Source organism: Dietzia sp. WMMA184 (assembly GCF_002441635.1).
Classification (GTDB): Bacteria; Actinomycetota; Actinomycetes; order Mycobacteriales; family Mycobacteriaceae; genus Dietzia; species Dietzia kunjamensis.
The window spans coordinates 517,389-574,874 of the sequence record NZ_NXEI01000001.1; the positions used below are offsets into that span (position 1 = coordinate 517,389).

At 71.3% G+C, this 57,486-nt stretch carries 54 protein-coding genes (2 of these 54 running past the window's edge); 41 read left to right on the top strand and 13 right to left on the bottom strand.

Annotated elements, in window-relative coordinates; translation table 11 throughout:
* The 26 genes from carB to secG form a co-directional block, all read left to right on the top strand.
* On the top strand, window positions 1-1,986 hold the 3' portion of the coding sequence (gene carB / locus CK206_RS02390; protein WP_096905426.1) for a carbamoyl-phosphate synthase large subunit. It extends 1,377 nt beyond the left edge of the window; 1,986 of the gene's 3,363 nt are visible here — the last part of the coding sequence; the start codon falls outside the window, past its left edge; it ends in the stop codon at window positions 1,984-1,986.
* Window positions 1,983-2,828 carry an orotidine-5'-phosphate decarboxylase gene (gene pyrF / locus CK206_RS02395; protein ID WP_096905427.1) on the top strand — a complete coding sequence of 282 codons (846 nt, stop codon included), beginning with the start codon at window positions 1,983-1,985 and terminating at the stop codon, window positions 2,826-2,828. The genes carB and pyrF overlap by 4 nt, the downstream gene beginning before the upstream one ends.
* 412 nt (window positions 2,829-3,240) lie before the next feature.
* Complete coding sequence (gene mihF, locus CK206_RS02400) at window positions 3,241-3,564, top strand: integration host factor, actinobacterial type (RefSeq protein ID WP_007631925.1); 324 nt, start codon at window positions 3,241-3,243, stop codon at window positions 3,562-3,564.
* A 7-nt stretch (window positions 3,565-3,571) separates the two neighbouring features.
* Window positions 3,572-4,174, top strand: a complete 603-nt coding sequence (gmk, locus tag CK206_RS02405) for a guanylate kinase (RefSeq protein WP_096905428.1) — start codon at window positions 3,572-3,574, stop codon at window positions 4,172-4,174.
* Between the two features lie 72 nt (window positions 4,175-4,246).
* Entirely contained in the window at window positions 4,247-4,531 is a 285-nt protein-coding gene (gene rpoZ, locus CK206_RS02410) for a DNA-directed RNA polymerase subunit omega (RefSeq protein WP_061228655.1), read from the top strand.
* Window positions 4,528-5,808: a bifunctional phosphopantothenoylcysteine decarboxylase/phosphopantothenate--cysteine ligase CoaBC gene (gene coaBC / locus CK206_RS02415; protein WP_254050457.1), complete on the top strand. Its 1,281-nt coding sequence runs from the start codon at window positions 4,528-4,530 to the stop codon at window positions 5,806-5,808. Before rpoZ ends, coaBC begins: the two co-directional genes overlap by 4 nt.
* A gap of 42 nt (window positions 5,809-5,850) precedes the next feature.
* Window positions 5,851-7,080 (top strand): methionine adenosyltransferase, encoded by a 1,230-nt coding sequence (gene metK / locus CK206_RS02420; RefSeq protein ID WP_096905429.1) that lies wholly within the window; start codon window positions 5,851-5,853, stop codon window positions 7,078-7,080.
* A 44-nt stretch (window positions 7,081-7,124) separates the two neighbouring features.
* Window positions 7,125-9,170, top strand: coding sequence for a primosomal protein N' (locus tag CK206_RS02425; RefSeq protein WP_096905430.1), 2,046 nt, complete (start codon window positions 7,125-7,127; stop codon window positions 9,168-9,170).
* Between the two features lie 102 nt (window positions 9,171-9,272).
* A complete protein-coding gene (gene def / locus CK206_RS02430) occupies window positions 9,273-9,827 on the top strand; it encodes a peptide deformylase (protein ID WP_096905431.1) in 555 nt (184 codons plus the stop codon).
* 3 nt (window positions 9,828-9,830) lie between these two features.
* Window positions 9,831-10,763, top strand: coding sequence for a methionyl-tRNA formyltransferase (gene fmt, locus CK206_RS02435; protein ID WP_096905432.1), 933 nt, complete (start codon window positions 9,831-9,833; stop codon window positions 10,761-10,763).
* Window positions 10,760-12,277, top strand: a complete 1,518-nt coding sequence (locus CK206_RS02440) for an RsmB/NOP family class I SAM-dependent RNA methyltransferase (protein WP_096905433.1) — start codon at window positions 10,760-10,762, stop codon at window positions 12,275-12,277. The genes fmt and CK206_RS02440 overlap by 4 nt, the downstream gene beginning before the upstream one ends.
* Entirely contained in the window at window positions 12,270-13,214 is a 945-nt protein-coding gene (locus CK206_RS02445) for an alpha/beta hydrolase (RefSeq protein WP_096905434.1), read from the top strand. The genes CK206_RS02440 and CK206_RS02445 overlap by 8 nt, the downstream gene beginning before the upstream one ends.
* Before the next feature lie 66 nt (window positions 13,215-13,280).
* Window positions 13,281-13,949: a ribulose-phosphate 3-epimerase gene (rpe, locus tag CK206_RS02450; RefSeq protein ID WP_067716379.1), complete on the top strand. Its 669-nt coding sequence runs from the start codon at window positions 13,281-13,283 to the stop codon at window positions 13,947-13,949.
* Window positions 13,950-14,068: 119 nt separating this feature from the next.
* Entirely contained in the window at window positions 14,069-15,115 is a 1,047-nt protein-coding gene (gene ribD / locus CK206_RS02455; protein ID WP_096907235.1) for a bifunctional diaminohydroxyphosphoribosylaminopyrimidine deaminase/5-amino-6-(5-phosphoribosylamino)uracil reductase RibD, read from the top strand.
* Window positions 15,115-15,756 carry a riboflavin synthase gene (locus CK206_RS02460; RefSeq protein ID WP_096905435.1) on the top strand — a complete coding sequence of 214 codons (642 nt, stop codon included), beginning with the start codon at window positions 15,115-15,117 and terminating at the stop codon, window positions 15,754-15,756. The genes ribD and CK206_RS02460 overlap by 1 nt, the downstream gene beginning before the upstream one ends.
* 54 nt (window positions 15,757-15,810) lie before the next feature.
* Window positions 15,811-17,091 (top strand): bifunctional 3,4-dihydroxy-2-butanone-4-phosphate synthase/GTP cyclohydrolase II, encoded by a 1,281-nt coding sequence (locus CK206_RS02465; protein ID WP_096905436.1) that lies wholly within the window; start codon window positions 15,811-15,813, stop codon window positions 17,089-17,091.
* Entirely contained in the window at window positions 17,088-17,564 is a 477-nt protein-coding gene (gene ribH / locus CK206_RS02470) for a 6,7-dimethyl-8-ribityllumazine synthase (RefSeq protein WP_096905437.1), read from the top strand. Before CK206_RS02465 ends, ribH begins: the two co-directional genes overlap by 4 nt.
* Window positions 17,561-18,034, top strand: a complete 474-nt coding sequence (locus tag CK206_RS02475) for a PH domain-containing protein (protein ID WP_067716366.1) — start codon at window positions 17,561-17,563, stop codon at window positions 18,032-18,034. Before ribH ends, CK206_RS02475 begins: the two co-directional genes overlap by 4 nt.
* 6 nt (window positions 18,035-18,040) lie before the next feature.
* Window positions 18,041-20,122 carry an excinuclease ABC subunit UvrC gene (gene uvrC / locus CK206_RS02480; protein WP_096905438.1) on the top strand — a complete coding sequence of 694 codons (2,082 nt, stop codon included), beginning with the start codon at window positions 18,041-18,043 and terminating at the stop codon, window positions 20,120-20,122.
* Between the two features lie 4 nt (window positions 20,123-20,126).
* Complete coding sequence (gene rapZ, locus CK206_RS02485; protein WP_067716361.1) at window positions 20,127-21,017, top strand: RNase adapter RapZ; 891 nt, start codon at window positions 20,127-20,129, stop codon at window positions 21,015-21,017.
* An 8-nt stretch (window positions 21,018-21,025) separates the two neighbouring features.
* Window positions 21,026-21,994, top strand: a complete 969-nt coding sequence (yvcK, locus tag CK206_RS02490; RefSeq protein ID WP_067716358.1) for a uridine diphosphate-N-acetylglucosamine-binding protein YvcK — start codon at window positions 21,026-21,028, stop codon at window positions 21,992-21,994.
* Window positions 21,995-22,031: 37 nt separating this feature from the next.
* The gene (gene whiA, locus CK206_RS02495; protein ID WP_067716356.1) at window positions 22,032-23,015 is read left to right on the top strand and encodes a DNA-binding protein WhiA; all 984 of its coding nucleotides are present in this window, start codon (window positions 22,032-22,034) and stop codon (window positions 23,013-23,015) included.
* 120 nt (window positions 23,016-23,135) lie between these two features.
* A complete protein-coding gene (gap, locus tag CK206_RS02500) occupies window positions 23,136-24,152 on the top strand; it encodes a type I glyceraldehyde-3-phosphate dehydrogenase (protein WP_096905439.1) in 1,017 nt (338 codons plus the stop codon).
* A gap of 141 nt (window positions 24,153-24,293) precedes the next feature.
* On the top strand, window positions 24,294-25,511 hold the full coding sequence (pgk, locus tag CK206_RS02505) for a phosphoglycerate kinase (RefSeq protein WP_096905440.1): 1,218 nt from the start codon (window positions 24,294-24,296) through the stop codon (window positions 25,509-25,511).
* A 26-nt stretch (window positions 25,512-25,537) separates the two neighbouring features.
* A complete protein-coding gene (gene tpiA, locus CK206_RS02510; RefSeq protein ID WP_067716347.1) occupies window positions 25,538-26,323 on the top strand; it encodes a triose-phosphate isomerase in 786 nt (261 codons plus the stop codon).
* A 127-nt stretch (window positions 26,324-26,450) separates the two neighbouring features.
* On the top strand, window positions 26,451-26,684 hold the full coding sequence (gene secG, locus CK206_RS02515) for a preprotein translocase subunit SecG (protein WP_067716343.1): 234 nt from the start codon (window positions 26,451-26,453) through the stop codon (window positions 26,682-26,684).
* A 91-nt stretch (window positions 26,685-26,775) separates the two neighbouring features.
* On the opposite strand, the gene pgl is transcribed toward secG, so the two are convergent.
* Genes pgl through tkt form a run of 5 tightly spaced genes read right to left on the bottom strand, consistent with a single transcriptional unit; the run spans window position 26,776 to window position 33,265 of the window.
* Window positions 26,776-27,498 (bottom strand): 6-phosphogluconolactonase, encoded by a 723-nt coding sequence (gene pgl / locus CK206_RS02520; protein ID WP_096905441.1) that lies wholly within the window; start codon window positions 27,496-27,498, stop codon window positions 26,776-26,778.
* A gap of 58 nt (window positions 27,499-27,556) precedes the next feature.
* Window positions 27,557-28,489 (bottom strand): glucose-6-phosphate dehydrogenase assembly protein OpcA, encoded by a 933-nt coding sequence (locus CK206_RS02525; RefSeq protein WP_096905442.1) that lies wholly within the window; start codon window positions 28,487-28,489, stop codon window positions 27,557-27,559.
* On the bottom strand, window positions 28,474-30,051 hold the full coding sequence (gene zwf, locus CK206_RS02530; RefSeq protein WP_371607061.1) for a glucose-6-phosphate dehydrogenase: 1,578 nt from the start codon (window positions 30,049-30,051) through the stop codon (window positions 28,474-28,476). Before zwf ends, CK206_RS02525 begins: the two co-directional genes overlap by 16 nt.
* The gene (gene tal / locus CK206_RS02535) at window positions 30,051-31,157 is read right to left on the bottom strand and encodes a transaldolase (protein ID WP_096905444.1); all 1,107 of its coding nucleotides are present in this window, start codon (window positions 31,155-31,157) and stop codon (window positions 30,051-30,053) included. The genes zwf and tal overlap by 1 nt, the downstream gene beginning before the upstream one ends.
* Window positions 31,154-33,265 (bottom strand): transketolase, encoded by a 2,112-nt coding sequence (tkt, locus tag CK206_RS02540; protein ID WP_096905445.1) that lies wholly within the window; start codon window positions 33,263-33,265, stop codon window positions 31,154-31,156. The genes tal and tkt overlap by 4 nt, the downstream gene beginning before the upstream one ends.
* Before the next feature lie 176 nt (window positions 33,266-33,441).
* Between tkt and CK206_RS02545 the strand changes: the two genes are divergently transcribed.
* Window positions 33,442-34,458 (top strand): heme o synthase, encoded by a 1,017-nt coding sequence (locus CK206_RS02545; RefSeq protein ID WP_256385623.1) that lies wholly within the window; start codon window positions 33,442-33,444, stop codon window positions 34,456-34,458.
* Window positions 34,459-34,500: 42 nt separating this feature from the next.
* Here CK206_RS02545 and CK206_RS02550 read toward each other — a convergent pair whose 3' ends face one another.
* Window positions 34,501-35,469 carry a quinone oxidoreductase gene (locus CK206_RS02550; RefSeq protein WP_096905447.1) on the bottom strand — a complete coding sequence of 323 codons (969 nt, stop codon included), beginning with the start codon at window positions 35,467-35,469 and terminating at the stop codon, window positions 34,501-34,503.
* A gap of 112 nt (window positions 35,470-35,581) precedes the next feature.
* On the opposite strand from CK206_RS02550, the gene CK206_RS20700 reads away from it, so the two are divergent.
* The gene (locus tag CK206_RS20700; protein WP_371606818.1) at window positions 35,582-37,165 is read left to right on the top strand and encodes a hypothetical protein; all 1,584 of its coding nucleotides are present in this window, start codon (window positions 35,582-35,584) and stop codon (window positions 37,163-37,165) included.
* A gap of 162 nt (window positions 37,166-37,327) precedes the next feature.
* Here the strand turns inward: CK206_RS20700 and CK206_RS02560 are convergent, their stop codons facing one another.
* From CK206_RS02560 to mptB, 4 genes are read right to left on the bottom strand one after another with little or no spacing between them, the layout of a single operon-like run.
* Window positions 37,328-38,311, bottom strand: coding sequence for a heme A synthase (locus CK206_RS02560; RefSeq protein ID WP_096905448.1), 984 nt, complete (start codon window positions 38,309-38,311; stop codon window positions 37,328-37,330).
* A gap of 38 nt (window positions 38,312-38,349) precedes the next feature.
* Window positions 38,350-39,141, bottom strand: coding sequence for an ABC transporter permease (locus CK206_RS02565; RefSeq protein WP_096905449.1), 792 nt, complete (start codon window positions 39,139-39,141; stop codon window positions 38,350-38,352).
* Window positions 39,138-40,073 carry an ABC transporter ATP-binding protein gene (locus CK206_RS02570; protein ID WP_096905450.1) on the bottom strand — a complete coding sequence of 312 codons (936 nt, stop codon included), beginning with the start codon at window positions 40,071-40,073 and terminating at the stop codon, window positions 39,138-39,140. Before CK206_RS02570 ends, CK206_RS02565 begins: the two co-directional genes overlap by 4 nt.
* A gap of 25 nt (window positions 40,074-40,098) precedes the next feature.
* Window positions 40,099-41,685 (bottom strand): polyprenol phosphomannose-dependent alpha 1,6 mannosyltransferase MptB, encoded by a 1,587-nt coding sequence (gene mptB, locus CK206_RS02575; protein ID WP_096905451.1) that lies wholly within the window; start codon window positions 41,683-41,685, stop codon window positions 40,099-40,101.
* Between the two features lie 174 nt (window positions 41,686-41,859).
* Here mptB and CK206_RS02580 point away from each other — a divergent pair, with 174 nt between their 5' ends.
* The 8 genes from CK206_RS02580 (at window position 41,860) to CK206_RS02615 (ending at window position 49,196) form a co-directional block, all read left to right on the top strand.
* The gene (locus CK206_RS02580) at window positions 41,860-42,597 is read left to right on the top strand and encodes a metalloregulator ArsR/SmtB family transcription factor (RefSeq protein WP_069390496.1); all 738 of its coding nucleotides are present in this window, start codon (window positions 41,860-41,862) and stop codon (window positions 42,595-42,597) included.
* Window positions 42,594-44,045 carry a Fe-S cluster assembly protein SufB gene (gene sufB, locus CK206_RS02585; protein WP_069390495.1) on the top strand — a complete coding sequence of 484 codons (1,452 nt, stop codon included), beginning with the start codon at window positions 42,594-42,596 and terminating at the stop codon, window positions 44,043-44,045. The genes CK206_RS02580 and sufB overlap by 4 nt, the downstream gene beginning before the upstream one ends.
* Before the next feature lie 5 nt (window positions 44,046-44,050).
* Window positions 44,051-45,259 (top strand): Fe-S cluster assembly protein SufD, encoded by a 1,209-nt coding sequence (gene sufD, locus CK206_RS02590; protein ID WP_096905452.1) that lies wholly within the window; start codon window positions 44,051-44,053, stop codon window positions 45,257-45,259.
* A gap of 55 nt (window positions 45,260-45,314) precedes the next feature.
* The gene (gene sufC, locus CK206_RS02595) at window positions 45,315-46,085 is read left to right on the top strand and encodes a Fe-S cluster assembly ATPase SufC (RefSeq protein ID WP_067716304.1); all 771 of its coding nucleotides are present in this window, start codon (window positions 45,315-45,317) and stop codon (window positions 46,083-46,085) included.
* An 18-nt stretch (window positions 46,086-46,103) separates the two neighbouring features.
* A complete protein-coding gene (locus CK206_RS02600; protein ID WP_096905453.1) occupies window positions 46,104-47,363 on the top strand; it encodes a cysteine desulfurase in 1,260 nt (419 codons plus the stop codon).
* Window positions 47,360-47,812 (top strand): Fe-S cluster assembly sulfur transfer protein SufU, encoded by a 453-nt coding sequence (gene sufU, locus CK206_RS02605; RefSeq protein ID WP_096905454.1) that lies wholly within the window; start codon window positions 47,360-47,362, stop codon window positions 47,810-47,812. Before CK206_RS02600 ends, sufU begins: the two co-directional genes overlap by 4 nt.
* Window positions 47,813-47,865: 53 nt before the next feature.
* On the top strand, window positions 47,866-48,288 hold the full coding sequence (locus CK206_RS02610) for a metal-sulfur cluster assembly factor (RefSeq protein WP_371607062.1): 423 nt from the start codon (window positions 47,866-47,868) through the stop codon (window positions 48,286-48,288).
* A 134-nt stretch (window positions 48,289-48,422) separates the two neighbouring features.
* Entirely contained in the window at window positions 48,423-49,196 is a 774-nt protein-coding gene (locus CK206_RS02615; protein ID WP_254050458.1) for a hypothetical protein, read from the top strand.
* Here the strand turns inward: CK206_RS02615 and CK206_RS02620 are convergent.
* Window positions 49,158-50,417 carry a lycopene cyclase family protein gene (locus CK206_RS02620; RefSeq protein ID WP_096907237.1) on the bottom strand — a complete coding sequence of 420 codons (1,260 nt, stop codon included), beginning with the start codon at window positions 50,415-50,417 and terminating at the stop codon, window positions 49,158-49,160. The two genes, CK206_RS02615 and CK206_RS02620, sit on opposite strands and share 39 nt — an antisense overlap.
* A gap of 36 nt (window positions 50,418-50,453) precedes the next feature.
* On the opposite strand from CK206_RS02620, the gene CK206_RS02625 reads away from it, so the two are divergent.
* The 5 genes from CK206_RS02625 to CK206_RS02645 all read left to right on the top strand — a co-directional run bounded on the left by CK206_RS02625 (window position 50,454) and on the right by CK206_RS02645 (window position 55,107).
* On the top strand, window positions 50,454-51,248 hold the full coding sequence (locus tag CK206_RS02625) for a thioesterase family protein (protein WP_096905456.1): 795 nt from the start codon (window positions 50,454-50,456) through the stop codon (window positions 51,246-51,248).
* Between the two features lie 432 nt (window positions 51,249-51,680).
* Window positions 51,681-53,312, top strand: a complete 1,632-nt coding sequence (locus CK206_RS02630; protein WP_096905457.1) for an ABC-F family ATP-binding cassette domain-containing protein — start codon at window positions 51,681-51,683, stop codon at window positions 53,310-53,312.
* 152 nt (window positions 53,313-53,464) lie between these two features.
* Entirely contained in the window at window positions 53,465-53,905 is a 441-nt protein-coding gene (locus tag CK206_RS02635) for a universal stress protein (RefSeq protein ID WP_096905458.1), read from the top strand.
* A 113-nt stretch (window positions 53,906-54,018) separates the two neighbouring features.
* On the top strand, window positions 54,019-54,366 hold the full coding sequence (locus CK206_RS02640; protein WP_096905459.1) for a hypothetical protein: 348 nt from the start codon (window positions 54,019-54,021) through the stop codon (window positions 54,364-54,366).
* Window positions 54,367-54,477: 111 nt separating this feature from the next.
* Window positions 54,478-55,107, top strand: coding sequence for an HNH endonuclease (locus CK206_RS02645; protein WP_069390488.1), 630 nt, complete (start codon window positions 54,478-54,480; stop codon window positions 55,105-55,107).
* Between the two features lie 15 nt (window positions 55,108-55,122).
* On the opposite strand, the gene CK206_RS02650 is transcribed toward CK206_RS02645, so the two are convergent.
* Both CK206_RS02650 and CK206_RS02655 read right to left on the bottom strand, forming a co-directional pair.
* Entirely contained in the window at window positions 55,123-56,688 is a 1,566-nt protein-coding gene (locus tag CK206_RS02650; RefSeq protein ID WP_096905460.1) for a pyridoxal-dependent decarboxylase, read from the bottom strand.
* Window positions 56,685-57,486, bottom strand: partial view of an MFS transporter gene (locus tag CK206_RS02655; RefSeq protein WP_254050459.1) — the 3' portion only. 605 nt of this gene lie beyond the right edge of the window; only the last 802 of its 1,407 coding nucleotides appear in the window; its start codon lies beyond the right edge, outside the window; the stop codon is at window positions 56,685-56,687. Before CK206_RS02655 ends, CK206_RS02650 begins: the two co-directional genes overlap by 4 nt.

Here is a 57,486-nt window from a genome sequence, read left to right on the forward strand (position 1 = left end):
GTCCACGAGGCCTCCGGCATCGACCCGTGGTTCCTCGAGGAGGTGGCCGAGCTCGTGGACCTGCGCCGCGAGATCGTCGACGCCGCCGTGCTGGGCGCGGACCTGCTGCGTCGGGCCAAGCACAACGGTCTGTCGGACGCGCAGATCGCCGCCCTCCGGCCCGAGTTCGCCGGTGCCGAGGGCGTGCAGCGCCTGCGCCACCGGCTGGGGATCCGGCCCGTCTACAAGACGGTCGACACGTGTGCCGCGGAGTTCGAGGCCAAGACCCCGTACCACTACTCGACCTACGAGCTCGACCCCGCCGCCGAGTCCGAGGTCGCCCCGCAGACCGAGCGCGAGAAGGTGATCATCCTCGGTTCCGGGCCCAACCGCATCGGCCAGGGCATCGAGTTCGACTACTCCTGCGTGCACGCCGCCCTGACGCTGTCCGAGGCCGGGTACGAGACGGTCATGGTCAACTGCAACCCGGAGACGGTCTCGACCGACTACGACACGGCCGACCGGCTGTACTTCGAGCCCCTGACGTTCGAGGACGTCATGGAGGTCTACCACGCCGAGTCCGAGTCCGGCACGGTCGCCGGGGTGCTGGTGCAGCTCGGTGGCCAGACCCCGCTGGGGCTGGCCGCGCAGCTCGAGGCCGCCGGCGTGCCCATCGTGGGCACCAGCCCGTCCGCGATCGACCTGGCCGAGGACCGCCGCGAGTTCGGTGAGGTGCTGGTCCGGGCGGGGCTGCCGGCCCCGGCGTTCGGCACCGCGATCAACGCCGACGAGGCCACCGCCATCGCCGCCGACATCGGGTACCCGGTCCTGGTGCGCCCGTCCTACGTGCTGGGCGGCCGGGGCATGGAGATCGTCTACGACGAGGGCTCCCTGCGCTCGTACATCGACCGCGCCACCGAGATCAGCCCGGACCGACCGGTGCTGGTGGACCGCTTCCTCGACGACGCCGTGGAGATCGACGTCGACGTCCTGTGCGACGGCACCGAGGTGTACCTGGGCGGCGTCATGGAGCACATCGAGGAGGCCGGCATCCACTCCGGCGACTCCGCCTGCACGCTGCCGCCGATCACCCTCGGGCAGGACGACATCGACAGGGTCCGCCGCTCCAGCGAGGCGCTGGCCATGGGCATCGGCGTCAAGGGCCTGATGAACGTGCAGTACGCCCTCAAGGACGACGTGCTCTACGTCCTCGAGGCCAACCCCCGGGCCAGCCGGACGGTGCCCTTCGTGTCCAAGGCGACCGGTGTGCACCTTGCCAAGGCGTGTGCCCGCATCATGCTGGGCGAGTCGATCGCCGACCTGCGCGCGGAGGGGCTGCTCCCGTCCGACCGGGACGGCGGCTCCCTGCCCGCGGACGCCCCCGTCGCCGTCAAGGAGGCGGTGCTGCCGTTCAACCGGTTCCGCACCCCAGAGGGCGACACCGTGGAGTCCCTGCTCAGCCCGGAGATGAAGTCCACGGGTGAGGTCATGGGCATCGGCCCGGACTTCGCCGTGGCCTTCGCCAAGGGCCAGCTGTCCGCCGACGGCGTGCTACCGCTGTCGGGCACGGTGTTCGTCTCGGTGGCCAACCGGGACAAGCGGTCGATGGTGTTCCCGGCCCAGCGGCTGGCGGCGCTCGGGTTCACGGTGCTGGCCACCGAGGGCACCGCGCTCATGCTCCGCCGGTACGGCATCGCCTGCGAGACCGTGGCCAAGCTGACCGAGTCCGGCACCGGCCCGGTCTACGAGGACGGCCGGCCGATCCGCACGATCGTCGACCGAATCAACGCCGACGAGGTGGACCTCATCCTCAACATCGCCTCGTCGACCGGGGGCACCCGTGCCGACGGCCACGAGATCCGCTCCGCGGCGATCTCCCGCCGCGTGCCCTGCGTGACCACCGTCCAGGGCGCCACCGCGGCGGTCCACGGGATCGAGGCCATGCTGCGCGGCGACGTCAGCGTCAGCCCCCTGCAGGAGCTGCACGCCGGGTACGCGGCGCGGTGACGACTACCGCGGCCCCGTTCGGCGCCCGCCTGCGCAGGGCGGTCGCCGAGCGGGGCAACCTCTGCGTGGGCATCGACCCCCACCCGGCGCTGCTGGAGGCGTGGGGCCTGGGCGTCGACGCGGCCGGTGTGGCGGAGTTCTCGCGGCGGTCGCTCGAGGCATTCGGGGACCTGGTCCCCGCGGTCAAACCCCAGGTGGCGTTCTTCGAGGAGTACGGGTCCGCCGGGTTCCGGGTCCTGGAGGAGCTGCTGGGCGCGATCGGCGAGCGCGGGGCGCTGTCGGTGGCCGACGCCAAACGCGGCGACATCGGCTCCACCATGGCCGGGTACGCCCGCGCGTGGCTGCGGGACGGGTCCCCGCTGGCCTGCGACGCGCTCACGGTGTCCCCGTACCTCGGGGTGGGCGCACTGGACGCGGCGTTCGAGACGGCGGCCTCCTCCGGCCGGGGCCTGTTCGTCCTCGCCCGGACCTCCAACCCGGAGGCCTCCGCGCTGCAGGCGTCCGTGGGCGGCTCCGGGACCGTCGCGCAGACGGTCGTGGACGAGGTGTCCCGCCGGAACGCGGGCGCCGGAGCGGACGCGCCCGGGTCCTTCGGGGTGGTCGTGGGTGCCACGGTCGCCGACCCGCCGGACCTCGGCGGCCTCCGCGGGCCCGTCCTGATGCCGGGGGTGGGGGAGCAGGGGGGCACCCTCGACGACGTGGTGCGCATCGCCGGTCCCGCGCTTCCGGACACGCTCGTGAACGTCTCCCGGCACGTGCTGCGGGCGGGCCCCGACGTGGGGGCGATGCGCGCGACGGTCGTCGAACTGGCCGCACGGTACAGGTTCGCCGACGACTCGTGAGTGGCCAGGTCCCACTCGGGTGTACCGGCGTCCCACCGGACACGGCCACCGACCTCCGGACTCGCGGGAATCGGGCGGTTCACGTCGCGCCCCGGGACGGGCGGCGCTAGGGTGCGATACAACCTCGAACCGTCAATTCGCAGATCAGACGGGGTGCCACAGCGGGACCCCGTCTGGTACCCGGCCGGTCGGCCGCGTACTGTTGCTGAGGTCATCAGGCCCGGAGCCGTGGAAGTCTCCCTCGGGGGCGGCGGAACCGCCCGGGTACGGTGAGCACGAGGGAGCGCCCGCTCCCGGAGGTGTTCCGCAGCCCGCGGACGCGCCGGGGCCGGTCACCGCACACCAGGCGGGGGTGTCCTACGGTGGACATCCGCGTGAGTCATGAGACACACACGAACGAGACGGAGGAATTGTGGCCCTTCCCCAGTTGACCGATGAGCAGCGCGCTGCTGCTCTGGAGAAGGCGGCTGCCGCCCGTCGCGCCCGGGCTGAGCTCAAGGAGCGCCTGAAGCGTGGCGGCACCGACCTCAAGCAGGTGCTCAAGGATGCCGAGAGCGACGAGATCCTCGGCAAGATGAAGGTCTCGGCGCTGCTCGAGGCCCTGCCCAAGGTCGGCAAGGTCAAGGCTCAGGAGATCATGACCGAGCTCGAGATCGCGCCGACGCGTCGTCTGCGTGGTCTCGGTGACCGCCAGCGTCGCGCACTGCTCGAGCGGTTCGACTTCACGGTCGACTGATCGACGCATGAACACACCGTCATCCGGGGCCACCCCGGAGACGACGGCGAAGAGGGGCCGGCTGATCGTCTTGGCCGGCCCCTCCGCCGTCGGGAAATCAACCGTCGTCGCCCGTCTCCGCGAGTGCGTCCCCGACCTCTACTTCAGCGTGTCGATGACCACACGGGACCCGCGGCCCGGGGAGGTCGACGGCCGCGACTACTACTTCGTGTCCACCGAGGACTTCCGGAAAGCGGTATCCGAGGGTCGGATGTTGGAGTGGGCGGAGATCCACCGCGGACTGCAGCTCTCCGGGACCCCCGCCGATCCGGTGCACCGCGCGCTCGAGGCGGGACGACCGGTCCTCATCGAGGTGGACCTCGCCGGGGTGCGCCAGATCCGCGAGTCGATCCCGGAGGGCAGGACCGTGTTCCTCGCCCCGCCGTCGTGGGAGGAACTCGAGGTCCGGCTGCGTGGCCGGGGCACCGAACCGCAGGACGTGGTGGGCCGCCGACTCGAGACCGCGAAGGTCGAGATGGAGGCCCGCGGAGAGTTCGACGAGGTCGTCGTCAACGACGAACTCGAAAAGGCCGTGGACGAGTTGGTATCATTGCTGGTCGGCCGCGACTAGCGGCGAGCCAAGCGTCACCAGGGTGTCATCGACGACACCGACCCCAGGCAGTACCCCAGAGGAGAACCCATAGTGGCCACCACCGAAGCCGCAGCGGCCACCCCGCTGTACGACACCCCGATCGGCATCACGAACCCCCCGATCGACGAGCTGCTCGAGCGGGCGTCCTCGAAGTACGCACTCGTGATCTTCGCCGCCAAGCGCGCGCGCCAGATCAACTCGTACTACAACCAGATCGAGGAGGGCATCCTCGAGTACGTCGGCCCGCTGGTCGACCCGGGGCTGCACGAGAAGCCCCTCACCATCGCGCTGCGTGAGCTGCACTCCGACCTGCTCGATTGCGCCGAGGGCGAGTGAGCCCCTCCGGGGACGACATGCGCAGCCCGCGCGTCGTCGTCGGAGTCGGCGGCGGGATCGCCGCCTACAAAGCATGTGGCCTCATCCGGTTGCTCACCGAGTCCGGATGCCACGTCGACGTCGTCCCCACAGAGGCGGCCCTGCGATTCGTCGGGTCCGCCACCTTCGAGGCGCTGTCCGGGAACCCGGTGTCCACCGGGGTGTTCTCGGACGTGCCCTCGGTCCGCCACGTCGCCCTCGGGCAACGGGCGGACCTCGTCGTCGTCGCTCCCGCCACCGCGGACCTGCTGGCCCGCGCGGCGAGCGGGCGCGCCGACGATCTCCTCACCTCCACACTCCTCACCGCGCGGTGTCCGGTGCTCCTCGCCCCGGCCATGCACACCGAGATGTGGGAGCACCCCGCGACGCGTCGCAACGTCGACACCCTCCGAGGCGACGGCATCCACGTCATGCCGCCGGCGTCCGGCCGGCTCACCGGCGCCGACACCGGCGCGGGGCGACTACCGGAGCCCCCCGACATCGCGCGGTTGGCCCGGCTCCTCCTCGACGGCGGATCACTGCCGTGGGACCTCGCCGACACGCGCATCGTCGTCACCTCCGGAGGTACCCGCGAAGAAATCGATCCCGTGCGCTTCCTCGGTAACCGCAGCTCGGGCAAGCAGGGCCACTCGATCGCGGCGGTCGCTGCCGCCCGGGGAGCCAGGGTGACCCTGGTGACATCCTCCGATCTGCCCACCCCGCCCGCGGTCGAGGTCGTCCACATCGAGTCCGCCCTCGAACTGCGGGAGCAGACGCTGCGCGCAGCCGCGCGGGCGGACGTGGTCGTCAAGGCCGCCGCCGTCGCCGACTTCCGGCCGTCCGACGTCTCCGATTCCAAGCTCAAGAAGGGCAGCGGATCGGAGCCCGCGGTAATCCGCCTCCGGCGGAACCCAGACATCCTCGCCGACCTGGTCTCCGCGCGTGCGGCGGGGGACGTCCCGGCCGACTGCGTGCTCGTGGGTTTCGCCGCCGAGACCGGGGACGCGTCGGGCACGGTCCTCGAGCACGGCCGCGCCAAGCTCGCCCGGAAGGGGTGCGACCTCCTCGTCGTCAACGAGGTGGGACGGGACACCACCTTCGGACAGGACGTCAACGGCGGCTGGATCCTCGACTCGGGCGGCGGCGAGACGGCCCTCGAGCGCGCCAGCAAGGACCTCCTGGCCGACCGTCTACTCGACGCGATCGTGGGGATCGCTCGCGGGCGGACCGGGCGGAGTGACGCAGACCGCACCGACTAGTCTGTCCCCACGCGATCGGCAACGATCACACGCGATCCCACCATGGAAGAGAGAACCACTGTGACGCAGGCACGTCGGCTGTTCACCAGCGAGTCCGTGACCGAGGGGCATCCGGACAAGATCTGTGACGCGATCTCAGATTCGATCCTGGACGCGATGCTGGAGCAGGACCCGGCGGCCCGGGTGGCCGTGGAGACGATGGTCACCACCGGCATGGTCCACGTGGCCGGCGAGGTCAAGACCACCGGTTACGTGGAGATCCCGCAGCTCATCCGCGACAAGATCGTCGAGATCGGATACGACTCCTCGGACAAGGGCTTCGACGGCGTCTCCTGTGGCGTCTCGATCTCCATCGGGCAGCAGTCGCCGGAGATCGCCCAGGGCGTGGACACCTCCCACGAGGCCCGCACCTCCACGGACTCGGTTGAGGACGCCATCGCCCGCCAGGGCGCCGGCGACCAGGGCCTGATGTTCGGCTACGCCTGCTCGGACACCCCCGAGCTCATGCCGCTGCCCATCGCGCTGGCCCACCGCCTCTCGCGGCGGCTGACCGAGGTCCGCAAGGACGGCACGCTGGCCTACCTGCGCCCGGACGGCAAGACCCAGGTCACCATCGAGTACGACGGCGACCGCGCGGTCCGGCTGGACACCATCGTCATCTCCACCCAGCACGCCGACGGCATCGACCTGGAGACCACCCTGCGCGACGACCTCACGCAGCACGTGATCGACCCGGTCCTGGCCGAGGCCGCCGGTGGGATCGACACCGCCGACTTCCGGCTGCTGGTCAACCCGACCGGCCGGTTCGTCCTCGGCGGCCCGATGGGCGACGCCGGCCTGACCGGACGCAAGATCATCGTCGACACCTACGGCGGCATGGCCCGCCACGGTGGCGGCGCCTTCTCCGGCAAGGACCCGTCCAAGGTGGACCGCTCCGCCGCCTACGCCATGCGCTGGGTCGCCAAGAACATCGTCGCCGCCGGCCTGGCCGAGCGCGTCGAGGTCCAGGTCGCCTACGCCATCGGCAAGGCCGCCCCGGTCGGACTGTTCGTCGAGGCGTTCGGCACCGAGAAGGTCGACATCGACCGACTCCAGCAGGCGGTGACCGAGGTGTTCGACCTGCGGCCCGGTGCGATCATCCGCGACCTGGACCTCAAGCGCCCGATCTACGCCCCCACGGCCGCCTACGGACACTTCGGCCGCACCGACATCGACCTGCCCTGGGAGCGCACCGACCGCGTCGACGAACTCAAGCAGGCCGCCGGACTCTGACGCTGCCGCCCCGTGTGTCGTAGCGGGGTGCGAGTATTCCGGACGTGACCACCACGCGCCCAGCGACCCGGGTCGCGGCGGCAGATTCCCCCGTGGCCCGGGTCCTGCCGTTGCTCGGGGTCTTCCATCTCGACCGGGAGTTCGACTACCTGGTCCCCGAGTCACTCTCCGCCGAGGCGGCCCCGGGCGTGCGGGTGCGGGTGAGGTTCGCCGGCCGGTTGGTCGACGGTTTCCTCGTCGAGCGGCGCGCGCAGACCGATCACCAGGGGGAACTCGCCTGGCTCGAGCGGGTCGTGTCACCCGAGCCCGTCCTCACCCCGGACCTGCTCCGGTTGGTCGACCTGGTCGCACGGCGGTGGGTGGGTATGCGCTCGGACGTGATCCGGTTGGCGATCCCGCCGCGCCATGCCGCCGCCGAGAAGTCCGTTCCCGAACCGGGGCCGCCTCTGGGGGTGTCGGTGGGGCCGGTAGAGATGCCGGAGGGGTGGGGCGACCACCCGATGGTCGCGAGGTTCCTCGAGGCAGCGACCGGCGCCGTCCCCGCCCGCGGGGTGTGGACGGTCCCACCGGGCCGGGACTGGGCCGGTGCCCTGGCGACCCTCGCCGACTCACTGCGTCGTCGTGGGCTCCAGGTCCTCCTGGTCGTCCCGGACCAGCGGGACGTCGACCGCCTCACCGCGGCCTGTCGGGAGGTCGTCGGCGGCGGCGCGGCCGGTCGGGACCTCGTCACGGATCTGTCCGCCGGGGTCGGGCCGTCCGCCCGGTACCGACGCTGGTTGCGGGCGATCCGCGGCCACGCCCGGATCGTCGTGGGCACCCGGAGCGCGGTCTTCGCCCCCCTGCCCGAACTCGGGCTCATCGTGCTGCACGACGACGGGGACGACTCGTTCGTCGAGCCGCGTGCCCCGTATCCCCACACGCGTGACGTCGCCGCACAGCGATCGGCCCTCGAGGGCGTACCCCTGCTGCTGTCGTCGGTGGACCGGACCCCCGAGGTCGCCGAGTACGTCCGCTCCGGGTGGGCGCACGAGATCCGCCCGCGCCCCGGACTGACCCGCGAGCTCGCGCCCCGCGTGGTCGCCGTGACCGACGCCGACCCTGTGCAGGCCCGCGACGTCGCGGGGGGCCGCACGCGGCTGCCCGCCGTGGCGTTGACGATGGCCCGGGAGGCGATCGACGTGGACGCCCCGGTCCTCGTACAGGTGCCCCGCAAGGGGTACATCCCCACGCTGCTCTGTGGGTCGTGCCGGACCCCGGCGCGGTGTCGCCGGTGCAACGGCCCGCTCCGCGCCGGGCGGATGGACGAGGTCCACGGGCCGGTGGAGCTGGCGTGCGGGTGGTGCGGGGCCCCCGAGCCGAGCTTCCGCTGCGTGGCCTGCGGATCGCGGGCGCTGCGGGCCGGCGTCGTGGGGGCCGGCCGTACGGCGGAGGAACTGGGGAGGATGTTCCCCGGTGTCCGGATCCGCACGAGCGGGGGAGGGGAGATCCTGGACACCGTGCCCGCGAGCCCGGCGATCATCGTGACCACCCCGGGAGCGGAACCGGTCGCCGAGGGCGGGTACGGGGCCGCACTGCTCCTGGACTCGTGGGCGCTCCTCGGCCGACCCGACCTGCGGGCCGTCCAGCACGCCCTGCGCCTGTGGATCGGGGCAGCCGGTCTCGTCCGTCCCGCCGACGAGGGGGGCAGGGTGTTCCTGTCCGCCGAGTCCGAGTCCGCGGTCGCCCAGGCGCTGGTCCGGTGGGATCCCCAGGGCTGGGCGGAGCGCGAACTCGCGGACCGCGCCGAGGTCGGGTTCCCGCCGGCGGTGCACATGATCGCGGTCGACGGGCCGGCCGCTGCGCTCGCCGAGGTCCTCGAGGACTTCCGCCTCACGGACAGTGTCGAGGTCCTGGGTCCGGTGGATCTGCCCGCCGGGGAGGAGCTCCCCGGTCATGACGAGGTGGAGGACCCGGAGCGGGTGCTGTTCCGGGTGCCCCCGCCCGTCCTCGCCGAGGTCGCGGCAGAGCTCCGGGCACTGGTCCTCCGACGCTCCGGACGCCGCCACACCCACCCCGTCCGGGTGCGGCTGGACCCGGTCCACATCGGTTGACCGGTCTGCCGAAGGTCCGGCCGACCGCCGACGACGGCGCACGCCGACGGAGCGCCTAGAATGGCCGTTCAGCACCGACGCCTGCCAGGAGACCCGATACGCATGCCCGTCCATCCCGTCCGGCTCTTCGGGGACCCGGTCCTCCGGACCCCCGCCGACCCCGTCACCTCCTTCGACGACAGGCTGGCACGCACCGTGGCGGACCTCATGGACACCGTCGCGCGCGAGGAGGGTGCCGGGCTCGCGGCGCCCCAGATCGGGTTGTCCACCCGTGTGTTCGTCTACAGCTGCGGCGGGCGGGAGGGTCACCTGGTCAATCCCGAGTGGGAGCCGATCGGCGAGGAGAAGACCCACGTCAACGAGGGCTGCCTGTCCATCCCCGGGGTCTCCCTGCCCACCGAGCGGTTCGCCCGCGTCCGGGCGCGCGGTGTCGACGTGCACGGCGCGCCCGTCAGCTTCGAGGCCGAGGGCATTCTCGCCCGCGCCGTCCAGCATGAGACCGACCACCTGGACGGGGTGCTGTTCCTGCAGCGCCTCACCCCGGAGCGCCGACGCGAGGCGATGGCCGAGGTCCGCTCGGCCAGCTGGTTCGGCAGCGCGGCGGTCAGCGGCGGCGTCATCTACGACACGCTCTCCGACGCGATGGCGGTGAGGTGAGAAGTGCGTCTCGTCTTCGCCGGCACCCCGGAGGTCGCCGTCCCGTCCCTGCAGGCGCTGCTCGACAGTGACCGTCACGAGGTCGTCGCCGTCGTCTCGCGTCCCGACGCCCGCACCGGCCGCGGTCGGGGACTGTCCCGCAGCCCCGTGGCTACCGCGGCCGACTCTGCGGGCATCGAGGTCCTCACCCCGCCGAACGCCCGCGACCCCGAGTTCGAGGAGCGACTGCGCGCGCTGGCACCCGACGCGGTGCCGGTGGTCGCCTACGGCCACCTCGTTCCGCGCCCCGTCCTCGACATCCCCACCCACGGGTGGATCAACCTGCACTTCTCCCTGCTCCCCGCATGGCGGGGGGCCGCCCCGGTCAACGCCGCCGTCGCCGCCGGTGACGAGGTCACCGGCGCGACCACCTTCCTGCTGGACGAGGGCATGGACACCGGCCCGGTCCTGGGGACGATGACCGAGACCGTCCGGCCCCGCGACACGGCCGGGGACCTCCTCGGCCGACTCGCGGTGTCCGGCGCCGGGCTGCTCGCGGCGACCCTGGACGGGATCGAAACGGGAGAGCTCCGCGCGGTTCCCCAACCGGCCGACGGCGCCTCCCATGCACCGAAGCTCACGGTCGACGACGCGCGGGTGCGGTGGAGCGATCCCGCCCTGGCCGTCGACCGGCACATCCGGTCGGTCACCCCGGCGCCGGGCGCCTGGACGACGCTCGGCGGCGAACGGGTGAAGATCGGCTCGGCCCGCCCCGCCGAGGACGCGCCCACGGACCTCGGGCCCGGCCGCATCTCGTGGGACAAGCGGTCGTTCCTCGTGGGCACCGCGACGGTACCGATGGCGATAGAGACCATCCAGCCCCCCGGCAAGAAGATGATGAACGCACTGGATTGGGTGCGCGGCGCCCGCCTCGACGAGGCCGCGGTGTTCGAGTGAGCGCCGACGACCGGAAGAGCCGCGGGCAGGGTCCCGATCCCCGCCGCGGTGGCGGCCGGGGACGCCCGAAGAGCGGAGGAGGCAACCGCCCGCAGTCGGACCGCCGGCGACGTCCGGACTCCCGGCCGCAGAAGCAGCAGGAAGAACAGAAGCAGCCCCGTCCCGACGCCAGGACCGTCGCGCTGGCGGTCATGGCGGCCGTGCGAGAACGCGCCGCCTACGCCAACCTGGCCCTGCCGGCGGAACTGCGCCGCGCCAAGCTGGACACACGCGACGCGGCGCTGGCCACGGAGTTGACCTACGGCACGCTCCGTGCACAGGGACTGCTCGACCGGGTGATCGTGCTCGCGGCGTCCCGGCCCGTCGAGGAGATCGACCCGCCGGTCCTCGATCTCGTGCGGCTGGGCGCCTACCAACTGCTGTTAACCCGAATCGGTGCGCACGCCGCCGTCGACACCGCCGTCGAGGCCGCGCGCACCGCCGGCCTGGGCCGGGCGGGCGGGTTCGTCAACGCGGTCCTCCGCAAGGTCGCCGCCCGCGACCTCGACTCCTGGGTCGACGCGCTGCGCGACGGTGTGACCGACCCCGTGGCCCGGATCGCCATCGGCACCGCGCACCCGGAGTGGATCGCCCGCGCGTTCGCGGACTCGCTCGGCGCCGCCGCCGGGGAGCTTCCCGAGTTGCTCGCCGCCGACGACGCCCGGCCGAAGGTCCACCTGGCCGCCCGCCCCGGTGCCATCACGGGCGAGGAACTGGCACTGATCACCGGCGGTACGGAGGGTGAGCTGTCCCCGTACGCGGTGCACCTGGACTCCGGGGACCCCGGGACGCTCGACGCCGTACGGGAGGGGCTCGCGGCGGTCCAGGACGAGGGCAGCCAGCTCGTGGCGCTGGCCGCCGCCCGCGCCCCCCTGAGCGGTCCGGACTCCGGGAGGTGGCTCGATCTGGCCGCCGGGCCCGGCGGGAAGGCGGTCCTGCTGGGCGCGCTGGCGGAGATAGAGCAGGCGACGCTCACCGGGGTGGAGATCTCCGAGCACCGCGCCGACCTGGTCCGCGGCGCGACCAAAGACTTGCCGGTGACCGTGCACACGGCCGACGGACGCGACCCGGGTCTGGAGCCGGGGTTCGACCGGGTATTACTCGACGCCCCGTGTTCCGGCCTCGGCGCGCTCCGCCGTCGTCCCGAGGCGCGGTGGCGCAAGACCGCCGCCGACATCCCGGGCCTGGTCACGCTCCAGCGTGAACTCCTCGAGTCGGCCCTACGTCTGGTCCGACCGGGCGGGGTGGTGCTGTACGCGACCTGCTCGCCCCACCTCTCGGAGACAGTGTCGGTCATCCGCGAAGCCGCCCGGCGTGACGACGTCGAACTCCTCGACGTGCGTGACATCCTCGCGGAGGTGGTCGGCCGTCCGGTCGACGGACTGGGCGACGGCCCGTGGGTGCAACTGTGGCCGCACCGGCACAGCACAGACGCGATGTTCATGGCGGCACTTCGACGGGGTCACGATGCGTGAGGACGCGCAGTTCAGCTCGCACGGGGTACGGTGCTCGGCCTGGGTCTACCGCCCGGACGCGCCGTCGGGCGAACCTGCGGGCCCGGCACCAGCCACCCCCGCACCAGCCACCCCCGCGCCGGCCATCGTCATGGCACACGGCTTCGGGTGCATCCGGGACCTGCGCCTACCCGCGTACGCCGAGCGCTTCCGGGACGCCGGCTTCGTCGTGGTGGTCTTCGACTACCGGCATTTCGGCGCCAGCGACGGACAACCCCGGCAACTCCTCGACATCGGCCGCCAACTCGACGACTGGCGGTCAGCCCTGGCCTTCACCCGGTCGCTGCCCGGCGTCGATCCGGACCGCGTCATCGCGTGGGGCACGTCGTTCTCGGGAGGTCACGTCCTCACCCTCGCCGGCACGGGGGAGCGGCTGGCGGGAGTCATCGCCCAGGTCCCGCATGTGAGCGGTCCGGCCGCGGTCAGGGCGACGGGGCTCGCGGCGGCGCTCCGACTCGGCCCGGCCATCGTCGACGACCTGTGGCGCTCGCTCCGGCGTCGCGAGCCCCGGTACGTGCGTCTCGTCGGACGACCGGGGGACACGGCGGTCATGACGAGTCCGGACGCCGATCCCGCGGTGAATCGGCTCGCGGCCGACTCGGGACTGCGCCGCAGTGAATTCCGCGACGACGTCGCAGCACGGATCCTGGCACGGATCGGCTTCTACTCGCCGATGCGGCACACGCGGCGGATCACCTGCCCGACGCTGGTGCAGATCGCGACGGAGGACGCCATCACCCCCGCGGCGACCGCGCGTCGGGCGGCGCAGCGGATCCCGCGCGGCCGCTACCTGGAGTACCCGTGCGAGCACTTCGACCCCTACGTCGACCCGCACTTCGAGCGCATCATCGCCGACCAGCTCGAGTTCCTGACCTCGGTCACCGGCTCCGTCGACTGACCGGTCCGCGGGCCGCCGTCCCATGTCGGCGGAGCAGCCCGGACGGGCCCGCCTAGACTGGTCGTCATGTCGTACCAGCCGCTCATCGCGCCGTCGATCCTGTCCGCCGACTTCGCCCGTCTGGACCGCGAGATCGAGCGCATCCCGTCCGCCGACTGGATCCACGTGGACGTCATGGACGGTCACTTCGTGCCCAACCTGTCCTTCGGTGCGCCGGTCGCGAAGGCGGTCGGGAGGGTCACGGACAAGCCGATGGACTGCCATCTCATGATCACCGACCCGGCGCGCTGGGTCGGTGACTACGTGGACGCCGGCGCGTTCAACGTCACCTTCCACGTGGAGGCCACCGACGACCCGAAGGCCGTCGCCGACCTGCTGCACGCCAGGGGGTGCAAGGCGGGTATCTCCATCAAGCCCGGGACCGCCGTCGAGCCGTACCTCGACCTGCTCGACCACGTGGACCTGGTCCTGGTGATGAGCGTCGAGCCCGGCTTCGGCGGCCAGAAGTTCATGCCCGGGGTGTTGGACAAGGTCCGCACGCTGCGCGCCGAGATCGACCGCCGTGGCCTCGACGTGCACATCCAGATCGACGGTGGCATCGACGCGGGGACGATCGCCGAGTGCGCGGCGGCGGGGTGCGACGTGTTCGTGGCCGGTTCGGCCGTCTACGGTGCCCCGGATCCCGACGCGATGATCGGGACCCTGCGCTCCGGGGCCCTCGCCGCGCGGGCGTGACGGTGCCGGACGTGCCGGACGTGCCACAGGGCCCGAACGGGCCCGGGGTGCCGAGCGGGCCCGGGGTATCAGCGACGGGCGGGGCCGACCCCGCCGACCGTCGTCGCGAGCGGGACGCCCTGGCCCGGGCTATCGCCGTGTCCGCCTCCGCGTTGGGGGTGTGCACCCCCAACCCGCCGGTCGGTGCGGTGGTGCTCGACGCCGCCGGAGAGGTCGTGGGCATCGGCGCGACCGAGGCCCCGGGCGGACGGCACGCCGAGGTGGTGGCGCTGGACTCCGCCGGGGACCGCGCGCGCGGTGGGACGATCGTGGTCACCCTCGAGCCGTGTGACCACCACGGGCGCACCGGTCCGTGCACCTCCCGCATCGTCGCCGCCGGGCTCGCCCGCGTGGTCTACGCGGTGTCCGACCCCAATCCGGTGGCGTCCGGCGGAGCCGGGACCCTGCGGCGCGAGGGGGTCGAGGTGGCACGAGCCGACGACGACGAGGTGAGCGCCGCCCGCAGCGGCCCGCTGAGGGCGTGGCTCCACCGTCAGGACCACGGCCGCCCCCTCGTCACCTGGAAGTACGCGGCGAGTCTGGACGGCAGGGTAGCGGCTGCGGACGGGTCGAGCAAGTGGATCACCGGGCCGGTTTCGCGCCGCCACGCCCACGCCAGACGACAGGAGATCGACGCCCTCGTCGTCGGTACCGGAACGCTGCGCGCCGACGACCCCGCGCTGACCGCCCGCACCGACGACGGCCGGCCCGCCCCCCGCCAGCCCCTCCGGGCGGTGATGGGGCTGAGCCCCGTGCCCGCGGACGCGACGATGCGCGGCACCGACGGCCGGTTCCGACACCTGGCCACCCGCGATCCCGCCGAGGCGCTGGGACTTCTCGGCGAGGTCTCCCACGTCCTCGTCGAGGGCGGCCCCAGGCTGGCGGGGGCGTTCCTCGCCGCCGGACTCGTCGACGAGATCGACGCGTACCTCGCGCCCCTGGTGCTCGGCGCCGGGCGGTCGGCGGTCTCCGGAGCCGGGGTGGACACGCTCGCGGCCGCCCACGGTTTCCGGATCCGCGGGACCACCGTCCTGGGCGACGACGTCCACCTGCGCTTGACACGACCCGGCCTGACACGATCCGCCACCGCGACCACGCCGACCGCACCGACGAGAGGACCCCGCTGATGTTCACCGGAATCGTGGAGGAGCTCGGAACCCTCGACTCGGTCGAGACGACCGGCGACTCCGCGCGCCTGCGCATACGGGGGCCCCTGGTCACCTCGGACGCCCACCACGGTGACTCGATCGCCGTCAACGGGGTGTGCCTGACCGTCACCGGCTGGGAGCCGGGGGAGTACTTCGAGGTGGACGTGATGGCCGAGTCGCTCGACCGGACCGCGCTCGGTGCACTGTCACCGGGCGACCCCGTCAACCTGGAACGCGCCATGCGCGCGGACGCCCGGTTCGGCGGTCACATCGTCCAGGGCCACGTCGACGGCACAGGCCACGTGATCAGCCGCGACGAGCACGAGCACTGGCACGTCGTGCGCATCTCGCTGCCGGGTGACCTCGCGCGGTACGTGGTCGAAAAGGGGTCGATCACCGTCTCCGGAACCTCGCTGACGGTCTCGGCGGTCAGTGCCGCGGACGAGCCGGAGCCGTGGTTCGAGGTGTCCCTCATCCCCACGACGCTCGCCGACACGATCCTCGGGGGACTGAGCGCGGGCGACCCCGTCAACCTGGAGGTCGACGTGCTGGCCAAGTACGTCGAGCGGCTGCTGGGCGGACGCGGTGGGGGTCCCACTGACCCGATGCGCCATACTTGAACCCGCGCCCGCGGCCTCCGCCCGGGCCCGCCAGACCTAGGAGAACCCGCAGCAGTGACCACCTTTGACGGCATCGAGCGAGCCATCGCCGACATCGCGGCGGGACGGGCCGTCGTGGTGGTGGACAGTGAGGACCGCGAGAACGAGGGCGACCTGATCTTCGCCGCCGAACTCGCGACGCCCGAGCTGATGGGCTTCCTCGTGCGGTACTCCTCCGGTTACGTGTGCGTCGCGCTCGAGGCGGAGGACTGCCTTCGGCTGGACCTGCCGCCCATGCGCGCCATCAACGAGGACCGCCACGACACCGCGTACACCGTGACGGTCGACGCGCGCACGGGGGTCTCCACCGGCATCTCGGCCGCCGACCGCGCCCGCACCGCGAGGCTGCTCGCCGCCGACGACACCGTGCCCGGCGACTTCACCCGGCCCGGCCACGTGGTGCCCCTGCGCGCCCGGCCCGGCGGCGTGCTCACCCGGCCCGGCCACACCGAGTCCGCCGTCGACCTCGCCCGGTTGGCCGGTCTGCGCCCGGCGGGCGTCATCTGCGAGATCGTGTCCGAGGACGACCCCACGACCATGGCGCGCACCCCCGAACTCCGGCGGTTCGCCGACGAGCACGGGCTGGCGATGATCACCATCGAGGCGCTCCAGGCGTGGCGCCGCGCGAACGAGGTCCAGGTGGTGCGCGAGGTCGCCGCCCGGATCCCCACGCCGGCCGGGACCATGACCGCCCACGGGTACCGCGACACCCTCCAGGGAGTCGAACACGTGGCCATGGTGGCCGGCGACATCTCGGGGGACGACCCGGTCTCCGTCCGCATCCACTCCGAGTGCCTGACCGGCGACGTGTTCCACTCGCTGCGCTGTGACTGCGGCCCGCAACTCGACGCTGCCGTCGCCGCGGTGTGCGAGGAGGGGCGCGGGGTCGTGCTGTACATGCGTGGGCACGAGGGCCGGGGGATCGGCCTGGTGCAGAAACTGCGCGCCTACCAACTGCAGGACTCCGGACGCGACACCGTCGACGCCAATCTCGACCTGGGCCTGCCCGCCGACGCCCGCGACTTCAGCCTGGCCGCACAGATGCTGCGCGACCTCGGAGTGACCCGCGTACGACTGATGACCAACAACCCAGCCAAGGCCGACGCCCTGCGCGCCGGTGGCGTGGAGGTGGTGGCCCGGGTGCCCATGCCGACGGCGGTCACGCCCGAGAACCTGCGGTACCTTCGCACCAAGCGCGACCGGATGGGCCACCTGCTCGAGGGGCTCGACGAGGGACCCGCCGGCCCGGCCGGCGCCGACGTGGACGTGGACGTGGACGGAGAGGATCAGCCATGAGCGGCAGCGGTAGACCGGAGCTGGTGATCCCCGACGCCCGCGGGCTGCGGCTCGGGGTGGTGGCCTCCACCTGGCACCAGGAGATCTGCGCCCAACTGCTGGACCGGGCCCTGGCCGTCGCCGACGCCTCCGACGCGGTGGTGACCCTGGCCCGCGTGACCGGAGCCGTGGAGCTACCGGTGGTGGCCCAGGAGCTCGCACGGACCCATGACGCCGTCGTGGCGCTCGGCGTGGTGATCCGGGGTGCGACCCCGCACTTCGACTACGTCTGTCGCTCGGTGACCGACGGGCTCACCCGGATCGCCCTCGACGAGGCCACCCCTGTCGCCCACGGGGTGCTCACCACCGAGAACGAGGGCCAGGCCCGAGACCGCGACGGCCACGAGGGGGCCTCCGAGGACAAGGGGGGAGAGGCCGTCGCCGCCGTGCTCGGCGCCGCCATCGCCCTGCGCGACCTGAGGACCGGTCGATGAACGAGAACTGGGAGTTCGAGCACCGGCCCCGTCGAATGCGCACCACCGCGATCGCCGTGGCGGTGCTCATCGTCATCGTCCACGTGGTGTGGGCGGTGATCCTCGTCCGCGGTGACACCGGGGTGACGATCGGGATCGCCGATCAGTTCGCCTTCGTGGTGATCGGGTTCATCTTCGCCGGGGTGCTGCTGACCCTCCTGCGGATCCGCGTCCGGGTCGGGCAGCAGGGCGTCGAGCTCCGCGGGCCGCTGCGCGTCCGGACCTGGGGCTGGGACGACGTCGTCGGGCTGACGTTCCCGCGCTCCAGCTACTGGCCCCGGCTCGAACTCCCGGCCTACGAGCACGCGGGGATCTGGGCTATCCAGTCCATCGACGGCCAGCACGGGATCGACGGCATGGCGCGCCTGCGCGAGGCCGTCCGCACCCACAAGCCCTCGGCCGCCGATCCCGAGACCGTCGCCGACCGCTGACCCGCCGTGGCCGATCCGCGAACCTACCGCCCGGCCCCCGGCTCGATCCCGACGGAGCCGGGGGTCTACCGCTTCCGTGACGAGCACGGGCGCGTCATCTACGTCGGCAAGGCGAAGAACCTGCGGAGCCGGCTGAGCTCGTACTTCGCGGACCTGTCCCTCCTCCACCCCCGTACCCGGCGGATGGTTCTCGCCGCGGCCGGCGTGCAGTGGACGGTCGTGTCCACCGAGGTCGAGGCGCTCCAGCTCGAGTACACGTGGATCAAGAAGTACGACCCCCGGTTCAACGTCCGGTACCGCGACGACAAGACGTATCCGATGCTGGCGGTCACCGTGGGGGAGGAGTTCCCCCGTGCCTTCGTCTACCGGGGACCCCGGCGCCCGGGGACCCGCTACTTCGGGCCCTACTCACACGCGTGGGCCATCCGCGACACCCTCGACACTCTGCAGCGGGTGTTCCCCGTCCGCTCGTGCTCCGCCGGGGTGTTCAAGCGGCAGGCGCAGCTCGGCAGGCCCTGTCTGCTGGGATACATCGACAAGTGCGCCGCCCCCTGCATCGGACGGGTGACCCCGGACGAGCACCGCGCGATTGTCAACGAGCTCATCGACTTCCTGGCCGGACGTACCGATGCGATCATGCGCCGCATCGAGAAGCGGATGCTCGAGGCCTCCGCGGACCTCGACTTCGAACGGGCCGCGCGGCTGCGTGACGACCTCGGCGCCATGCGGCGTGCGATGGAGAAGCAGGCCGTCGTGCTGGGTGACGGCACCGACGCCGACGTGGTGGGCGTCGAGGTCGACGAACTGCAGGTCTCCGTCCAGGTGTTCCACGTGCGCGGGGGCCGCATCCGCGGTCAGCGCGGCTGGGTGGTCGAACACGCCCACGGCGTCGACGCCGACGGCGAGTTCGACGCGGCCCGTGCCGTGCCCGGGGTCGTCTCCGACTATCTCGCGCAGTTCTACGGGGGAGAGGCCGACCTCGCCGAGGCGGCCGAATCCGGCGACATCTCGGCTGCCGTACCCCGCGAGGTGCTGGTGCCCGCCCTTCCCGAGGACGCGGACGAGCTCGCGGACTGGCTCTCGGCGCTGCGCGGCTCCCGTGTGTCGCTCCGGGTGCCCCAGCGGGGTGACAAGCGGGCCCTGGCGGAGACGGTCCACCGCAACGCCGTCGAGGCCCTGACGCAGCACAAACTCCGGCGCAGCGGTGACCTCACCGCCCGCTCCGCGGCGCTCCAGGAGATCCAGGAGACCCTCGAGCTGGACTCGGCGCCCCTGCGCATCGAGTGCGTGGACATCTCCCACACCCAGGGCACCGCCGTCATGGCCTCCCTCGTCGTCTTCGAGGACGGCATCCCGCGCAAGAGCGACTACCGGCTCTACCGCATCCGCGACGCCGCGGGTGACGGCCACTCCGACGACGTCGGCAGCATCGCCGAGGTCACGCGTCGTCGCTTCCGGCGTCACCACGAGGACCCCTCCGTCACCCCGGACGAGGTCGACGGGCCGGTCGACGACGACGCGGGCACGGGGGGCACCGCCCCCGCGGCACGCCGGTTCGCCTACCCACCGCAGCTCTTCGTCGTCGACGGTGGTCGGCCCCAGGTCGAGGCGGCCGCCGAGGTCCTCTCCGAGCTGGGGGTCACCGACGTACCCGTGGTCGGGATCGCCAAGCGACTCGAGGAGATCTGGCTCCCGGGAGAGGAGTACCCCGTGATCTTCCCGCGCCACGGGGAGGGGCTGTTCCTGCTCCAGCGGCTCCGCGACGAGGCCCACCGGTTCGCCATCCGTGCCCACCGGAGCGCGCGGTCCAGGCGGATGACGGCCTCCGTGCTCGACGACGTCCCCGGCCTCGGGCCCACCCGTCGGGCGGCGTTGGTGGAGACGTTCCCGACCGTGTCCGCACTGCGCGCCGCGAGCGCGGACGAGCTGTGCGCCGTGCCGGGGATCGGTCCGGGGGTCGCCGCCGCGATCCGGGCGACTCTCGGTGGTGCCGAGCCCGCGGACGCGGCCGCCGCCGACGTGGGAGACTCGGGCGGGCAGCCCGACCGGGGACAGACCGACCCGGGACTGACCGATGACACGAGGTGAGACGATGGACGCAGGTGACGACGACGGCCACGCCGCGCGGGGGCGCGAGCTCCTCCTGATCAGCGGCATGTCCGGGGCGGGCAAGGGGACCGCGTCCAAGGTCCTCGAGGAATTCGGCTGGTATGTCGTCGACAACCTCCCGTTGACCTTCGTTGGCGACCTGCTCGCCCGGTTCGAGGAGTCCGACGACGAGCCCCTCCGCCTGGCGATCGTCGCCGACACCCGCAGCCTCGGGTTCGACGAACACCTCGGCGACCTCCTCGACCTGTTCGATCGGCGCCCGCAGGCTCGGATCCTGTTCCTCGAGGCCTCGGACGAGGCGCTGGTCAGCAGGTTCAACAACGTCCGTCGCTCCCATCCGCTGCAGTCGGGTGGCGGCCTGATCGACGGCATCACCCGGGAGCGCAGGATCCTCGAGGGGCTGCGGGGGCGTGCCGACGTCGTCGTGGACACCTCGGCGCTCAGTGTCCACGACCTCCGCCACCGGCTGGAGACCCCCTTCGGTGACCTCGGGTTCGACTTCCACCTCACCGTCGAGTCGTTCGGGTTCAAGTACGGCGTCCCCGTGGACGTCGACATGCTGATGGACATGCGGTTCCTGCCCAACCCGCACTGGATCCCCGAGCTCCAGCCGCACACGGGGCGCGACAAGCCCGTCCAGGACTACGTCCTCGCCGACGAATCCATCGAGGAGTACCTGCGCGCGGCGGTGTCCATGATCCGCCTGGCCATGACCGGCTACCGGCGCGAGGGCAAGCGCTACATGACGATCGCGGTCGGCTGCACCGGGGGCAAGCACCGGAGCGTGGCCATCTCCGAGTCGCTCGCCGGCAGACTGTCCGGCCTCGACTCGGTCGAGGTCCACGTACGCCACCGCGACCTCGGGCGGGAATGAGGCCGGCCATGACACACGACAGCGGTATCCCGTCCCTCGTCGCCCTCGGCGGCGGCCACGGCCTGTCGGCGACCCTCCGGGCCGCACGCCTCGTCGCCGACCACGTCACCGCGGTGGTGACGGTCGCCGACGACGGCGGCTCCTCGGGGCGACTGCGGCGCGAGCTGGGCATCCTCCCACCGGGCGACCTACGGATGGCCCTGTGCGCCCTCGCCGCCGAAGACGACGAGAAGGCGCTGCTCACCCGACTCTTCCAGCACCGCTACGGCGGCACCGGGGCGCTGGCCGGACACGCGGTGGGCAACCTCGTCTTCGCCGGCCTGTGGGAGCTGCTCGGAGACCCGGTCGACGCACTCGACGCGGTCGGGTCGATCCTCGGTGTCACCGGCCGTGTCCTGCCGATGTCCCCGGTCGCCCTCGACATCGCCGCAGAGGTCGTCGGTCTGGAAGCGGACCCCCGCGTCGTGCGGACCATCATCGGACAGGTCGCCGTCGCGACCACACCGGGCAGCGTTCGCCGGGTCACCCTCATCCCGGCCGCTCCGCCCGCCGCGGAGGGCGTGGTGGAGGCGATCACCGGAGCCGACCTCGTGGTCCTCGGACCCGGATCGTGGTTCACCAGCGTGATCCCCAACGTGCTCGTGCCCGAGATCGCGACGGCGCTCAAGAGGACGGCCGCGACCAAGGCCCTCGTGCTCAACCTCGCACCCCAGCCGGGGGAGACCGCCGGGTTCTCCGCCGAGCAACACCTCCACGTGTTGCGTCAACACGCTCCCGAGGTCGACATCGACGTCCTGCTCGTCGACCCGAGGATGCCGCTGAGCGCTACCGAACGCGAGCATCTCGAACGGGCCGCGGCGGGACTGGGGGCACGCGTGATGACCGCGGAGATAGCGAAGACCGCCGAAGATGGGACGATGAGGCCTGTCCACGACCCCGCACTGCTGGCCTCGGCGCTCGCCGACTCGGTGCGATGAGGGCCGGGTCGATGAGCCGAGAACGAAGGAGCAGGGCGTGTCGCTGACCGCACAGGTCAAGTCCGAACTGGTGAGGGTCCCCGTGGGGAACTCCGAGACCAGGAGGGCCGAGGTGTCCGCCCTGCTGAGGTTCGCCGGCACCCTCCAGGTCCTGTCCAACCGACTCGTGATCGAAGCGGAGGTGGACTCCGGCGAGATCGCGGACCGTCTCGCCGGCGAACTCGACGCCCTGTTCTCCGTCCCCTGTGAGATCCACCCGATCGGGGGTTCGGGCGGACGTCCCGCCCGCAAGTTCGTCCTGCGGGTCATCGACCGGGGTGCGGACCTGGCCCGTCAGCTCGGGCTGGTCGACAACGCCGGCCGGACGGTCCGAGGACTGCCGGCCGCGGTCGTCGGCGGCTCGGTCGCCGCCTCCGAGGCGGCGTGGCGGGGCGCGTTCCTCGCCCACGGTTCGCTCACCAAGCCCGGCCGCTCCTCGGCGTTGGAGGTCACCGCCCCGGGGGCGGAGGCGGCGATGGCGCTCGTGGGCGCGGCCCGCAGGTTGGGCGTGACGGCCAAGGCCCGCGAGGTCCGGGGAGGGGACCGCGTGGTGATCCGCGACGCCGAGGCGATCGGGGTCCTCCTCGCTCGACTGGGCGCGTCGTCCACCAGGGACATCTGGGAGGAACGCCGCTCCCGAGGCGAGGTCCGCGCCACTGCCAACCGGCTGGCCAACTTCGACGACGCGAACCTGCGGCGCTCGGCCCGGGCCGCCGTGGCCGCGGCCGCCCGTGTCCAGCGCGCCCTGGAGATCCTCGCCGAGGACGTGCCGGACCATCTGCTCGCCGCCGGTGAACTGCGTGTCCAGCACCGTCAGTCGTCGCTGGAGGAGCTCGGCCAGCTCGCCGACCCGCCCATGACCAAGGACGCGGTCGCGGGGCGCATCCGGAGACTGCTGTCCATGGCGGACCGCAAAGCCGCCGAGCTCGGGATCCCCGACACCGAATCCGTGGTGACCGAGGACATGCTCGACGAAGGCTGATCCACCCCGGCAGCACCCTGCGCGGGAGCGGTCCGCGCCGGGTAGTCTGGGTCACGTCCCGGGCTCCACCCGGCCCCGGTGACATCAAGCGTTCTCGCACCACCAATAAGGAGACAACACGTGACCGTGCGCGTAGGCATCAACGGATTCGGACGTATCGGCCGCAACTTCTACCGCGCGGTGGAGGCTCTCAAGGCCGAGGGCAAGACGGACCTCGAGATCGTGGCCGTCAACGACCTGACCACGAACGACATGCTCGCTCACCTGCTCAAGTACGACTCCATCCTGGGTCGCCTGGGCAAGGAGGTCACGTTCGACGACTCGTCGATCACGGTCGGTGGGACCAAGATCGGCGCCCTCGCGGTCAAGGAGGGCCCCGCGTCCGTGCCGTGGGGTGACTACGGCGTCGACGTCGTCGTCGAGTCCACCGGCATCTTCACCGACGCCGAGAAGGCCAAGGGCCACCTCGAGGGTGGCGCCAAGAAGGTCATCATCTCGGCGCCGGCCAAGAACGAGGACATCACCATCGTCATGGGGGTCAACGACCACGAGTACGACGGCTCGCAGACGATCATCTCCAACGCCTCCTGCACCACCAACTGCCTCGCGCCGGTCGCCAAGGTCCTCTCCGACGAGTTCGGGATCGTCAAGGGCCTCATGACCACGATCCACGCCTACACGCAGGACCAGAACCTCCAGGACGCGCCCCACAGCGACATGCGCCGCGCCCGCGCCGCCGGCATCAACATGGTGCCCACCTCCACCGGTGCGGCCAAGGCCGTCGCACTGGTCCTGCCCGAGCTCAAGGGCAAGTTCGACGGCTACGCCGTGCGCGTCCCGCTGCCCACCGGCTCGCTCACCGACCTCACGGTCGAGCTCGAGAAGAAGGCCTCGGTCGACGAGGTCAACGCCGCGGTCAAGGCCGCCGCCGAGGGCGCGATGAAGGGCATCCTCAAGTACACCGAGGATCCCATCGTCTCCTCCGACATCGTCGGTGACCCGCACTCGTCCATCTTCGACGCGCCGCTGACCAAGGCGATCGACGGTCAGATCAAGATCGCCTCCTGGTACGACAACGAGTGGGGCTACTCCAACCGCCTCGCCGACATCATCGGCCTGGTCGGCAAGTCGCTCTAAGACCCCTCGGGACTGACATCCCCCGTACGACGATCCGGGCCCGGTCCGGGAACGCCCACAGCGTCCCGGCCGGGCCCGGAGCACATGGACCGGCAGCACCACCCACCATCACCACCGTTCTTCCGACAGGAGTCCCACCACATGGCCGTGAGCACGCTCAACGACCTGCTCGATGCCGGCGTAGAGGGTCGCAAGATCCTCGTCCGCTGCGACCTCAACGTCCCGCTCGACGGCTCGACCATCACCGATGCGGGCCGGATCACCGCCTCGCTGCCCACGCTCAACGCACTGCTCGACGCCGGTGCGGCGCTGGTGATCACCGCGCATCTCGGCCGCCCGAAGGGTGAGCCCGACCCCGAGTTCTCCCTCGCCCCCGTGGCGGAGAAGCTGGGCGACGAGCTCGGGCGCTACGTCCAGCTCGCCGGTGACGTGGTGGGATCGGACGCCCGCGAGCGAGCCAACGGCCTGACCGACGGGGACGTGCTCCTGGTGGAGAACGTGCGGTTCGACCCGCGCGAGACGAGCAAGGACGAGGCGCAGCGGGCCGAGTTCGCGGCCGAGCTCGCGAGCCTGGTGGGCGAGGACGGGGCGTTCGTCTCCAACGGTTTCGGGGTTGTCCACCGCGCGCAGGCGTCGGTGTACGACGTCGCCAAGGTCCTCCCGGCCTACGCCGGCGACCTCGTCCAGAGTGAGGTCGAGGTCCTCGCGAACCTCAGCGGCGACCCGGAGCACCCCTACGCGGTCGTGTTGGGCGGCTCCAAGGTGTCGGACAAGCTCGCCGTGATCGAGGCCCTGGCGCCCAAGGTCGACACCCTGGTCATCGGCGGCGGCATGTGCTTCACCTTCCTCGCCGCACAGGGCCATGAGGTCGGCTCCTCACTGCTGCAGGAGGAGATGATCGACACCTGCAAGGACCTGCTCGCCAAGTTCGGCGACGTGATCAGCCTGCCCGTGGACGTGGTCGCCGCCGACGGGTTCGCCGCCGACGCCGCGCACTCCACGGTCTCCGCCGAGGCCATCCCGGAGGGGAAGATGGGCCTGGACATCGGCCCCGAGTCGGTGAAGGCGTTCAGCGAGAAGCTCTCCGCCGCCAAGACCGTCTTCTGGAACGGCCCCATGGGCGTGTTCGAGTTCGCGGCGTTCTCCGCCGGGACGCGCGGTGTCGCCGAGGCCATCATCACCGCGACGAAGAACGGCGCGTTCTCGGTGGTCGGCGGCGGCGACTCCGCCGCGGCCGTCCGCACCCTGGGTCTCGGGGAGGAGAACTTCTCCCACATCTCCACCGGCGGTGGCGCCTCGCTGGAGTACCTGGAGGGCAAGGAGCTGCCCGGCGTCACCGCCCTCGAGCGCAGCAACTGAAGACCGACGAGACCACAGGAGACAACATGGCACGCACCCCGCTCATCGCCGGCAACTGGAAGATGAACCTCAACCACCTCGAGGCCATCGCGCTCGTCCAGAAGGTCGCCTTCGCACTCCCGGACAAGTACCTGGAGAAGGTGGACGTGGCGTTCATCCCCCCGTTCACGGACATCCGTGGCGTCCAGATCGTCATCGAGGGCGACAAGCTGGGCTTCGCCTACGGCGCGCAGGACGTCTCGGTCCACGAGTCCGGTGCCTACACCGGCGAGATCTCGGCGGGGATGCTCGCCAAGCTCGGCTGCACCTATGTGGTCGTGGGCCATTCCGAGCGCCGTGACTACCACGCGGAGTCCGACGAACTCGTCGCGGCCAAGGCCGCCGCCTGCCACCGGCACGGGTTGACGCCGATCGTGTGTGTCGGCGAGAAGCTCGAGGTGCGGGAGGCAGGGGACCACGTCGACTTCGTCGTGAACCAGCTCTCCGAATCGCTCGCGGGACTGTCCACGGACCAGCTGGCCTCCACCGTGATCGCCTACGAGCCCGTGTGGGCGATCGGGACCGGCAAGACCGCGTCCGCCGCCGATGCCCAGGAGGTCTGCGCCGCCATCCGTTCCACGTTGGCCGATCTGGCCGATGACGCGACGGCCGAGCAGATGCGGGTCCTGTACGGCGGCAGCGTCAACGCCTCCACGATCGGCGAGCTGCTCGACCAGCCCGATGTCGACGGTGGTCTGGTCGGAGGCGCGTCGCTCAAGCCGGACGAGTTCGCCCAGCTGTCGGCGATCGCCGCCGGTGGCCCGTTGCCCTGACACCGCCCACTCCGGCGCGCCCGGCCCCGCGGGGTCGGGCGTGCCGGGATTCGCCGCGGACACCCGACCGGGTAGTCTGTAGCGGTCGCACCCGACCGCCCGACCCGACGTGAGGCACGATCCCTACATGAAGCTCGCCCTGGACATCTTCCTCATCACCACCAGCCTCCTGCTGATGCTGTTCATCCTGCTGCACCGCGGCAAGGGAGGCGGCCTGTCGTCGCTGTTCGGTGGCGGTGTCCAGTCCAGCCTCTCCGGGTCCAGCGTGGTCGAGCGGAACCTCGACCGGGTCACCGTGGTCGTCGCGATCCTCTGGGTCATCGCCATCGTGGCGGTCGGCCTCATGGTCAGGTTCGGCTGACCGACCGGTCCCCGGCGCGGCCCCACCGGCCGGGCCGACGACGGGGCGCGTCTCTTCCACCGGGTGGATGAGACGCGCCCCGTTCCTGTTCTCAGAGCACCATCGAGGCGGCCGGTCCGTCCAGGTGATACGTGGTCGACTCGGTGCCCACGGCACCGGCGACGGGCCAGTCGGAGGGGTCCGCCCCGCCCAGGCCCCTGGCCACCGCCTCCGCCTTCCCGTCCCCGGCGGCCACGACGAGCACGTGCCTCGACCTGCGCACCGCCGGGAGGGTGAAGGTCAGTCGCTCCGGTGGCGGCTTGGGGCAGTCATGCACGCCCACCGCGAGCCGCTCGGTCTCGGCGACCGCCGGGGTGTGCGGGAAGATCGAGTTCATGTGCCCCTCGGGTCCCATCCCCAGGAGGGTGACGTCGAACAGCGGCTCGTCGCCCCGGGGGAGGTCCACCGCGGCGAGGAACGCCTCGGCCGCGGCGTCGACGTCCTCGAACTCCGGTCCGCGGGCCGGCCAGCGGTGGACGGTGGCGCGGTCGCCCACGGTGCCGAGCAGGACGTCGTCGAGCTGTCCGTCGTTGCGTTCGGGGTCGTCTGCCGGGACGAAGCGCTCGTCGCCCAGGTAGATGGTCACGCGTGACCAGTCGAGATCGGCCCCGGCGAGTGCGGCGGCGGTCTTCACCCCCACCGAGCCGCCCGTCAGGGACAGCGTCGCGGTCCCGGCGGTGGCGATCCGTTCATTGAGGTGCCCGACGACGGCGAGGGCTGCCGCTTCGGCGAGGGTGTCCGCATCCGGGTGTACGAGATGGCGTGTGACTGACATCGGCGCTCCTGTGGTGGTGGTCCGGTGGGGAAGTGACGTCGAGGTCCGGGTCCCCTGCTCAGCGAACCGAGGCAGAGGTGTAGATGACACGGTCATGATTGGCCAACGCATCGGCGTACACGCCGTCGGTGTCCATCCGCCGTAGCTCCTCCGAGAGACAGTCGGCGACGCTGCGGCCGACGAGCGCCACCCGTGTGGGCGCCTGACCCGTGATGCGGAGCTCGGCGGAGGTCGCGCTGATCTGCTCGAGGACGATGGAGCCCGAGGCCCGCTCCAGGACGACCATCCTCGGGCCGACGGCCCGCAGGACGTCGATCCCGAGCCGGGACGCCAGCCATCCACCGGCCAGGTCCACCGACGCCGCCCGCTCCGGGCCGCACACCGTCGCCCCGGTGATGCGCTCGAAGGGCGGACGGTCCAGGGTCGCCGCGAGCAGGGAACGCCAGTGGGTGATGCGCGCCCACGCCAGATCGGTGTCGCCCGGGGAGTAACCGGCCGCCCGTTTCGCCAGCGCATCGGTGGGATGCCCCTCCGCGTCGGAGTCGACGATCCGGCGCTTCGCGAGCCTGCCCACCCTGTCCTCGGACAACAACGTGGGGGAGTGGCGGGGCCACCACACGGCGAGCGGGGTGTCCGGCAGCAGCAACGGCGTGACGAGGGAGGCCGACTGGGAGGCCATCGCACCGGAGGTGCGCAGCACGACGACCTCCGCCGCCCCGGCGTCACCTCCGACGCGGATCTGACCGTCGAGCCTGTCGGCGTCCGCGCGAGGTCCGCGGATCACCACGATGACCCGGCAGGGATGTTCCCGGCTGGCCTCGTTGGCCGCCTCGATCGCGGACTCGCTGCCCCGGACGTGATCGGTGATCACGATCAGCGTGAGCACCCGTCCGATCGTGCTCAGCCCGGCCTCCTCGCGGATCTGCACGAGCTTCTTGGCGATCCCGCGGGTGGAGGTGTCGGGTAGGTCGATGATCACGGTCGCCTCCATGCGCGGCCACTCCGGGCCAGAATCTCGTCGGCGCCCTTCGGCCCCCACGTCCCGGCCTGGTATTGCTCCGGTGTCCCGTCCGACTCCCATTCCTGCAGGACCGGGTCGAGGAGCTGCCAGCTCAGCTCGACCTCGCGGGAGACCGGGAAGAGCGAGGGCTCGCCCAGCAGGACGTCGAGGATGAGACGTTCGTAGGCCTCGGGGGAGGATTCCGTGAACGCCTCACCGTAGGCGAAGTCCATGTTGACGTCCCGGACCTCCATGGCGGTGCCGGGGACCTTGGAGCCGAAGCGCAACGTGACACCCTCGTCGGGCTGGACCCGGATGACCAGCGCGTTCTGCCCCAGCTCCTGGGTCATGGTCGCGTCGAACGGCAGGTGCGGAGCGCGCCGGAAGACCACCGCGATCTCGGTGACCCGTCGTCCCAACCGCTTGCCGGTGCGGAGATAGAAGGGGACCCCCGCCCATCGGCGGTTGTGGACCTCGAGGGTGATCGCAGCGTAGGTCTCGGTGGCCGAGGAGGGGTCGTACCCCTCCTCGTCCTTCAGTCCCACGACCTGCTCGGACCCCTGCCAGCCACCCGCGTACTGACCACGCGCGGCCGTCTCGGCAATCGGCAGTGCCAACGAGGTCGACTCGAGGACCTTGGTCTTCTCCGCCCGCAACGCGGCAGCGGAGAAATCGGTCGGTTCCTCCATCGCGACCAACGCCATCAACTGGATGAGGTGGTTCTGGATGACGTCGCGGGCCGCGCCGATGCCGTCGTAGTAGCCGGCCCGACCACCCAGTCCGATGTCCTCGGCCATGGTGATCTGGACGTGGTCCACGTGGTTGGCGTTCCACACCGGCTCGAAGAGCTGGTTGGCGAAACGCAGCGCGAGGATGTTCTGGACGGTCTCCTTGCCCAGGTAATGATCGATCCGGAATACCGAGTCCTCGGGGAAGACCGCACCCACCACCGCGTTGAGTTCGCGGGCGCTCGCCAGGTCGTGCCCGAAGGGCTTCTCGATGACCACCCGGCGCCAGGACCCCTCCGGGCCTCGGGTGCACCCCGTGCGATCGAGGTGCCGGCAGACGGTCGGGAAGTCATCCGGGGGGATGGACAGGTAGAACGCGTAGTTGCCGGCGGTCCCACGTTCGGCGTCGAGTGCCCCCAGCTGGTCCGCCAGATCGTCGAAGCCCTCGTCGTCGTCGAATGTCCCGGTGACGAACCGCAGTCCGGCGGCGAGCTGCTCCCACACGTCCTCGCGGAACGGGGTCCGGCACCGTTCGCGGGCCTGCTCGCGGGCGAACGCGGCGAACTCATCGTGGGTCCACCGTCGGCGGCCGAAGCCGATCAGGGAGAACCCCGGCGGGAGCAGGCCACGGTTGGCCAGGTCGTAGATCGCGGGGATGAGTTTTTTCTTGGACAGGTCGCCCGTCACACCGAAGATCACGAGACCGGACGGTCCCGCGATCCGGGGGAGCCGACGATCCCGGGGATCACGGAGCGGGTTGGCCCACCCCTCGGGGGCGCCGCCCGCGACCTCGCTGACCGAAGTCGCCCCGTCGTCCGGGCCGATCACGACCCCGTCGGGATCTCGTCGATCCGCGCCCTCACCGTGTCCACCAGGTCGTCCCAGGCGGTCACGAACTTCTGCACGCCCTGCTGCTCGAGGAGGGTGAAGACCTCGTCCAGGTCGATCCCCTCGGCGCGCAGTGCGTCGAGGGTGGCCCGGGACTCCTCGGCGGTGCCCCGGACCGTGTCGCCCTCGACGACGCCGTGGTCCGCGAACGCCTCGATGGTGCCGAACGGCATGGTGTTGACCGTCCCGTGGGTCACCAGACCGGTCACGTACAGCGTGTCGGGGTACGCCGGGTCCTTGACCCCCGTCGAGGCCCACAGGAGACGCTGGGGACGGGCTCCGCGATCGGCGAGTGCCCCGAAGCGTCCCTCGGGGTCGAACAGTTCCTCGTAGACCTCCTGGCAGAGGCGCGCGTTGGCCAGCCCGGCCTTGCCCCGCAGCTCCGACGACTCCGGGAGTCGCGAGTCGATCTCGGTGTCGAGCCGGGAGACGAACACGGACGCCACGGAGTGGATGGTGGACAGGTCGTGACCGGCGGCAGCGGCCTGCTCGAGTCCGGTCAGGTACGCCTCCGCCACCGCGCGGTACTGGTCCGCCGAGAAGATCAGCGTGACGTTGACGTCGATGCCCTTGCCGATGACATCGGTGATGGCCGGCAGCCCCGCCGACGTCGCGGGGATCTTGATCATGACGTTCGGGCGGTCCACCACCTCGGAGAGCTCCACCGCCTGCGTCACGGTCGCCGCGGTGTCGTGGGCCAGGCCGGGATCCACCTCGAGGGAGACGCGGCCGTCCACCCCGTCGGTCGCGCGGTGGACGTCGGCCAGCACGTCACACGCGTCGCGGACGTCGGACGTGGTCAGGGCCCGCACGACGGAATCCACGTCGCGGTCGGCGCGGACCGCCTCGGTGAGCGCGCTCTCGTACGCCGACGAGTCGGCCAGCGCCGACTGGAAGATGGCCGGGTTGGTCGTCACACCGACGATCGAATAGGCGGACATCCGCTTCTCGAGCTCGCCGGAGGACAGGAGCTGTCGGGACAGGTCGTCGAGCCACACGGAGACGCCGGCGGCGCTCAGGGCAGCGAGATTGGCGTTGGTCATGATGCCTCCCCGGCAGCGGCCGCGAGGGATTCGCGGGCCGCGGAGACCACCGCGTCGGCGGTGATCCCGAACTCGGTGAACAGGGTCTGGTAGGGCGCCGAGGCGCCGAAATGCTCGAGTGAGACGGCGCGGCCGGCGTCGCCGAGGAACCGGTGCCACGGCATCGCGATGCCGGCCTCGACGCTGACCCGCGCGCGGACGGAGCGGGGGAGCACCGACTCGCGGTACCCGGCGTCCTGCTGATCGAAGAACTCGACACAGGGCATCGAGACCACACGGGTCGCCACGCCCTCGGCCTCGAGGACCTCGCGGGCCTGCACGGCCAGCTGCACCTCGGACCCGGTGCCCATGAGGATCACCTCGGGGGTCCCGGTCGAGGCCTCGGCGAGGACATAGCCCCCGCGCTCGACCCCCTCGCGGGCGAGCTCCTTGGTGCCCTCGAGCACCGGGACGTCCTGACGGGTCAGGCACAGACCCTTGGGCCCGTCGAGTGCCTCGAGCATGGCGCGCCACGACGCCGCGGTCTCGTTGGCGTCGGCCGGACGCAGGATCGCCAGACCCGGGATGGCGCGCAGCGCCGCCAACTGTTCGACCGGCTGATGGGTGGGGCCGTCCTCGCCGAGCCCGATCGAGTCGTGGGTCCACACGTAGTACGCGTTGCTCCCCTGGAGCGCGGCGAGCCGGACGGCCGGACGCATGTACTCGCTGAAGATCAGGAACGTCCCGCCGTAGGGCCGGGTGGGACCGTGGAGGGCGATGCCGTTGAGGATCGCGCCCATGGCGTGCTCACGGACGCCGAAGTGCAGGTTGCGTCCGTACGGGGACGCGGTCCACGTGTCGGTCGAGATGGAGGACGGGCCGAAGGAGTCCGCGCCCTTGATGGGCGTGTTGTTGGAGCCGGCCAGGTCCGCGGAGCCGCCCCACAACTCGGGGAGGGTGGCGCCCAGGGCCTGGATGGCCTCGGCGGACGCCTTACGCGTGGCGACTCCCTTGGAATCGGCGTCCCACGTGGGGAGCCCGGCATCCCATCCGTCGGGGAGCTCGCCCGAGTACAGGCGATCGAACAGGGCCTTGCGCTCCGGGTTCGCCTCCGCCCAGGCGTGGAACATGTCGCTCCACTGCGCGTGGACGCGGGCACCTCTGTCACGGGCGGCCCGGGTGTGGGAGATCACCTCGTCCTCCACCGTGAACGGCTCGGTGCCGCCCATGCCGAGCGCCTCCTTCACGGCGTCGACCTCGTCCTGGCCGAGTGCCGCACCGTGCGAGGCCCCGGTGTTCATCATGGTCGGCGCCGGGAAGGCGATGATCGTGCGCAGGACGATCAGCGACGGCTTGTCGGTGACCGCACGCGCGTCGGCGATGGCCTCCTCGATGGCGGCCACGTCCTCACCGCCGTTCACCGTCTGGACGTGCCAGCCGTACGCCTCGTAGCGCGCCGCGACGTCCTCGTTGAGGGCGATCCGGGTGTTGTCCTCGATCGAGATCTCGTTGTCGTCGTAGATCGCGATGAGATTGCCGAGCTGCTGGGTGCCCGCGAGCGAGGAGGCCTCGGCGGTGACCCCCTCCTGCACGTCACCGTCGGAGGCGATCACGTAGATGAAGTGGTCGAACGGACTCTTGCCCGACGGCGTCTCCGGATCGAACAGTCCGCGCTCGTAGCGTGCCGCCATCGCCATGCCGACTGCGGAGGCCAGCCCCTGACCCAGCGGGCCGGTGGTGATCTCCACGCCGTCGGTGTGCCGCCACTCCGGGTGTCCGGGGGTCTTGGATCCCCAGGTCCGGAGCGCCTTGAGGTCGTCCAGCTCGAGCCCGAAGCCGGCGAGGTACAGCTGGATGTACTGGGTGAGAGAGGTGTGTCCACAGGACAGCACGAAGCGGTCCCGACCGACCCACGTCGGATCGGAGGGATCGTGCCGCATGATGCGCTGGTAGAGCGTGTAGGCGAGCGGCGCGAGGCTCATCGCGGTGCCCGGGTGGCCGCTACCGCAACGCTGCACGGCCTCGGCGGCGAGGACCCTCGCGGTGTCGACGGCGCGGGTGTCGAGTTCGGTCCAGTCGGACGGGTGGCGTGCAGTGGTGAGCTCGGTGATCTCCGACGCGCTGGTCACTTGTGGTTCTCCCGGGTCTGAGGGTGCGGCGCGGATCCGCGCGTATGTCGTGAACCACCTTAGTGGTCGCGGGCACGGCGGGGCGTGCGGTCCCCGCCCCCGCTCTTTCGCGGACCGCGCAGGGGGGACGTAGTATCGGGTCAGTAGTGCGTTGACGTCTGCTGCGAGGAGTTCCGGTGCACGATTCCACCCCGACCCGGAGTGGGGGGCCATCAGTCTCCCCTCCAGAGTCCACGGGGCGGCCGGCTCCGGCGAGCGGGCGAGCCCGCGCGGTCGACGTGGTGATGGCGTACATCGCCCTCACCAAGCCGCGCGTCATCGAGTTGCTGCTCGTCGCCGCCATCCCCGCCCTCCTCCAGGCCGACCGCGGCAACGTTCACCTCTCACTGGTTCTGCTCACCCTGGTGGGCGGTTGGCTGGGCGCGGCGAGCGCCAACTCGCTCAACATGGTCGTCGACGCCGACATCGACAAGGTCATGAAGCGAACCGAGCGTCGGCCGTTGGCGCGTCACGCGATCAGTACCCGGGCCGCACTGGTCTTCGGTCTGCTGCTCGGCGTCTCGAGCATGCTGTGGCTGGGTCTGCTGGCCGGGAGCTGGCTGGCCGCGTTCTTCATCCTGCTGACCATCTGTTTCTACGTGTTCGTCTACACGATGATCCTCAAGCGCCGCACGGCCCAGAACGTCGTGTGGGGCGGGGCCGCGGGATGCATGCCGGTCCTGGTGTCGTGGGCCGTGATCACCGATCATCTCCCCGAGGGGCAGGCGCACAACTGGTGGCAGGCGATCGTCCTGTTCCTCATCATCTTCTTCTGGACGCCACCGCACACCTGGGCGCTCGCGATGCGCTACAAGGAGGACTACGAGGCCGCCGGAGTGCCGATGCTCCCGGTCATCATGTCCGCCGAGGGGGTCACCCGGCGCATCACCATCTACACCTGGGTGACCGTCCTGTGCACGTTCGCCCTGATCCCCGCCGCCGGCTGGGTGTACGCGGCCGGCGCCCTCGGCTTCGGAGTGTGGTTCATCGTCATGGCACACCGCCTCGAGGCCGGTGTGCGGCGCGGGGTGGAGGTCAAGCCCCTCAAGTTGTTCATCCTGTCGAACAACTACCTGGCGGGGGTGTTCGTCGCACTGTCCGTCGACGCGGTCCTCGGACTCCAGACGATCGCGGAGATCTTCCCGATCGCCTGATCACCCACCCCCGCCCTCCTCAGCGGGCGGGGTCGAGGGTGCTCAGCGGGCGGGGTCGAGGACGACCGAACCCGTGGTCTGCCGGGATTGCAGCGCCCGGTGCGCTTCCGCCGCCTCCGACAATCCGAACGTCGCGCCCACCGACAACCGGAGCGAGCCGTCGACGATCCCCTCGAGGACCTCGCCGGCCCGCTCACGGAACTCCCCGGTCCCGGCGATGAAGTCACCCAGGCTCGGGCGGGTGAGGAACACCGAGCCCGCGGCGTTGAGTCGCTGTGGGTCCACCGGCGGGACCGGACCGCTCGCCGCGCCGAACAGAACCAGGGTCCCGCGGCGGGCCAGCGAGGCCAGGCTGTCGTCGAAGGTGTCCCGGCCCACGCCATCGAACACCACGGAGACACCGCCGTCGGAGAGCTCGCGGATCCTCTCCGGGGTCGCGTCGGGATAGAGCAGCACGTGGTGCGCCCCCAGCTCGCGACACAGGTCCGCCTTCTCCTCGGTCGAGGTCGTGGTGATCACCCGGTGGCCGTGGGCGACGGCCAGCTGGATGAGCAGCTGCCCGACCCCGCCCGCGCCCGCGGTGATCAGCACGGTGTCGCCGGGTAGGGCCCGGTGGGTGTCGGTGATCAGGTAGTGCGCCGTGAGCCCCTGCAACAGCATCGAGGCCGCCACCTCGTCGTCGATACCCTCCGGCACCGTCACCAGCGACTCGGCGGGCGCGACGACGTACTGGGCGTACGACCCCGGCACCTGACACCACGCCACCCGGTCGCCGACCATCAGGTCGGGCGTTCCCTCGCCGAGTTCCTCGACCACTCCCGTCCCCTCGCTGCCGGGGACGAACGGCAGATCCCGGGCGTAGGTGCCTTCGCGGAAATAGGTGTCGATGTAGTTGACCGCGATCGCGGTGGTGCGGACGAGCACGACGCCCGGTCCTGGTGAGGGGACACCCACCTCGACCGGTGTGAGCACCTCAGGTCCGCCGTGCCTGGAGATCTCTATGGCTCTCATGGCGCCCAGTATCCGGAAGTGTGTCGTCCGGCGCAGCCGGTGCCGGACTCCGGTTCGCCGGTTCGCGGGAGTCCCGGCGGAAGCGGGGCGGGGGAGGCGATAGGCTACCCCCATGAGCCTGCAGATCCTTTCCCAGTACGCCGGGGGGCCGCGAGTCCGGGCGACCGGCTGGCCCGAGATCATCACCAGTGGGTCCGGGGCGGCGGCCGCACCCGCCCGAGCCGATGCGGTCACCGACGAGGCGCCGGCGCCGTCCGCGCCTGACACGCAGGCGCAGGCGCCGGCGGGGGCTCCCGAGGCGACCGAACCCGTGCAGGAGGCGCCCGCCGCGACGCAGGAGGCGCCTGCCGAGGTGCGGCAGACCCCGGCCCCGGCGGCCGCCGGCGGCGCGGGCGGGGGGATCACCCTGGGTCGGCGCGCCCCGCGCGCCCCGGGCGGAGGGGCCTCCACGTTGCACGGTTCCCGGATCACGGAGGTCGACGGTGGCGCTCCCGCGGCGCACGCATCGACGGCGCCGGCCGCGGAGGTTCCCGCTTCGCCCGAGGCCCCGTCCGAGCCCGCTGCGGAGCCGGCGCCCTCCGCCCAGGCCGATGCCACCAAGCCGAGCACGGCCGCGAAGTCGTCGGACGAGCCGGTGGCCGCTCCGGCAGGGTCCGCCCCGACAGCGTCCGCCCCGGCGACCACGTCCGGCGGGGGACTGAAGCTCGGCGGTGGGTCCAAGGCCAAGGCTCCCGGCGGGGGGTCGGCGGGCAAGCTCGTCCTGGGTGGCGCGGCCGGTGCCGCGGCAGCCGCAGGTGCGGCTGCCGCCTCCGCTGGTGACAAGAAGGATGAGAAGGACGACGCCACGTCCACCGCCACGCCGGACGCAGCACCCGTAGCTCAGGCGGACCCCGCCACCCCGACCGAGGCGAGGACCGAGGCGGGGGCCGACTCCACGTCCGACGTCGACTCCACCTCCGCCGCCGATGCGTCCACCGTGTCGACGGAGAAGAAGTCCGGTGGCCTGACGCTCGGCGGCGGGAGCAAGGCCAAGGCGCCCGGTGGCGGTAAGTCGGGTGGCCTGACCCTCGGCGGCGGGAGCAAGGCCAAGGCGCCGGGCGGGGGCAAGAGCGGTGGCCTGACACTGGGCGGCGCCGCCGCCACCACGGACTCCGCCACCACGGACTCGGCCACCACGGACTCCGCGGCCGAGGGGAAGAGCGACGAGCCGACGGCGGGGAAGGCCGCTCCGGCGCCGTCCGCGACCGACCGCCCGGCGGATGCGCCGGCCGCGTCCCAGCCGGCGGCGGTGCCCCCGGCCGACGAGCCCGCGGCGCAGGAGTCGGAGAAGCCGGCCGCCGCGGAGGTCCAGCCGACCGAGAAGGCACCCGCCGAGAAGATCGAAGCGGCGCCGGTGCCGGCGGGTCCCACCCCACCGGCCAAGACGGTGAAGTTCGTCGAGAAGTTCCTGTCCCGGCACGGCGGCGCGGCGGACGTCGTCCTCCAGCCCGTGGGCCGCTGCGGGGTCCGCGTCACCCTGGTCGGCGCCGACGGCGTGCTGGGGGACACGATGGTCGACAGCCTGTCGCAGGCCGAGGCGGTCCGCGACGGGATCTCCGGCCTCACCGGATCGGACTGGACGCGCGAGCTGGTCTCGCGTACCGATGTCCCCGCCGGACACTGGAAGCGCATGGCCGGATCGGGCTCCCTGGTCTGACCTCCCGCGCGACAACAGCGGCCCCGCCGATCGGCGGGGCCGCCGTTGCTTCTTCGGTCGGCCTGGTGCGCGCCCCGAAGGGACCGGAGAGGACGCGCACCGGGCCGTCACCCGTACAGAGGCGACGCGTACCCCGCGACCCTACCGGGGTCGGCGACCCTGTCAGGCCGGCACGCGGTCCCGGATGACCCCCGCCGCCCACAGGGCGCCGGTGACGGCGGTGATCGCACCCGCCAGGGTCACGTGCGCCACGACCAGCAGCTCGGGCACCCCGAGCTGGTACTGGGTGATCCCGATGACCGCCTGCGCCGCGATGAGTCCGATGAGGATCGCGCTCCGCCGGATCGCGGGGCCCTCCGTCCGCAGCGCGACGAGCCCGGCCAGCAACCCGATGAGCAGACAGACGTAACCCACCATGAGTTCGGCGTGGAAGTGGACGAGCCACTGGATGGGCAACTGGAGGCGATCCGCCGCGGTGATGCGCGCGTCGCCGGCATGGGGTCCGGCCCCTGTCACCATCGTCCCGGTGGTGAGGACCCCGGTCAGCAGGACGGCCGACAGCACGGTCAGCCACGTCATGGGCTTGGGCATGACCCGCCGGGGCGGCGCGGTGTCGGCCTCGCCGATGCGGACGAAGAGGACGGCGGCGAGCCACGCGAGGATCATCGAGGGCAGCAGGTGCAGCGCGACGGTCCACCACGCGAGGCCGGCCAGGACGGTGATCCCGCCGATCACGGCCTGGGCGAGGATGCCCGCCGGCATGGCCCAGGCGAGTGCCTTGAGGCCGCGGCGGCGCCCGGCGCGGTACACGGCGAGGAGCAGCGCCACGGCGACCGCCGCGAGGACGAAGGTGAGCAGGCGGTTGCCGAACTCGACCGCCTGGTGCAGCGCCGGTGCGGCGCCGGGGACGGGCACGAAACTGGCCTCGTTGCACTGCGGCCAGGTCTCGCAACCCAGACCGGAGGCGGTCACGCGCACGGTGACGCCGGTGGTCATGATGCCGATCTGGGCGATGACGTTGGCGAGCGCGACGCCCTTCTGGACCCGGATCGACGGAACGGGCAGGCGGGACAACGGTCCGGTCGATCGCCCGGGGTCGCTCGCGGCCGGGGTTCCGGAGGTCGGGGCGTGCGATGTCGAGGTCACGGCCCCGATTCTAGGCCGCGGCGCGCCGGGGTCTGCTATCAGGTGAACGAGAAGTGACGCACGGCAAATCCGCCACACACGGCCGTCCAGAGGACCAGGGACAGCGCGGCCAGGGCGGGGACGCCGCCGGCGAGCGCCGTGCCCAGCGCGGAGGTCAGCGCGTAGGAGGGGACGACGACGAGGAGGTCGGCCACCGCGGAGGGGAGGTCGACCACCCCGATCGCGAGTCCGGCGCCCCCGATGAGGACGAACCAGATGAGGTTGGCCAGGGCCAGGACGATCTCCGCACGCAGGGTGCCCCCGAGTAGGAGCCCCATGGCGGAGAACGCCACCGATCCCAGGGCGATCACGAGCGCCCCCAGCGCCAGCCCCGGGAGTTCGGGCCGCCATCCCAGCAGCGCCGCGATGACGCCGAGGACGACCGCCTGGCCGGCCACCAGCACGAGCGTCGCGAGGATCTTGCCGAGGATGATGACCGCCGGCGGCAGGGGGGTGCCCCCGAGACGTTTGAGGGCGCCGTACCGGCGGTCGAAGCCCACGGCGATCGCCTGGCCGGTGAAGGCTGTCCCCATGACGGAGATGGTCAGTACCGCGGTGATCGCGTGATCGACCCGCGGATCCGGTACCGCACCGAAGTCGATCGCGGTGAGGCCGAAGAGGATGGCGACGGGGATGACCAGGGCCACGAGGAGCTGTTCACCGTTGCGCAGGAACAGGGCCAGCTCCATACGGGTCTGGGCGGCGGTCATCCGGGCCGGGGACGCCGGCGCCGACGGGCAGGCGAAGGTGCCGGGGGCGAAGCGGTTGCCGCCGGTCTGGGTGTGGGTCATCGCAGTTCCCGTCCGGTCAGGTCGAGGAAGACCTCCTCGAGACTCCTGGTGCGGGTGGCCAGGGAGGTGAGTTGGACGCCGGCACGCTCGAGGGCTGCACACATGGCGGTCATGAGTTCGGGGGAGACCGGGCCGTGGACCTCGAGGACGCCGGCGGCGGTCCCCGCCGCGACCGTGTGCTCCCCACCGAAAACGCCGGCGAGCAGCGACGGGGACACCTCGCCGTCGACGACGAGGGTGACGCCCTCCGCGGTCCCGGCGCGTTCGAGTTCGGCGGGCGTCCCGGAGGCGACGCGTCGGCCGTGGTCGACGATCACGACCTCGTCGGCGAGCGAGGCCGCCTCGTCCATGAGGTGGGTGGTGAGCAGCACCGCGGCGCCGTCGCGACGCAGCGCGTGTACGAGGTCCCACACGGCCCGGCGTGACTGGGCGTCGAGGCCGGCGGTCGGCTCGTCGAGGAAGACCAGCTCCGGCCGGCCGATGACCGCGATCGCCAGGGACAGCCGCTGTTGTTGGCCGCCGGACAGGCGCCGGTACGGGGTCCGGACGTGCTCGGTGAGCCCGAGTTCGCCCAGCAACCAGTCCGGATCGAGGGGATCGGCGTAGTAGGACGCCACCAGCCGGAGCATCTCGCCCACCCTGGCGGCGGGGTAGGAGCCGCCGCCCTGGAGCATCATCCCGATGCGGCTGCGGACCCGCTGGCGATCGATGACCGGGTCCAGGCCCAGCACCCGCACGGTGCCCGCGTCGGGACGGGCGAATCCCTCGCAGATCTCGACCGTGGTGGTCTTGCCCGCCCCGTTGGGTCCCAGCAGGGCCATGACCTGCCCGCGCTCGAGTCGCAGGTCCAGGCCGGCGACGGCGGTGGTCGCCCCGAACCTCTTGACGAGCCCCTCGACGTGCAGCGCGGGCGTATCCGTCGGAGAGGTCACGGGATCCGAGTGTAGGCCGGTCCGGCTAGCGGAAGCGCAACAGCCCCGGCCACCGGAACAGTGCGACGAGCAGGACGGCGACCACCGCCACGGTCGCCGCCCAGGCCTGGACGGTCACGAACGGGGGCAGTCCCGCACCCGGCGGGAGGGTGAAGCAGGCCAGCACCGCGCTGACGGCGACCACCGGGAGGCGGAATTCCACCCGTGAGGCCCACGCGGCCAACGGGACCAGCGCCCACAGGACGTACCAGGGCTGCACGACGGGGAAACACAGGACGATCGCGGCCATGGACACCCCCAGCCCACCGACCGGGTTGATCCGACCCGCCTGGACCGCGAACAGCATGCGGACGGTGAACGCGCCGGCCGCGACCAGGGCGGCGGTCTGCACCATGACGAGGATCTGTTCGGTGTGGTCCCCGAGCCCGAGATACTGCCCGATCCCGCCGACGATCACACCGAGCGCGGTGGGCGGGGAGAGCCAGCTGCGCAGCGAGGTGGCCGCCCCGAGTTTGGTGATCCAGCCGAGGCCGGACGAGGTGACGATCATCGCCACCCCGGTGGTCACACCGCTCACCGCCACCATGACCGACGCCGCGCGCAGGGTGGCGGACCAGCTCGCACCCCACCGGCGCGCCAGGGCCATGCCGATGAACCCCAACGCCACCACGGTGGGGAGTTTGACCAGGGCCGACCCGGTGACCAGGACGGTGCCCAGGATGAACAGCGAGGTGGTGCGCCACCCGGATCCGGGGGCGTTCACTGCGCGGAGCGCCAGAACCAGTCCGACCGCCAGCAGGCCCATCATCAGCGCCTCGGAGTGGATGCCGGAGACGAGGTGGAACAGGACCAGGGGGTTGGCCACGGCCAGCCAGAGGGCGGCGACGTCGGACACGCCGCAGTACTCGGCGAGCCGTGGGACGGCCCAGCCCAGCATGAGGATCCCGATCACGGCCACGACCCGGTGCAGGATGGTCCCGGCCACCACGTCGTCGCCGGTGAGCCCGTGGATGACCTTCTGCACCCCCAGGAACAACGGTCCGTACTGGTTGGGCGTATCACGCCAGATGTCCGGGACGTTGATGGTGAGCGCGTGGGAGGTCCCCAGTGCCGGGACCGGACCGAGTTCGTAGGGATCGTCGAGCTCGTTGCCGATCGCCCCTTGGGCCAGGTAGCTGTAGACGTCCCGGCTGAACATCGGCGGAGCCAGCGCGAGGGGGAGCGCCCATGACGCGATCACCCGGTCGAGCGTCGCGCGGTCGATCCGACCACTGATCCGACCCCGCCGATCCCGCCCGAGCACGTACGGGGCGAGCAGCAGCCAACACAGTGTCACCGTGACCATCCCCGCCATGACGACCGTCATCGAAGACTGCTGCAGGCGCAGCCACAGGCCGAACAACCGCTCGCCGGCGACCGGGTTCTGCAGGACCGGCAACGCCCCGGCCCCGAGCGCCCCGATCGCCATCGCCACGGCGGCGGTGGTGCCGATCCGCCGGATGCGGCGGAGCCGGGCCATCTCGGCCGCCAACGGGGATCCGGTGGGCGGCTCCTGCGTGTGGAGGCGGGAGGTGACGGACCCGGCGCCACGCCCGGGGATATCGCGTGCCACAGTCCCGACCCTTCCTCCACCACCGCCGCCTTCACGCACCGCGACGTCGTCGCGCTCCTCGATCAGACAGCGCGCCCGGGGGTGGGGGGAATATTTCCGAAACAGAAGTGTTGCGTAATATCAGGAGGTGCGTCCCGACCGGGCGCACCGAGCATAACCGGAAGGGAGTGGCGAATGAGCGTGCAGCACGTGTTCGACAGCAGCACGCGGCCCGACACCCGCTCGTCGATCCGGGAACTCCTGTTGGAGCGCGGAGCACTCACCGCCGGTGAGATCGGGCACGAACTGGGGCTCACCGCCGCCGGTGTCCGCAGACACCTGGACCATCTGGTCGAGGCCGGCGAGGTGGAGTCCGTCCGTTCGCGGCCGGCGGGGACCCGAGGCCGACCGGCCAGGGCGTTCCGGATGACGGTCTCCGGCCGGAGCACCGCCCGGCACGGTTACGACCACCTGGCGGTCGAGGCACTGACCGCGCTGCGTCGCATCGGTGGCACGGACGCGGTCACCGACTTCGCCCGCGAGCGGGTGCGCTCGGTGATCGGTCACGTCCGTCCGGCCGAGGGGCCCCACGATGTCGAGCGTGCCGCCACCGACATCGCGACGGCGTTGTCCGGCGCCGGGTACGCGTCCTCCGTGGAGGAGGCCGGCACGGGCCTGCAGATCTGCCAGCACCACTGCCCGGTGTGGAACGTCGCCTCCCGTTTCCCCGAACTGTGCGCCGCCGAGCAGGAGGTGGTGTCCGAGATTGTGGGCACCCACGTCCAGCGGCTCGCGACCATCGCGGGCGGCAACTGCGCCTGCACCACGAACATCCCGACCGGGACCGTGACCGTGAACGACCTCGCGGCCACGATCCCCGCACCGGCCGACGCGTCCGCGTCGGCACCGACCGCCGAAAGGACAGTGCGATGACCATCACCCCCGATCAGGTGACGGCCGACGTCACGGAGCCGACCACCGATGAGGAACGAATCGCCTCCATCGGCCAGTACAACTACGGCTGGCACGACTCGGACGATGCCGGTGCCGCCGCGCAGCGAGGGCTGTCCGAGGCGGTGGTGCGTGACATCTCCGCCAAGAAGAACGAGTCCGAGTGGATGCTCGACAAGCGCCTCAAGGCGCTGAAGATCTTCGACAAGAAGCCGATGCCCACGTGGGGTTCGGACCTGTCCGGGATCGACTTCGACAACATCAAGTACTTCGTCCGCTCGACCGAGCAGCAGGCCACCAGCTGGGAGGACCTGCCCGAGGACATCAAGAACACCTACGACAAGCTCGGCATCCCCGAGGCCGAGAAGCAGCGGCTCGTCGCCGGTGTCGCCGCACAGTACGAGTCCGAGGTGGTCTACCACCAGATCCGTGAGGACCTGGAGAGCCAGGGCGTCATCTTCATGGACACCGACACGGCGCTCAAGGAGCACCCCGAGTACTTCGAGGAGTACTTCGGCTCGGTCATCCCGTCCGGGGACAACAAGTTCTCCGCGCTCAACACGGCGGTGTGGTCCGGCGGCTCGTTCATCTACGTCCCGCCGGGTGTCCACGTGGACATCCCGCTGCAGGCCTACTTCCGCATCAACACGGAGAACATGGGCCAGTTCGAGCGGACGCTGATCATCGTCGACGAGGACGCCTACGTCCACTACGTCGAGGGCTGCACCGCGCCGATCTACAAGTCCGACTCGCTGCACTCCGCGGTCGTCGAGATCGTCGTGAAGAAGGGCGGCCGCTGCCGCTACACGACCATCCAGAACTGGTCGAACAACGTCTACAACCTCGTGACCAAGCGTGCCCGCGCCGAAGAGGGCGCCACCATGGAATGGATCGACGGCAACATCGGTTCCAAGGTGACGATGAAGTACCCGGCGGTCTGGCTCACCGGTGAGCACGCCAAGGGCGAGGTGCTCTCCGTGGCATTCGCCGGCGAGGGGCAGCACCAGGACACCGGCTCCAAGATGCTGCACCTGGCCCCCAACACCTCGTCGAACATCGTCTCCAAGTCGGTGGCCCGTGGCGGTGGCCGGTCGGCGTACCGCGGTCTGATCCAGATCAACCCCGGCGCGAAGGGCTCGAAGTCCAACGTGGAGTGCGACGCGCTGTTGGTCGACAACATCAGCCGGTCCGACACCTACCCGTACATCGACATCCGCGAGGACGACGTCACCCTGGGTCACGAGGCCACCGTGTCGAAGGTCAGCGAGGACCAGCTGTTCTACCTCATGAGCCGCGGGCTGGCCGAGGACGAGGCGATGGCCATGATCGTGCGTGGATTCGTGGAGCCGATCGCCAAGGAGCTCCCCATGGAGTACGCGCTCGAGCTCAACCGCCTGATCGAACTGCAGATGGAAGGATCGGTGGGCTGACCACCATGACCGACACCACTACCCCAGACACCGGGTCCGCCCCGGCACCTCTGACGGACCGTTACGGCGTGCCCGTCGACGCCACCAAGGGAGACCAGTTCTCGTCGTTCGACGTGAACGCCTTCGAGGTCCCGAGCCACAAGGACGAGATCTGGCGGTTCACCCCGCTGCGTCGCCTGCGCGGGCTGCACGACGGGAGCAACGTCACCGCGACCGGTCGACTCCTCGCCTCCGTCGCCGAGCGCGACGGCCTGACGGTCGAGACGGTCGGTCTCGACGACGAGCGGGTCGGTGAGGCCGGGGCGCCCCGGGACCGCGTCGCGGCCCAGGCGTTCAGTTCGGCCACCGAGGCCACCATCATCACGGTGGCCAAGGAGACCGTGGTCGACGAGCCGGTGTACGTCACCGTCGACGGTCCGGGCGAGGGCGAGGTGGCGTTCGGCCACACCCAGGTGCGCCTGGAGCCGTTCGCGAACGCGACGTTCGTCGTGGACCAGCGCGGCGGCGGCACCATCGCGGAGAACACCGAGTTCGTGGTGGGCGACTCCGCCCACCTCGAGGTCGTGCTCATCCAGGACTGGGACGACGACGCCCTGCACCTGGCCGGCCACCACCTCCTCGTCGGCCGGGACGCGACCATCACCTACACCGTGGTCACCTTCGGTGGCGAGGTCGTCCGGATCGCGCCCTCCACGCGGTTCGCCGCCCAGGGCGGCACCGTCACCCTGAACGGCCTGTACTACGCCGACGACGGTCAGCACATCGAGCACCGGCTCCTCGTGGACCACTCGGAGCCCAACTGCACCTCGCGCATCCTCTACAAGGGCGCGTTGCAGGGCGACGCGGCGTCGAACCTGCCGGACGCCCACACGGTCTGGATCGGCGACGTGCTCATCCGCGCCGCCGCGGTGGGGACCGACACCTACGAGATGAACCGCAACCTCGTCCTGACCGACGGCGCCCGCGCCGACTCGGTGCCGAACCTCGAGATCGAGACCGGGGAGATCGCCGGTGCGGGCCACGCCAGCGCCGTGGGACGGTTCGACGAGGAGCAGTTGTTCTACCTCATGTCCCGGGGCATTCCCGAGGACGTCGCACGGCGACTCGTGATCCGCGGGTTCTTCGGCGAGGTGATCAACCGCATCGGCGTGCCGGAGGTGCGCGAGCGGATCACCGAGGCCGTCGAGTTGGAGCTGGAGTCCTCCGGCATCTGACGAGCCCCGCCAGTACATCCCCCACGACTTCTCACACAGATTGCGAGCACTACCCATGACCACTCTCGAGATCAAGGGCCTCACGGCCCGCGTCGCCGCGACCGAGGACTCTCCCGAGACCGTCGAGATCCTCAAGGGGGTCGACCTGACCATCGAGTCGGGCCAGACCCACGCCATCATGGGGCCGAACGGCTCCGGCAAGTCCACCCTCGCCTACGTCATCGCCGGCCACCCCAAGTACGAGGTCACCGGCGGCACCGTGACGCTCGACGGCGAGGACGTCCTGTCGATGGAGGTCGACGAGCGGGCCCGCGCCGGCCTGTTCCTGGCCATGCAGTACCCGACCGAGATCCCCGGGGTCTCCACCGCGAACTTCCTGCGCTCCGCGGCCACCGCCGTCCGCGGTGAGGCCCCCAAGCTCCGCCACTGGGTGAAGGAGGTCAAGGAGGCCATGTCCGACCTCGACTTCGACCCGGCGTTCTCCGAGCGCAGCGTCAACGAGGGATTCTCCGGCGGCGAGAAGAAGCGCCACGAGATCCTGCAGCTGGACCTGCTCAAGCCGAAGATCGCCGTGCTCGACGAGACCGACTCCGGCCTCGACGTGGACGCGCTTCGCGTGGTCTCCGAGGGTGTCAACCGCTACAAGGCGGAGGAGAACGGCGGCATCCTGCTCATCACGCACTACACCCGCATCCTGAAGTACATCACCCCCGACAAGGTCCACGTGTTCGTCGACGGCCGCGTCGCCGCCTCCGGTGGCGCAGAACTGGCCGACGAGCTCGAGGCGAACGGGTACGAGAAGTACCTGACGCCGGCGAACGCCTGACCGGACAGCTGGGAGAACATGACCTCGACCCTCGATCTCACCGCCGTGCGCTCGGATTTCCCGATCCTGCAGCGCACGGTCCGTGACGGAAAGCCCCTGGTCTACCTCGACTCCGGGGCGACCTCGCAGCGCCCGATGCAGGTGTTGGACGCGGAGCGGGACTTCCTGCTGCACTCCAACGCGGCCGTCCACCGCGGTGCCCACCAACTCGCCGAGGAGGCGACGGACGCCTACGAGGGCGCCCGTGCCGACATCGCCCGGTTCGTGGGGGCCGACGTCGACGAGCTGGTCTTCACCAAGAACGCCACCGAGGCGCTCAACCTCGTGGCCTTCGCCCTGGGTGACAGCCGCTTCGGCGACCTCGCGGTGGGCCCGGGGGACGAGGTCGTCATCAGCGAACTCGAGCACCACGCCAACCTGGTGCCGTGGCAGGAGCTGTGCCGGCGCACCGGCGCCACCCTGCGCTGGTACGGGGTGACCGACGACGGTCGGATCGACCTCGACTCGCTCGAGCTCACCGACGCGGTCAAGGTCGTCGCGGTGACGCACCAGTCCAATGTCACCGGTGCCGTGACCGACGTCGCCCGAGTCGTGGAGGCCGCCAGGGCGGTCGGCGCGCTCGTGGTCCTCGACGCGTGCCAGTCCGTGCCCCACATGACGGTGGACTTCCACGCACTCGGCGTCGACTTCGCCGCGTTCTCCGGCCACAAGATGCTGGGCCCCACGGGCATCGGCGTCCTCTACGGACGCCGCCGGCTCCTCGCCGCGATGCCGCCCGTGCTCACCGGCGGCTCGATGATCTCGACGGTCACCATGGAGGAGTCGACGTTCGCGGACCCGCCGCAGCGGTTCGAGGCCGGGGTGCCCATGGTGTCGCAGGCCGTCGGGCTCGCGGCAGCGGTGCGCTACCTCGAGTCGGTCGGGATGGAGGCGATCGCTCGGCACGAGGAGTCGCTCACGGTCGCCGCCCTCGAGGCACTCGGGGAGATCCCCGGGATCAGGATCGTGGGCCCGACCGACATGGTCTCCCGCGGTGGCGCGGTGTCCTTCGTCGTCGACGGGATCCACGCCCACGATGTGAGCCAGGTGCTGGACGACGACGGCGTCGCCGTGCGCGTGGGCCATCACTGCGCGTGGCCGTTGCACCGGCGCCTCGGCGTGCAGTCCACCGTGCGGGCCTCGTTCGCCCTGTACAACACGCTCGACGAGGTCGCGGCGCTCGCCCGATCCCTGCGTCGGGCCCAGCAGTTCTTCGGAGTGGAAGGGGCTCTCGCGTGAAGCTCGAGCAGATGTACCAGGAGGTCATCCTCGACCATTACCGGAACCCCCACCACAGCGGGCTGCGGGAGCCCTTCGGCGCCGAGGTGCACCACGTCAATCCCACCTGTGGCGACGAGCTGACCCTGCGGTTGCGGTTGTCCGACGACCTCGCCACCGTGGAGGACGTGTCCTACGACGCGCAGGGATGCTCGATCAGCCAGGCCTCCACCTCGATGATGGCGGAGCTGCTGGTCGGTCGCCCCGTGAAGGATTCCCTCGAGGTGGTCGACGCCTTCCAGGCGATGATCTCCTCCCGTGGTCAGGAAGAGGGCGACGAGGAGGTCCTCGACGACGCCGTGGCGCTGGCCGGGGTCTCCCGGTATCCGGCGCGTGTGAAGTGCGCACTGCTGGGCTGGATGGCGTTCAAGGACGCCCTCGGCCGCCAGACCGAACACCATCAGGAGTGAGTGACATGACCGAGCAGACGACAGCTGCCAACGATCCATCGGTCGACGACCCGATGTCGGCCGCGGAGAACGACACCCCGGCCGGGACCGTCTACAACGGCGAGTTCCGTCCCGACCCCAACCGCCCGGAGCAGTCGGAGGACGACCTCGCCCTGGTCGCCGACCTCGAGGAGGCCATGCGCGACGTGGTGGACCCCGAGCTCGGCATCAACGTGGTCGACCTCGGGCTGGTCTACGACATCTGGGTCCGCCCCGGTGAGACCGAGGGCTCGACGATCGCGAGGGTCGACATGACGCTGACCTCCGCGGCCTGCCCCCTCACGGATGTGATCGAGGACCAGGCCCGCAGCGCCACCGTCGGCGCCGACCTCGTCAACGACCTCGAGCTGAACTGGGTCTGGATGCCGCCGTGGGGGCCGCAGATGATCACCGACGACGGCCGCGAGCAACTGCGCGCCATCGGCTTCACGGTGTAGCCACCCGCCGCGCGCACCACTGAGCGCCTGCTCCCGCCCGGGGGCAGGCGCTCTTCGTGTCCCGCGACCCCGGTCCGTCGTCGTCGGCACCGCCTGATTCACGGTTCCGTTCACCGCCCGTTTACGCTGGCTACATGTCCCGACCCGCTGACCGCCCGTCAGACCGTCCGGCCGACGAGCCCACCGGCGGGAACGGAACGCGTCTGACCAGGGCGACCGCATGGGCGATCCTGCCCCCGTCGATCCTGCTCGCGCCGCTGTCCGGGTTCCTGCTCCTCATGGTCCACCGCACCGGCAGCGATCAACCCTGGCACACCTGGAACCTCCTGTGGACGGCGTTCGACATCGGCGCCGAGGGCAACATCGCGGTGTGGTTCGCCTCCATTATCTGGCTCCTCGTGGGCGTCTTCGCCGCCCTCGCCGCCCTCACCGCGGACCGGTTCCGTAAGTCGTGGTGGCTCTTCGCCGCGGTCGGTGTCACCGCCTCGGTCGACGAGGCCTCCGCCCTGCACGAGCGCCTGTTCGTGGTGGGGGACAGGATGGCCCCGTACCTGCCGTTCGACACGTTCTACAACTGGGTGATCCCCGGTGCGATCATCGCGCTGATCGTCGGTGCGCTCCTCATCCGCTTGGTACTGGCGCTGCACCGTCGCGTCGCGTTCACGCTGGTCCTGGCGGCCGTGGTCTTCCTCGCCGGTGCCATCGTGATCGAGAGCCTGACCGGACTCGTCCATCGCGCCGACGCGGGGATGTCGACGCCCTACCTCGTCCTGATGTACGTCGAGGAGACCTTCGAGCTCGTGGCCGTGTCCGTCGCGGCCGTGGCCCTGGCGTCGATGTTCCGGCTCTCGCGTCGCCCGGGCGGCCTGTCACTCGCCTTCGACGGGCTCCGTCCGCGCGTCGACTGACCCGGTGACCGCGGGCCCCGTCGACGGGCGCGCCCACGCCTCAGCCGACGTCGACGGGCGGGCCGACGGACGCAGCACCGCCGCGACCATCCCGGCCTTGTCCCGTGCGGGCATCGTGGCCCACATGCCCCACATGGCCGCGCCCACCTGGTAGGAGGGGCTCGCGGCGTCGAGGAACCAGCGCTGGCGGCGACCGTCGAGCCGACCGAACGAGTTGAACAGGCCGCGCAGGGTGCGATCATCCGCCCCCAGGAGTGCCCGCAATCCCACCTTGTGCAGGGCGGTGCTCAGCGGGGACCGCGGTGCCGGCAACGGGTGCCCCGCCTCGATGGCGTGCACCGCCGCCGGCACACCCGCCAGCATCGCCGCCACCGAGTACCCCGTCGCCGCGTGCCCGTGTCCGCCCGCGGTACCGAACGACCCGACCAGCGGATCACCCTGCAGTCCGGGACGGGGCAGCAGCGGGATCCGGACCCGTTCGACGGACAACGGCGAGTCGATCGCCTCGGGGGGCACCCCCCGGCCCGCCACTCTCGCGCGCAGCCGGCTCGCCAGGACGGCGGGACCCGGGGCGGGCAGCCCCGCCAGACACGTCTCCTCCAACAGGACCCGGTCCGGCCCCACGGGGATCGCGTACAGGAAGCTGGGGCCGACGTCGTCGTCGTCCTCGGCGTTGTCGCGACCACCACCGTGGTCGGTCCGCCAGTCCATGAACAGGGCGTTCTCCCCACCCAGCGCCGGCGCCGCGTCCGCCGCGTCCACGACGATCCCGTAGGCCGTCTGCAGGGGACCCCGGTTGGACCGGCCGCCGGCGCCGCGGCAGTCGACCACCCGATGGGCGCGCGCGGTGAGGGCCCGGACCCCGGTGTCGTCGACCTCCGCGCGTTCGACGGTGACGCCGGGGCCGAGTGGCAGCGCGCGGCGCAGGGCCTCGTTGTCCAACACGGCGTACTCACGGTGCACCACGGCCCTGTCGGGCGCGTACAAGGCGGCATCCGGCACGGTGTGGGCGAGCACGTCCACCCCGCACGCCCCGGGCCGGAGCCACGGAGGGACCTGATCAGCCCACACCGAGAGGGTCTGTCGCCACGGCGCATCCGGGCGCGGGTCCAGCGCCAACACGGTGAGACCGGCTGCGGCACAGCGGGAGGCGAGCGCGCGGCCGGCGGGACCGAGCCCGACGACAGCGACGTCGTACAGACCGCCACCCGTAGCATTCATCAGGATCGACACTACCGCCCGCACGAGAGGGGACCCATGTCCGACGCGTTCTACCAGCAGGTCGACGAGGCCCACTTCGAGTCCACGGCACTCACCGCCGGCCCGTGGTCCGCCGAGGCCCAGCACGCCGGCCCGCCGAGCGCGCTGCTGGTGCGGGCCATGGAACGGGCCGGCTCCGGCTCCGACTCCGCCCCGGACATGAGACTGGCGAGGGTGTCCGTCGACGTCCTGGGCCCCGTGCCGGTGGCGCCCCTGGACATCGAGGTGCGCACGATCCGACCCGGGCGCAGCGTGGAGCTGCTCGAGGCGACCGCGTCCGTGGGCGGCCGGTCGACGTTGGTCGCGCGCGGCTGGCTGATGCGGCGCACTCCCGAGGACTATCCCGTGGTGGGCGATCATGCGGCGCCGCCAGTGCCCGAGAGGCGCGAGCGCGATCCCATGATGAGTTTCGCCCACGCCGGCGGGTACCTCTCGGTGGTCGACTTCTCCTACGCCTCCGGCGGCGGGGACGAACTGGGTCCGGCCCGGGCGTGGGGGCGGGCGCGCGTCGACCTGGTCGCCGGGGAGCGGATGACCGGGTGGCAGCACACCGTGGTGGTGGCCGACTCCGCGAGCGGTGTCTCCCTGGCCACCGACCCGGTCGACCACCCGACGATCAACTGCGACCTGGTGGTCTCCCTGCACCGCGAGCCCGCGCCCGGCTGGGTGCGCCTGGATTCGGAGACGATCGGCGGGCCCGGCCACGGGGTACTCACCGACACGCTGCTCTCTGACGACCACGGTCCGATCGGCCGCAGCGTGCAGAACCTGTACGGGCGCAGCGGGGGTTGAAGGCGGGCCGGGCGGGGTGGCCAGGCTTTTGCAGCCGCCCCTCACGATGGCGCCTTGCCTGCCCCGATGCGCAGGCGAGACGCCATCGTGAGGGGCGAGGAGGGCTGTCGTGGACATCTGCAGAAGCGAAACGCCAGGGCCAGGAGCGGCTGCACACAGCGGACGGGCCGCGGCCAGCAGGACGCGACGCCGCCAAGGCGCCGACCTCATCTGACGTACGCCAGTCAGGCCGCCCACAGGTCGCAGCGACCGACGCGCGGCAAGAGAATCCGCCGGAAGGCGAACTCGGCGCACGCTCTCTGGTCGCGGAGACCCACGTCACCGGACTCGTCGGCGCACTCGCGCCGCAGGTAGAGTGGCAGGTCGGCCCGGACTCGTCAGCGGGCGGGCCGCCGACTCTTCCCCGAACGCTACAGCGAGGTACCCGCGCACGTGATCACCATCGACGACCTTGAGGTGCGCGCCGGCGTGCGCACCCTGCTCCACATGGACGGGTCCTCGCTGCGGGTCCAGCCCGGCGACCGGATCGGCCTGGTGGGACGGAACGGCGCGGGTAAGACGACGACGATGAGGATCCTCGCCGGCGAGGGTGAGCCCTACGCCGGGAAGGTCGTCCGGACCGGGGACCTGGGATATCTGCCGCAGGATCCGCGTGAGGGCAACATGGACCAGCTCGCGCGCAGCCGGGTGCTCTCGGCGCGCGGACTGGACGTGATCATGGCCGACATGACCGCCGCCCAGGAGCAGATGGTCTCCGCGCCGGACGACAAGGCCATGGACAAGGCCGTGCGCCGGTACGGACGCCTCGAGGACGAGTTCTCCGCCCGCGGCGGGTACGAGGCCGAGAGCGAGGCCGCCCGCATCTGCAACAGCCTGGGGCTGGAGGACCGGATCCTCACCCAGAATCTGGGCACCCTGTCCGGCGGTCAGCGTCGACGCGTGGAGCTGGCGCGGATCCTGTTCGCCGCCTCCGACGGTGCCGGCAAGTCGCAGACCATGCTGCTGCTCGACGAGCCCACCAACCACCTCGACGCCGACTCCATCACCTGGCTGCGCCAGTTCCTCGAGAAGCACGAGGGCGGGCTGATCATCATCTCCCACGATGTCGAGCTGCTCGAGGCCGTGGTGAACAAGGTGTGGTTCCTCGACGCCGTGCGCGGGGAGATCGACGCCTACAACATGGGGTGGAAGAAGTATCTCGACGCCCGCGCCACGGACGAGGCCCGGCGCCGACGTGAGAAGGCGAATGCGGAGAAGAAGGCCTCGCAGCTCAAGATGCAGGCCGCCAAGCTGGGCGCCAAGGCCACCAAGGCGGCCGCCGCCAAGCAGATGATCCGGCGTGCTGACGCCATGATCGACAATCTCGACGAGGTCCGCGTGGCCGACAAGGCCGCGCGGATCAAGTTCCCCACTCCCGCGGCCTGTGGCAAGACGCCGCTGTTCGCCAAGGGCCTGACCAAGATGTACGGCTCGCTCGAGGTGTTCGCCGGCGTGGACCTGGCGATCGATAAGGGCAGCCGCGTGGTGGTGCTGGGCTACAACGGTGCCGGCAAGACGACGCTGCTCAAGCTGCTCGCCGGTGTGGAACGCACCGACGGCGAGGGCGGCGTCGTCTCCGGGCACGGGCTCAAGATCGGCTACTTCGCCCAGGAGCACGACACCCTGGACATGGACGCCAGCGTGTGGGAGAACATCCGCCACGCCGCGCCGGACGCGGGGGAGCAGGAACTGCGCAGTCTGCTGGGGGCGTTCATGTTCACCGGCCCCCAACTCGAGCAGCCGACAGGCACGCTGTCCGGCGGTGAGCGCACGCGTCTGGCGCTGGCCGGGCTGGTGTCCTCGGCGGCCAACGTGCTGCTGCTCGACGAGCCGACCAACAACCTGGACCCGATCTCGCGCGAGCAGGTCCTCGACGCTCTACGGACGTATGAGGGTGCGGTCGTGCTGGTCACGCACGACCCCGGCGCCGTGGAGGCGTTGGAGCCTGAGCGGGTCATCATCCTGCCGGACGGCACGGAGGACCTGTGGAGCCAGGAGTACATGGAGATCGTCGAACTCGCGTAACCGAGCGCAGCGAGGGCACGCGGACGTTCGCGTAAGTGGCCGTCGAACTCGCGTAACCTCACGGGACTTCTCCGGCAGGTCTACGGTGGAAGGTGTCGTCGGTGCACGACAGTCCGGGGCACCGTCGGCATCTCGCCGGAGGAGGACAGCTCATGGACAACAGGCCAGTAGTCGTCGGAGTCGACGGCGGACCGGATTCGCTACGGGCCCTGAAGTGGGCAGCCGAGTACGCGGCAGCGCTCGACGCGCCACTGATCGCCCTGACCGCGTATCAATTGCCAGCGGTCTACGGCCCGTATGCGATGGCCGGCTGGGAAGACTCCTCCGAGTTGGAGAGCAGTGCGCGCGAGATGCTCGCGGACGCGGTGCGCAACGCCCTGGGGGATGACGCCTCGTACAAGCCGGCCGTCCTGCAGGGCCACGCTGCCGAAGCGTTGATCGCTGCCTCTGAGGACGCCCGGCTCGTGGTGGTCGGTAGCCGCGGGCGAGGCGGGTTCACCGGGATGCTGCTCGGCTCGGTCGGTCAGCACGTCGTGGCGCACGCGCACTGCCCCGTGGTCGTCCTGCCGCATTCGAGCCACGAGACCAGGTAGCGGCGCCGCCCGTCGGGGTGCGTCACACGCAGCATCCAGGCCGACCGAGTCGAGCGTCACACAGGAGACCCTTACCTGCGGCGATTCCGCGTTGACCTGAGACAATACGCCTTATGGACACTGTCATCCAGATCATCCTCATCCTGCACTTCATCGGTCTCGCCGGGATCATCGGTGGCTGGCTCGCCACCATCAAGGCGCCTTACATGGCGAAGGGCATCCTGCACGGCGCGATCCTCCAGGTGGTGACCGGACTGCTGCTCGTGGGCCTGCGCGAGATGCAGGACGCTGACCTCAACCACATGAAGATCGGTATCAAGCTGCTGGTCGCCGTCGTGATCCTCGTCGTCGCGATCATCGGCGTACGCAAGGAGGCCAAGGCCCAGGGCAGCACCGCGACCCTGACCCACGCCGCCGGTGTCCTGGGCATCGTCAACGTCGCGGTCGCGGTCCTCGTCTGAGGCATCGCCCCGTATGCGGACCGCGCCCCCCGATCTCGAGTCGGGGGGCGCTTGTCGTATGGGCCGCTCACACTGGGATTAAGACCGCAACCCGGAGTGGAGGGCGAGTAGATGGATGACGCGACCCGCGATGTCCCTGGTGCACGAGTGGCCGCGCCGGAGCTCGAGGACAAGGCGGATGTGCTGGCGGATGTCGCCGATGCGATCGAGACCGTTGGGCTTGACGAAGGCAGTCGGATACTCGGCCTCCGCTACCCGTTCGTGCCCGTGGAGAAGACGTCCCGGAGTTACACGGAACGGAGGTCATTGCGTCTCTTCTACCGCGACGGGTTCGTCGACCGCTACAGCGGGACGCGTCTGGTCAACCCCGGGGCGCTACGGCTGCTCTCCGTACTGCTTCCGGAGGACTTCCCCGCGGATCCGAACTGGGCGATGTCGCGATCGCACTTCGCGTTCTGGGAGCTGTTCCCGACCATCGACCACCTGCAGCCGGTGTCCCGTGGGGGAGAGGACACCGAGGCGAACTGGGTGACGACATCTATGCTGCGCAACTCCGCCAAAGCGCACTGGACGCTCACCGAACTGGGATGGGGACTCCATCCCCCGGGCGATCACGCCCAGTGGGACGGGTTGACCGACTGGTTCGTGCGGTACCTCCGGGCGAATCCCGCTCCTATCGCGGTGCCGTACATCGGTCGGTGGTTCCGGGCGTCTGCCGAGATTCAGGCGGAGTTCGCCTGAATCACTCCATCACCGTCACTCCATCACCGCCGCGAGGTAGGCGCGGACCAGGCGGCCGCCCACGCCGGCGGGCAGCCGCTCGATCGCCGCGAGGAGCGGCGCCATCCCCGCATCGCCGCCACCCTCGGCCCCGGCCTCGTCGTCGGCGAGGACGCCACCCACGAGCGCATGGACCTCGTCCTCCGACAGGGCGAGCAGGTCGGCGGGGGAGAGGGCCCCTGTCTCGAGCGCGTCGAGCACGTCGGCGAACCCCGTTGGAGGAACTGGATCAGGCTGCCCGCGGACCTCGTCTGCGGCCTCAAACGCCACGCGGAGGATCTCCTCGACGAGCCGTTCGGTCACCGGGGTGATGGTGAGGTGGGACGACGACGACAAGGTCCCTCGCTTCTGGCGGTAGGCGGGCTGCGCCTGGACGGCGATGCCCCTCCGGGCGCAGGCATCCGCCCAGAGGTGCGGGTGAACGCGCCGGCCGTCTCCGGCGGACTCGTCGGCGACGACCGCCAGCAGTGGGCCGGGATCGCGGTCGAGGACTCGTAGCCCCTCGATGCCGGACAACCCGTCGACCAACCGATCGGTCGCCCGGGCGGTCCGGGCGACCAGTTCACGCTGCCCGCCGTCGCCGAGCGCCTCGAGCACCGTCCACGCCGCCGCGGCGGGTTCGAGGGGCTTGGATCCGGCGAGCGTCGGGTTGACCACCGGGTAGCCGGGCCAGTCGACAGTGGCGAACCATGCCGCCCGGTGGCGTTCGCGGCCCCGGCTGAGCAGCACCGACGTGCCCTTGGGTGCGAAACCGTACTTGTGTACGTCCGCCGAGATGCTGGTGACCCGCGCGACACGGAGGTCCCAGAGCGGCATCGGGTTCGGCTCGGTGGCGTCCGGACCGGTAGCGTCCGGACCGGCGGGGTCCGGACCGGGCCAGAACGGCAGCACCAGGCCGCCGAGGCAGGCGTCGACGTGCAGCCCGATGCGCGGATCGTGCTCGGCCTCGAGACCGGCGGCCACCTCGGCCACGGGGTCGATCACGCCGTTCCGGTAGGCGGGCGCCGAACACACCACCAGCACCGTGTCCCCATCGACCGCCGCGAGGAGCTCGGCGGCGGTCACCCGCCCCGTCCCGGGATCGACCTCGACGCCGACGAACCTCAGGCCCAGCAGGTGCGCGGCCTTGCGGAACGCCGCGTGCACCGTCACCGGCGCGACGATCGTTCCACCGTCGCCCGGCTGTCGACCGGAGACCTCGCGGGCGGCGAGGCAGGCGAGCATGCAGCTCTCGGTGCCGCCCGAGGTGACGTTGCCAAAGACATCGTCGCCGCCCCCGAGGATCTCGCGCACACGGTCGACTATGCCGCCGTGGATCCGGGCGACCGAGGAGTACACCGTGGGGTCGAGGCCGTTGACGCCATGGGCGAGACGAGCCGCGCGGGTCGCCAGTTCGTCGAGTTCGGCGAGCCCGGAATCGTAGACGTACGACAAGACCCGGCCCCCGGTGGTCGGCGGGTCCTGCGCCCGCATCGCGGCGAGGCGGGCCAGCGCGTGTTCCCCGCGATCGGTGATCTCCAGGGCGAGGGGATCGGGGGTCATGTTCGCTCCGTCCATCGGGGATAGGACCGGCCGAGAGTCCGGATCAGCAGCAGGCTAGCGCCCGCGAGTATCGCGGGGACCAGGGAGAACGCGAGGACGATGGCCCACTGCGCCGTCCCGGGCTGATCGGACACCCCGCCGGAGCGGAAACCACCGAATGCCAACAGGGCGAGCACGACGACCGGGCCCAGGGCCATCGCGCCGGTCTCCGACGCCGTCCACAGGCCGCTCATCGCCCCACTTCGTCGTCGTCCCCCCAACGAGCGATCCAGGTCGGTGCAGTCGGGCAGCATCGACATCGGTAGAGCCTGCATGCCCGCGTACGCGACACCAGCCAGCGCCACCGGGAGATGCACCCACGCGCCGGGGGAGAAGCCAGCCGGGATGAGCAGCAGGGTCGCCACCGTGAACAGCGCCGTGGCCGCGGCCAGCGCCGGCACCTTCCCGCGGGCGTGCGCGAGACGGGTCCACAGCGGCATCACGAGTAGCGCAGGGCCCACCAGTGCGAGGAAGAGCCCGGTCAGAGCGGTCTCGTCACCCAGCACGTAGGTCGCCACGTACTGGCCGCCCGCGAGCATCACGGCCGTCGCGACAGCCTGCAGACAGAACACCGCGACGAGCAGCCGGAACGGCCGCGTGACCCGCAGCGCGTCGAGTCCGTCGCGATACTCGTGCGCGAGCCCACCGGCCGGCGCGTCGGCCCGCATGATCGTGCGGCGGCCCGCCACGAACGTCGACCACAGCATGCCCATGAGCATCAGCGCGGCGACCCCGACGGCCATCACCACGTATCCGGTG

What these genes read in the sequence shown, in the direction of transcription:
- pgk (WP_096905440.1), top strand. Translation starts at nt 24,294, where the DNA reads ATGGCCGTGAGCACGCTCAACGACCTGCTCGATGCCGGCGTAGAGGGT.
- CK206_RS02580 (WP_069390496.1), top strand. Translation starts at nt 41,860, where the DNA reads ATGAGCGTGCAGCACGTGTTCGACAGCAGCACGCGGCCCGACACCCGC.
- CK206_RS02610 (WP_371607062.1), top strand. Translation starts at nt 47,866, where the DNA reads ATGTCGGCCGCGGAGAACGACACCCCGGCCGGGACCGTCTACAACGGC.
- tal (WP_096905444.1), bottom strand. Translation starts at nt 31,157, where the DNA reads ATGACCAACGCCAATCTCGCTGCCCTGAGCGCCGCCGGCGTCTCCGTG.
- CK206_RS02475 (WP_067716366.1), top strand. Translation starts at nt 17,561, where the DNA reads ATGAACGAGAACTGGGAGTTCGAGCACCGGCCCCGTCGAATGCGCACC.
- CK206_RS02445 (WP_096905434.1), top strand. Translation starts at nt 12,270, where the DNA reads ATGCGTGAGGACGCGCAGTTCAGCTCGCACGGGGTACGGTGCTCGGCC.
- ribH (WP_096905437.1), top strand. Translation starts at nt 17,088, where the DNA reads ATGAGCGGCAGCGGTAGACCGGAGCTGGTGATCCCCGACGCCCGCGGG.
- pgl (WP_096905441.1), bottom strand. Translation starts at nt 27,498, where the DNA reads ATGTCAGTCACACGCCATCTCGTACACCCGGATGCGGACACCCTCGCC.
- CK206_RS02645 (WP_069390488.1), top strand. Translation starts at nt 54,478, where the DNA reads ATGGATGACGCGACCCGCGATGTCCCTGGTGCACGAGTGGCCGCGCCG.
- rpe (WP_067716379.1), top strand. Translation starts at nt 13,281, where the DNA reads ATGTCGTACCAGCCGCTCATCGCGCCGTCGATCCTGTCCGCCGACTTC.
- CK206_RS02615 (WP_254050458.1), top strand. Translation starts at nt 48,423, where the DNA reads ATGTCCCGACCCGCTGACCGCCCGTCAGACCGTCCGGCCGACGAGCCC.
- gmk (WP_096905428.1), top strand. Translation starts at nt 3,572, where the DNA reads ATGAACACACCGTCATCCGGGGCCACCCCGGAGACGACGGCGAAGAGG.
- rapZ (WP_067716361.1), top strand. Translation starts at nt 20,127, where the DNA reads ATGGACGCAGGTGACGACGACGGCCACGCCGCGCGGGGGCGCGAGCTC.
- CK206_RS02600 (WP_096905453.1), top strand. Translation starts at nt 46,104, where the DNA reads ATGACCTCGACCCTCGATCTCACCGCCGTGCGCTCGGATTTCCCGATC.
- CK206_RS20700 (WP_371606818.1), top strand. Translation starts at nt 35,582, where the DNA reads ATGAGCCTGCAGATCCTTTCCCAGTACGCCGGGGGGCCGCGAGTCCGG.
- yvcK (WP_067716358.1), top strand. Translation starts at nt 21,026, where the DNA reads ATGACACACGACAGCGGTATCCCGTCCCTCGTCGCCCTCGGCGGCGGC.
- sufB (WP_069390495.1), top strand. Translation starts at nt 42,594, where the DNA reads ATGACCATCACCCCCGATCAGGTGACGGCCGACGTCACGGAGCCGACC.
- CK206_RS02650 (WP_096905460.1), bottom strand. Translation starts at nt 56,688, where the DNA reads ATGACCCCCGATCCCCTCGCCCTGGAGATCACCGATCGCGGGGAACAC.
- CK206_RS02460 (WP_096905435.1), top strand. Translation starts at nt 15,115, where the DNA reads ATGTTCACCGGAATCGTGGAGGAGCTCGGAACCCTCGACTCGGTCGAG.
- CK206_RS02625 (WP_096905456.1), top strand. Translation starts at nt 50,454, where the DNA reads ATGTCCGACGCGTTCTACCAGCAGGTCGACGAGGCCCACTTCGAGTCC.
- tpiA (WP_067716347.1), top strand. Translation starts at nt 25,538, where the DNA reads ATGGCACGCACCCCGCTCATCGCCGGCAACTGGAAGATGAACCTCAAC.
- CK206_RS02565 (WP_096905449.1), bottom strand. Translation starts at nt 39,141, where the DNA reads ATGACCCACACCCAGACCGGCGGCAACCGCTTCGCCCCCGGCACCTTC.
- metK (WP_096905429.1), top strand. Translation starts at nt 5,851, where the DNA reads ATGGAAGAGAGAACCACTGTGACGCAGGCACGTCGGCTGTTCACCAGC.
- CK206_RS02635 (WP_096905458.1), top strand. Translation starts at nt 53,465, where the DNA reads ATGGACAACAGGCCAGTAGTCGTCGGAGTCGACGGCGGACCGGATTCG.
- CK206_RS02620 (WP_096907237.1), bottom strand. Translation starts at nt 50,417, where the DNA reads ATGAATGCTACGGGTGGCGGTCTGTACGACGTCGCTGTCGTCGGGCTC.
- secG (WP_067716343.1), top strand. Translation starts at nt 26,451, where the DNA reads ATGAAGCTCGCCCTGGACATCTTCCTCATCACCACCAGCCTCCTGCTG.
- sufC (WP_067716304.1), top strand. Translation starts at nt 45,315, where the DNA reads ATGACCACTCTCGAGATCAAGGGCCTCACGGCCCGCGTCGCCGCGACC.
- sufD (WP_096905452.1), top strand. Translation starts at nt 44,051, where the DNA reads ATGACCGACACCACTACCCCAGACACCGGGTCCGCCCCGGCACCTCTG.
- CK206_RS02525 (WP_096905442.1), bottom strand. Translation starts at nt 28,489, where the DNA reads ATGGAGGCGACCGTGATCATCGACCTACCCGACACCTCCACCCGCGGG.
- def (WP_096905431.1), top strand. Translation starts at nt 9,273, where the DNA reads ATGCCCGTCCATCCCGTCCGGCTCTTCGGGGACCCGGTCCTCCGGACC.
- CK206_RS02640 (WP_096905459.1), top strand. Translation starts at nt 54,019, where the DNA reads ATGGACACTGTCATCCAGATCATCCTCATCCTGCACTTCATCGGTCTC.
- CK206_RS02550 (WP_096905447.1), bottom strand. Translation starts at nt 35,469, where the DNA reads ATGAGAGCCATAGAGATCTCCAGGCACGGCGGACCTGAGGTGCTCACA.